Below are 56,433 nucleotides of genomic sequence, written 5' to 3' on the forward strand. Positions count from 1 at the left end.
TGCGTTTCAGCGCGGATCAAAGATTGATCGAGCTGCACGCCGGCGAAATCCTCATCCGCACACAGCGCGACCCGCACACGCCGGCGCGGCCTTTCATGGTGCACACCGAGCATGGCCGCATCCAGGCGTTGGGCACGCAGTTCACTGTGCGCATCGAGGCCGGGCGGACCACGGTCGGCGTGCTGGAGAAGACGGTGGAAGTGCGCCCGCAGCGGCGGCCCGATCTGGTCCAGCGCGTCACAGCGGGAGAGCAGCTGAGTTTCTCGGCCAGCGACAGCGCGCCGCTGCACGCGCTCGAAATCGGCGCCGGCAGCTGGGCCAGCGGCCATCTGGTGGTTGTCGAGCGGCCGCTCGCCGAGGTGCTGGCAGAGCTGTCACGTTATCGCAGCGGCTACCTCGGCTGCGATCCCGCCATCGCCACGCTGAAGATCTCCGGCGCCTTCCCGCTCGACGATAGCGAGCAAACCCTGGCCGCGCTGAGCGAGAGTTTCCCGCTGCGCGTCGAGCGCTTCACGCCGTACTGGATTCGCCTCGTGCCGCGCACGATCTGAGTTCAAAAAATATTTCGGCCCGATTTGCACTTGCGGCCACGCTCGTTCGTCCTCCCGGTGATCCCTCTTCAAACCCATCACTGAGCGAGTTGCAATGACACATCAGCCCCACCACTTTGCCCTGCGTCCCCTGGTCTTGCTGGTTCACGCCGCACTGCTGTGCGCCAGCCTGCCCGCCGCAGCCCAGTCCGCCGCCCCGGCCAGCGCCCACAGCAGCGAACAGCGCTACGAGATTGCCGCCGCGCCGCTGGCCGAAGCGCTGAGCCGCTTTGCCGGCGCGGCCGGCGTCACCCTGGCTTTCGATGCCGCCCAGCTGAGCGGTCTGCGCAGCCAGGGCTTGCAGGGCAGCTATACAGTGGCCGCCGGTTTTGCCCGCTTGCTGGAGGGCTCCGGCTTCGACGCGGTGCCCAATGGCGCGGCTCGATTCAGCTTGAAGAAACGGCCGCCAAGCGCCGCCAGCGACAAGCCAGAGCCCCAGCTGGCGGCGGTGACGGTGCGCGCCGGCACGGAAGCCTCGCCGCAAACAGAGGGTAAGGCCAGCGCTGGTTATCGCAGCAAAACACTCACCTCGCTGGGCGCGCTGGGCAGTCGCTCGCTGCAGGAAACACCGTTCGCGGTCAGCGTGATCCCGCAGGAGCTGATCGAAAACACCCAGGCCCAATCGGCGGATGACATCTACAAGATCAGCCCATCCACCCGCACCATCACCGCCCAGAACACCGGCTGGTCGCCGGCGGTGAGCATTCGCGGCTTCACCAGCTACGACACGGCCGAAGACGGCTTGCGCCGCCCCTACAACCACGCGGCGGTCGTCGAAGACAAGGCGCGGGTCGAGGTGCTCAACGGTCTATCGGGCTTTCTCTACGGCGCGGCGGCGCCGGGCGGCATGGTCAATTACGTCTATAAGCGTCCCACCGCGCAGCGCTATAACAGCGTCACGCTCGGCAATTACGGCGGCAGCCAGAACTACGTGCATGGCGACTTCGGCGGCCCCATCGATGCCGACGGCGATACGCGCTATCGCCTGAATGTGGTCAAACAGGAAGGCAATACCGCCGTCGATGAGCAAAGCATCAGCCGCGAACTGGTCAGCGGCGCGTTCGACTGGGACCTCACGGACAAGCTGCTGCTCGAAGTCAATGCGGTCTACAACCACTACAAGACGCAAAGCCCGTCCGCCTACTGGTTCTACTCGATCCCGCGCGGCGCGGCGCCTGATGTGAGCAAGAACTGGTCGCAAGCCTGGGCGCTGGACGAAGTCACCAGCACCAAATTCTCCAACCGCCTGACTTATCTGCTCAACGAGCACATCACGCTGCGCGGCGCTTACAGCTACAACGTGCTCGAGCGGCCCGAGACCGTGCACACGCTCAACAGCGTGAGCAGCACAGCCGGCTATGAACAGCTGGCCTATCGCGGCGGCCAGAGCAAGTCCAACTATGAAGCCGCCCAGGCGCTGGCCGACATCCAGTTCGACACGGCAGCGATCTCGCACAAGCTGACCCTGGGTCACTTCATGTTCTCGGAGAAAGCCTGGACCTCAAGCTACTTCTCCGGCACCGGCTGGTTGGGGCCGTACAGCTTCGCCACGCCGACCCATATTGCACAGCCAGCATTCCCCAACGATTCCAACGCGCTCTACTATGCGGGCCGCGATTCGAACCGCAATTACGTCATCGGCGACAGCATCAAGCTGAACCAGCAGTGGTCCGCCCTGGTCGGCATCACGCGCAGCACGATCACCTCCAAGACGCTGGCCGAAGACGGCTCGGAGACCCAGGCGCAGTACAAGAAGTCGCGCAACTCGCCCTCACTGTCGCTGGTGTTCACGCCTATTTCCTGGCTGAGCACTTATGCCAGCTACATCGAAGGGCTGGAGATCGGCGGTCGCGCGCCCGACACGGCGAGCAATGCCAAGGAAGTGATGCCCGCCATGGTCAGCAAGCAGAAAGAGCTGGGCATCAAAGCCACGCTGGGCGAGATGCAGCTGACCAGCGCCCTGTTCGAGATCGAAAAAGCCTACGAATACACCGGCAGCGACAATATCTATACGCAAAATGGTCGCCAGAACCACAAGGGGATCGAGCTGACGGCAACAGGCAAGGCCAACCAGAAACTCACCCTGCTCGGTGGCGTGACCCTGCTCGACACCCAACTCAAGGGTGGCGATTACAGCGGCAAGAAGCCGATCAACGTCGCTGACTTCGTCGCCAAGCTGTATGCCGAATACGAATTGCCGGTGACCGGTTTGAGCGTCAGCAGCGGCATCTACTACACCGGCAAGCAGTGGGCCGACGAAGCCAATACCGATCGCCTGCCCGCCTACACCACGCTGGACCTGGGGCTGCGCTACACCCTGAACCTGCAGGGCAAACCGCTGACCCTGCGCGTGAACGTCAATAATGTGGAAGGCAAGAACTACTGGGCCAACAGCTACTACGTTGGCGCGCCACGCAGCATTGCCTTCTCGGCGCAGTACCAGTTCTAACTGGCGTTCATATTCCGCAGGGCTTGTACCCGCCTGCGGAAATACGCCCTCAGGCCCGCCAGCCCATCGCCAGCTAGTCCTGACATACGCCAAGGAATTTGCCGCGCCTCTTCGCTTAAGTTAATATTGAGAACAATTCTCATTAGCAAGCGAAGACCATGTCGGCGATTCAGTCCGCTCTCCAGTCACAAGTGCACACCCTTTACAGCGAGCACCACAGCTGGCTGCAGGGCTGGTTGCGGCGGCGACTGGGAGATGGCTTCGTGGCGGCGGATCTGGCGCAAGATACTTTCCTCAGCTTGCTGCATGGCGGCGTGGAGACCGACATCCGCGAGCCGCGTGCCTTCCTCAGCACGATTGCACGCCGCCTGATGGCGCACCGCCACCGTCGCCAGCTGCTGGAGACTGAATACCTCGATATGCTGGCGCAGCTGCCCGAGCCGCTGGCGCCCTCGCCCGAGGCGCAGATGATGGCGCTCGAAGCGCTGCAGCAGCTCGACCGCGCGCTCGACGGCCTGCCGCCGGCCGTCAAGGAAGCTTTCCTGCTGTGCCAGCTCGAAGAGCTGAGCTATGCCGAGATCGCCGAGCGCCTGCAGGTGTCCACCAGCTCGGTCAAGCAGTACCTCAGCCGCGCCAACCGGCAGTGCCTGTTCGCACTGGCGGTTTGAGATCGCCCAGGATGTCTGCCTCGCTCAGCCAGGACAGCCCGCACAGCATGCCGATGGCGGGCGGCCAGCCGCTGCACCCGGCGATTGCCGATCAGGCAGCCGACTGGCTGACCCTGCTGATGTCGGGCGAAGCCAGCGCGGCCGAGCGTGCGCGCTGGCAGGCCTGGCGGGCCGAACACCCGGATCACGAACGCGCCTGGCAGCACATCGAAGCGGTCGTCGGCCGCCTCAAGGTGCTGCAGCCGCAGGCGGCCTACCAGACCCTGTCGCCCTATGCCAGCGAAGCGCCGCGCCAGCCGGGCCGTCGCCAGGCGCTGCAGCTCTTGCTGTGGGGCGGCTTTGCGGGCCTCACGGCGACCCTGGGCTGCCGCACCCAGACCTGGCAGGCGCTCAGCGCCAGCCATCGCACCGCAACGGGCGAGCAGCGCAGCTGGACGCTCGAAGATGGCACCCTGCTCCAACTCAATACCGCCAGCGCAGTGAGCGTGCAGTTCGATGAGCGGCAGCGCCGGGTACGCCTGCACGCCGGCGAGCTGATGGTCGTCACCGGTCATGCGCGCCGTGGCGGCCAGCGCGAGCAGCGGCCCTTCATTGTCGAGACGGCCGAAGGCGAGATCCTGGCGCTGGGTACGCGCTTTTCGGTGCGCCAGCACGCGGCCCACAGCCGCGTCATGGTCTTTGAGAGCGCGGTGGAGATCCGCCCGCGCAGCGCTGCCGCCGGCGTGCAACGGCTCAATGCCGGCGAGCGCCTGTCGTTCAGCGCCAGCGGCTTCGGCATGACAACAGCGGTCGACGAACAGGATGGCGCCTGGACGCGTGGCCAGATCATCGCCGACAACATGCGCCTGGCCGACTTCGTGGCCGAGCTGGACCGCTACCGGCCGGGGCTGCTGCGCTGCACGGAGGATGTCGCCGAGCTGCGCATCTCGGGCGTGTTCCCGCTGCAGGACACCGACCGCATCCTCGCCAATCTGCCCAATGTGCTGCCGCTGCAGGTGCTGCAGCGCAGCCGCTACTGGGTGACGGTGACGGCGGCAGAAGCGCGCGACTGAAAAAGGCAACTGAAACGGGCAACTGAAAAAAATCTGATTTTTTTGCGTTGCGCACTGCCCGATTCGATTTCCCAAGGCACCTACCCAGTAAGGCTTGCATGTGAGCAGGCCACTTGTCTGGAAGAGCCCTCATGAATACCGCAGCGACAACAGCTTCTCCCTCATTCCCGCAACGCCCTGGCCTGCGCCCCATCGCCCAGGCGGTCTCGGTTGCGCTGTGCAGCCTCGCGCTGTGCAGCATCAGCCCCACCGCGCTGGCGCAGGCCAGCAGCGCAGCCCAGGCCGGCAGTGCGCGCCAGCAATACAATATTCCAGCCGGGCCGCTGGCCGCGGCCTTGCGCAGCCTGGCCAGCAGCGCCAATGTGCTGCTGAGCTTCACCGCTGAACAAACCCAGGCCAAGACCACCGCCGGCATCAAGGGCCAGTACAGCGTGCAGGACGCGCTGGCCGCCTTGCTCACCGATACCGGCTTGCAGGCCGTGCCCATCGAGCAAGGCGGCTTCGTGCTGCGCCCGCTTCCCGCCGGGCTCAGCAGCCAGGCCAAACCGGCCAAGGATCTGGCCTTGCCGGCGGTCACCGTGACGGGCCACGCGCCGCTGGCCAATGACACCCCCGACAGCTATGCCGGCGGACAGGTCGCACGCGGTGCGCGCCTGGGCATCCTGGGCAATGTGGACATCATGGATGCGCCCTTCAATGTCACCGCCTACACCGCACAAACGATTGCCGATCAGCAGAGCACGACGGTCGGCGATGTGCTGCGCAATGACCCTTCGGTGCGCTTTACCACCAGCGATGGCCATAACTCGGAAAACATGACCATCCGCGGCTTTGACATCAATTCCTCGGAACTGGCTTTCAACGGTCTCTATGGTTTGATGCCGGGCACCCATGTGCCGACCGAATTCCTTGAACGCGTCGAGGTGTTCAAGGGTCCGGCGGCGATGCTCTCGGGCATGGCGCCGAGTGGCGCGGTCGGCGGCGTGATCAACCTGGTGCCCAAGCGCGCGACCGATGCGCCGCTGACGCGCCTGACCAGCAGCTATATCTCGTCCTCACGCCTGGGTCTGGCGGCCGATATCAGCCGCCGCTTCGGCGAGGAAAAGCGTCTGGGCGTGCGCTTCAATGGCTCGGCGAACAATGGCAAAACCGAGCTGGAAGGACAGAAAAAGGACGAGAACTTCAGCACGGTGGCGGTCGATTACCGGGGCGATCACTGGAAGCTGGAATTTGACGCCTACGACGTCAAACAGGACCAGTCCAATGGCAGCCCGCTGATGGTCTACTTTGGCACCCTGGGGCACGTTCTCAAGGCACCGGATGCGAGCAAGAATGCGCTGCAGGGCACTTATGCCAAGCAGCGCACCGAAGGCGCCATGCTGCGCGGCGAGATTGATCTGAACCGCCAGCTCAGCGCCTATGCCAGCATCGGCCAGGCGCGCTACAACTACGAGGGCTACATCAACGGCACGCGCACCATCGTGCTTGCCGATGACGGCCGCTCCACCGGCACCACCTACAACCAGGCCGGCTACACGCGCAGCATTTCGGCAGAGACTGGCTTGCGCGGCAATTTCGCCACCGGCAGCGTCGCCCATCGCGTGGTCGCCAGCTACTCCTCGCTGCAAACCACCAGCGGCGCCGCCAGCGTGGCGACCAGCGCCAACTACACGACCAATCTGTACAACCCGAACAGCAATCCGGTCCTGGCCGGTGCGCATGGCGCCGTGGTACGCAGCGCCGACAACGCCTACACCGGCCTGGCCCTGTCCGACACGCTGTCGATGCTCGACGATGAACTGCTGCTCACTCTGGGTGCGCGCAATCAGCATGTGCGGCAAAAAATGGCCAGCCCGCGCGCTTATGACGAAACCGCCATCACGCCGCTGGCCGGCGTGGTGTTCAAGCCCTGGGGCCCGGATGTCTCGCTGTACGCCAATTACATCGAAGGTCTGAGCCCGGGCGTCACCGTCGGCACAACCTATGCCAACTCCGGCGAGACCCTGGCACCGTACAAAACGCGCCAGGCCGAAACCGGTGTGAAATGGGCCGTGGGTGACTTCACCAATACCGTCAGCCTGTTCCGCATCCTCAAACCCTCGACGGTGTCGATCAGCAATGGCAGCGCGCTGCCGACCCTGGCGCTCGACGGTGAGCAGGTCAATCGCGGCGTCGAATGGAACATCTTCGGCAAGCTCAGCACGCAGACCCGCATCCTCGGCGGTGCGGCCTATACCCAAGGCAAACAGGTGCGCGCAGCCACCGCCAGCAACAACGGCAAGAAGGCGCCCGGCGTGCCCGAGTGGACCGCCAACCTGGGCGGCGAATGGGATACGCCTTATCTCAGCGGCCTGACGCTCGACACGCGCCTGATCTACACCGACAGCCAGTATCTGGATGCGGCCAATACCCTGCAGATCCCGTCCTGGACGCGCTGGGACCTGGGTGCGCGCTACAGCACCCGCATCGCCGGCAAGGCCGTGGTGCTGCGCGCCAATATCGAGAACGTGACGGACCGCAACTACTGGTCCGGCCGCTTCAACGAGGGCTACGCCACCCTCGGCGCGCCACGCACCTACAAGCTGTCGGCGACGGTGGACTTCTGATGGCCGCCAGCCTCGCGGCAGGCTTGCTGCTGGCCCTGGCCGGCAGCGTCCTGCTCTATCTGGCCTCGCCGCACCAGCGCTGGTGCCGCACGGCACTGCGCGCCCGACCGGCGCGGCTAGGCGCCGCCCTGCTGCTGGCCGGCGCGCTGTGGCTGCTGGCGCAAAGCCTGTTGCTGCCGACCGCCGTGTTCGTGCTGCTGACCTGGCTGATGCTGCTCTGCGTCGCCCTCACTTACCTCGGCGCACTGCGCGCTGCGCCCAAGGAGCACTGAGATGTCGTCCCCAACCAAGACCGCCGCGCCGGCCATTCGCCGTGACTGGCTGGCCAAGACCAGCGCCGGCGCCCTGCTCGGCTTCACGCTGGCAATGGGTTGCAGCGGCCTGCTGGCCTGGGCCAGCGCCGGCTTACCGGCCAGCACGCGGGCGCAGTTCGCGATGTGGCTGGTGGTGCCGGTGTGGCTGGGCGTGCTCAGCGGCTGCTTCTTCTTTGCCAGCGGCTTGCGCGCCTGGCTGTGGCTGGGCGCCGCCAATCTCCTCGTCTTCGGCGCCCTGCTGCTGACGCGTCTGTCCTGAGAGCCTGCACATCATGCGCACCGATTTCATCAAGATCTACAAAAGCGTCCATACCTGGACCGGCATTCTCAGCGGCATGGCTTTGTTCATCGCCTTTTACGCCGGCGCGCTGACCGTTTTCAAAGAACCACTGGCGCGCTGGGTCGCGCCGCCGAGCATCTCGACGCCGGTGACACTGGCCGAGGCGCCCGCGCTGATCAGCCGCACCCTGGCGGCGCGCCCCGCCGCGGCGCGCGATTTCGCGCTGAACCTGCAACTCGATGAAGCAACCCGGCAGCTGCAATGGCAGGAACGCACACCCGGCCAGGATGATCACGACACGCTGGGCGGACGCCATTTCAGCGCCAGTCTGGACGGCAGCGGCGCAGCGCACATCGAAGAGACCCAGCCCTCGCAGCTGGCGGAGTTCATCGACATCCTGCATCGCGTGGTCGGCCTGCCCTTCGACAACGACCCCAGTCGCTGGCTGATGGGCCTGATCTGCACGCTGTATGCGCTGGCCCTGGTGTCCGGCGTGGTCGTCCTGCTGCCGACCCTGGTCAAGGACCTGTTTGCGCTGCGCGTCGGCAAGAACCTCAAGCGCATGTGGCTGGATGCGCACAATGTGGTGGGCCTGTTCAGCTTGCCGTTTCACATCGTCATGGCCATCACTGCTGTCGTCTTCGCCTATCACGACGACATCTACGCACTGCAAAACAAGTACCTCCATGACGGCCAGCTGGCCAAGGCCTTCAGCCCACGCACGCCGCCCAAACAGGCTGCGCCACGCGATCCGGCCAACATGCTGCCACCGCTGGAGCTGCTCGCCCGCGCCCGCCAGATCGCGCCCGAGTTCAAGCCCAGCGCCCTGCAATATGTGAATGTGAGCGGCCCGCGCGCCATGGTGCGCATCTGGGGGCACGACGCCGGCGCGCCCTCGCCACGCGCGATGGGCGGTTTTGTCGCGCTTGATCCCTACAGCGGCAAAGTCATGAGCCGCGATTTCCTGCCCGGCCAGCAAAGCGTCGCCAATCTCACCCTGGCCAGCTTCTTCGCGCTGCACTTTGCCACCTTTGGCGGCGACAGCGTGCGCTGGATGTACTTCCTGCTCGCCCTCGCCGGCGCCTGGCTGTTCTACAGCGGCAATCTGCTGTGGATCGAATCGCGGCGCAAGAAACAGCGCAGCGGCGAAGCGCTGCCGGCCCAGCGTCGCGACACGGAATGGCTGGCCGCCGGCACGCTTGGCGTCTGCCTGGGCTGCGTGAGCGGCATTTCGCTGAGCATCGTCGCCGGCAAATGGCTCTACGGCCACGTCGCCGATCTCAATGCCTGGCATTGGTATGTCTATTACGCGGTGTTCTTCGCCAGCATCGCCTGGGCCTTTGCGCGCGGCGCGGCGCGGGCGGCGGCGCAGCTGCTGTGGCTGGCAGCGGCCGCCACGCTGTGCATCCCGGCCAGCTCCCTGCTCGGCTGGGCGCTACCGGCGCTGGGCCTGTGGGCCAATACCAGTGCCGCCGCACTGGGCGTGGACGCCACCGCCCTGGTGGGCGCGCTGTGCTTCATGTGGATGGCGCGTGCGACGGCACGGCGCGTGGCGCAGGGAACAAGCGCCAGCGTCTGGTCGGCTACGTCAACAGCTAAAGCGGCACAATCACAAGCAATCGTGTAGGAAAAACACGAACCCAAAAACTCATCTGCGTGCGCAAGGAAAACTCGCGCACGCAACAAAGCTGAGGCGGCTCTTTTTTACTTGCTATGCCGGCTAGCCCTACTCTTGGCCGTCATCCTCGTCGATAGCTCGTAGTTGCACTTCGATGCAATCTCGCTGTTCAGCCGCCTCCTTAACAGCAGCTAAGGCTGCGACTATCGCAGCAGGTCCTTCTCCTGCCGCTTTCAGCAGATTTTCGCCAGCTACCTGCGCCGCGATCACGCTCTCGGTGTACTTGATTTTCAAGGAATCTAATTCGCTTAGCTTGCTCATTTAGCACCTCCAGTTGTGAGCTTACGAGGCTATCGTCACGACCAGCTCAGGAGCAAAAAATTTGCCGTGATTGCTCCCCGTTCGTGCCGAGTGGCGCGCAGCGCCGTATCGAGGCAGGCTCAAGCCTCAACACTTTCAATACAACACTGCCCAAGCGAGCGCTCTCAGCCGTGCTGCAGGCGCGCTTCGATCTCGGCAAACAGCGGGCGCTGCGCGGGCGACTCGCTCAGGCAGTCCGCCGCCAAAGCCTGCAAGGCGGCCAGGCGGGCGGCTTCCTGCGGCGCCACGCGGCTGCGTTCGAGCAGTTCTTCGAGCAGGCAGCCGAAGGCGCGTACTTCCATGCGCTGTAGGGCGCTGGCGACAGGCGCATCAGGCGCGTAGAACGAGGCGGCGCCGAAATCTCCCAGCAGCGCCCGCCCTTGCCCGCAGTGCAGCGTGTTGTGCGCGTAGAGATCGCCATGCATGATGCCGCGCGCATGCAGATGGGCGGCGGCCGAGGCGATGCGCTGCGCCATGGCGAGCGCGGCAGGCAGGTCAAACCGCGTGTCCTCGGCATAGATGTCGCGCGTGCAAGAATCCAGACTGGGCGGCCCGGCGAGGTTGCGGAAGGCGGCATCGATCAGCGGCATCACCAGGGCCTGTGCCTGCTGCGGATGGCCCTGCACCCGGCCGAGCACGCCGATCAAGCCAGGATGCTGGCCGGCACGGATGGCCGCAGCCATCTCGCACTGCGGCAGTCCGTCGCTGGTGACGGCACCCTTGAACAGTTTGAGCGCCACCGCCAGGCGTCCCTCGCCGGGCTGTGCGCAGTGGGCGCGGTAGATCTGTCCTGAAGCGCCCTCGCCCAGCAGCACATCAACATCCAGCTGTGCCCAGTCGATGTCGGGAATGCTGTGCTCGCCCAGCGCGGCAGATTCCAGCGCAGCGCAGAAGGGATTGCCGGCAAAGGCTAGCCAGGACAGGCGCGGCAAGCCGAGCAGGCAGTCGGGCAAGGCGGCAAGCTGGTTGGCGGCAATGCGCAGCAATTCCAGCCGCGTGCATTGCGCCAGCGAAGCGGGCAGGCTGCGCAGACGATTGCCGGCCAGCATCAGCTTCTGCAGTTGCGTACATTGGCCAATCTCTTCCGGCAGTGCTTCGATGGCGTTATCGGTGAGCACCAGCCAGCGCAGCCCGGCCGGCAAGGCGCGTGGTGACACATGGCGGATGCGATTGGCCTTGAAGCCGATCATCGTCAGCGCCGGACAGCGCCCCAGCACTTCGGGCAGCGCGGTGAACTGATTGTCGGAGCAGAACACGATGCGCAGCTTCGGCAGCGTCACGAGCGCGTCTGGCAAGGTGGAGAGCGCGTTGCCGGAGAGATCGAGAATCTCCAGCGAATCGGCCAGCGAGAAAATCTCCGCCGGGAATTCGCGCAGCCCGCAGGAAAGACTCAGCCGCCGCACACCAGCCAGCTCGCCGGCACGCAGTTGTTCAAGTGTGTGCTTCATCAAAGTGCTTCAGACGAATATCCATCGGTGCCAGAGCACGCGGCTCTGCGCATGAAAACAGGGCCAGCATTGCGCCGGCCCTGTTCATTACGATTGCAAGCTCACTGCCTTGCTCATTCCCACTCAATGGTTGCCGGCGGCTTGGAGCTGACATCGTAGGTGACGCGGTTGATGCCGCGCACTTCGTTGATGATGCGCCCCGAGGTGCGCTTGAGCAGGCTATAGGGCAGCTCGGCCCAGTCGGCAGTCATGAAATCGCTGGTCTGCACGGCGCGCAGCGCAACGACGTAGTCGTAGGTACGGCCGTCGCCCATCACGCCCACGCTCTTGACCGGCAGGAAGACGGTGAAAGCCTGGCTGGTGAGCTCGTACCAAGTCTTGCCTGTGGCTTCGTCACGGGTATTGCGCAGTTCCTCGATGAAGATGGCATCAGCACGGCGCAGCAGGTCGGCGAATTCCTTCTTCACTTCGCCGAGGATGCGCACGCCCAGGCCGGGACCGGGGAAGGGATGACGGTAGACCATTTCGGGCGGCAGGCCCAGGGCCACGCCCAGCTCGCGCACCTCGTCCTTGAACAGCTCACGCAGCGGTTCGAGCAACTTGAGACCAAGCTGCTCGGGCAGGCCGCCGACGTTGTGGTGGCTCTTGATCGTCGTGGCCTTCTTGGTCTTGGTGCCACCGCTCTCGACCACGTCGGGGTAGATGGTGCCCTGAGCCAGGAACGTCGCGCCCTTGTGGCCGCCATCGCCCGCCTTGAGCTTGGCCGCCTCGGCCTTGAACACATCGACGAACAGGCCGCCGATGATCTTGCGCTTCTTCTCGGGATCGGTGACGCCGGCCAGCTGGCCGAGGAAGAGTTCGCTGGCATCGACACGAATCACCTTCGCATGCAGCTTGCCGGCGAACATCTCCATCACCATATCGCCTTCGTTCAGGCGCAGCAGGCCGTGGTCGACGAACACGCAGGTCAGCTGATCACCGATGGCGCGGTGAATCAGCGCAGCGGCGACGGAGGAATCGACACCGCCGGACAGGCCGAGGATGACTTCCTCATCGCCGACCTGTTCGCGGATCTTGGCGACGGCTTCGTCGATGTAGTTGCCCATGATCCAGTCGCCCGCGCAGCCGGCGATCTCGCGCACGAAACGCGTCAGCATCGCCGCGCCCTGCAGGGTATGCGTCACTTCGGGGTGGAACTGCACCGCGTAGTAACCCTTCTCCTCATTGGCCATGCCGGCGATGGGACAGCTCGGCGTCGAGGCCATCAGCTTGAAGCCCGGCGGCAGCGCCGTGACCTTGTCACCGTGACTCATCCACACCTTGAGCATGCCGTGGCCTTCAGCGGTGGCGAAGTCCTGCACACCGTCGAGCAGCTTGGTGTGGCCGTGGGCGCGCACTTCGGCGTAACCGAATTCGCGTGTATCGCTCCACTCCACCTTGCCACCGAGCTGCACGGCCATGGTCTGCATGCCATAGCAGATGCCCAGCACCGGCACGCCCAGATCCCACACTGCCTGCGGCGCGCGCAGTTCATGGTCTTCATAGGTCGAGGCGTGGCTGCCGGAGAGGATGATGGCCTTGGGCGCAAAGCTGCGGATGAATTCATCCGACACATCGTTGGGATGAATCTCGCAGAACACATTGGCCTCACGCACGCGACGCGCGATGAGCTGGGTGACCTGGGAGCCGAAATCGAGGATGAGGATTTTGTCGTGCATTTTTGTGAGGGGCTAGGGGCTAGGGGCTAGGGGCTAGGGGCTAGGAAGACGGTTCGCCAGCGTGCTCTGCAGACCACGCAGCATGCGACCCAATTCGTCCATCTGTCCCAGAAACCTCTGCACCTCGTCGCCGTTCAAGTAATTCAGACGGTTGGAAATAATGAGCTGTGTTTCTGCCTCTGCAAGCGAACCCAGCGCGATGGAAATAAAACGCAGAAAGTCACGCGTTGAACCTCTCGCATGACCTTCTGCAATGTTCGAAGGCACCGACACCATCGAGCGACGAAGCTGAGCTATCAAACCAAAGCGCTCAGATTCCGGGAAAGAGGCTGTCAGCAGATAGACCGACTCGACCAGTTCAATCCCGAGCTGCCAGACCTTCAAATCGCGGTAACTGCGCACCTCGGCCATCCTAGCCCCTAGCCCCTAGCCCCTAGCCCCTAGCCCCTAGCCCCTAAAACTACTCCTGATGGTAGTTAGGCGCTTCCTTCGTGATCTGCACGTCATGCACATGCGACTCGCGGATCCCGGCGGAAGTGATCTCGACAAACTCGGCACGACGATGCATCTCGTCGATGCTCGGGCAACCCACATAACCCATGGAAGCACGCAGGCCACCGGTCAGTTGCAGGATCACGGCACCGACCGGCCCCTTGTAGGCGACGCGACCTTCGATGCCTTCCGGCACCAGCTTGTCGGCATTGTTCTCGGCGTCCTGGAAGTAGCGGTCGGCCGAGCCTTGCTGCATTGCGCCCAGCGAACCCATGCCACGATAGGACTTGTAGGAACGGCCCTGGAACAGCACGGTCTCGCCCGGCGCTTCTTCGGTGCCGGCGAACAAGCCGCCAAGCATCACGCAGTTGGCGCCTGCGGCAATCGCCTTGGCGATATCGCCGGAGTAACGGATACCGCCGTCGGCAATCAGCGGCACACCGGTGCCGGCCAGCGCGGTCGCAACATTGTCGATGGCGGTGATCTGCGGCACACCGACACCGGCGACGATGCGCGTGGTACAGATCGAACCGGGACCGATGCCGACCTTGACCGCATCCGCACCGTGATCACGCAGCGCCAGTGCGGCGGCGCCGGTGGCGATGTTGCCGCCGATGACTTCGATGTGCGGAAAATTCTTCTTGACCCAGCTGACGCGGTTGAGCACGCCTTGTGCGTGACCGTGCGCGGTGTCGACGATGATCACGTCAACGCCGGCATCCGAGAGCAGCTCGCAGCGCTCTTCGGTGCCCTCGCCCACGCCCACGGCTGCGCCGACGCGCAGACGACCGTGCTGGTCCTTGGCGGCGAAGGGGTGTTCGGTGGACTTCTGGATGTCCTTGACGGTGATCAGGCCGTAGAGCTCGCCGGAGTCCTTGAGCACCAGCACGCGCTCCAGGCGATGCTTGTGCATCAGCGCCTTGGCTTCTTCGAGCGAAGCGCCTTCCTTGATCGTGACCAGACGCTCATTGGGCGTCATGATCGCCGACACCGGCTGGTCGAGATTGATCTCGAAGCGCAGGTCGCGATTGGTGACGATGCCGACCACGCGCTTGCCGTCCATGACCGGCACGCCGGAAATGCGGTGCTGACGCGTCAGCGCGACGACTTCGCGCACCGACATGTGCGGCGGGATGGTGATCGGATCGCGCAGCACACCGGACTCGAAGCGCTTGACGCGCGCCACTTCCTGCGCCTGCTGACGGGCCGTCAGATTCTTGTGGATGATGCCGATTCCGCCCTCCTGAGCCAGCGCAATAGCCAGACGGGACTCGGTCACCGTGTCCATTGCAGCAGAAACCAGGGGAATATTGAGCCGGATGTTGCGCGTGAGCTGCGTTGCGAGGCTGACATCACGCGGCATGACATCGGAGTGGGCGGGAACCAGCAGGACGTCATCAAACGTCAGCGCCTTCTGGACCAAACGCATGTCTATAATCCTTCCTCAGCAAATGCCTATTATACGTTCGTCAGGCGCTGCTGGCAAAACCCGTGCAAGGCAGCGCAGTATCTGGCCATTCTTGGCAGGAGATTCCCGATGTCGGTTCGTACCCTGATTGCCCTTCTCAGCATGCTGCTGGCCGCTTCGGCGGGCGCCCAGATCTACTCCTGGAAAGACGCCAGTGGTCGCATGCACTTCTCCGACCAGCCGCCACCCGACAACACCACGCCGATCAAGGCGCCGCCCAGCAAAGGCCCCAAATACGCGCCGCTGAGCAGCAGCGCACCGGCCGCCAGCCCCGTCGCCAATGCCACGCAATCGGCGCCCAAGGCGGATGCACAGTCGGCCCCGGCGGCGCAGTCAGGCCCCAAGAGCTGGGCCGACAAGGACCTCGAATACAAGCAACGCAAGGCCGCCGAGCAGGAAGCCGCGGCCAAGAAAAAAGCGGCCGATGCTCAAGCAGAAGAAAAGAAACGCTACTGCGAGAGCCTGCGTAACAACCAGGCCATGCTTGGCAACAACAATCTGCGCGTGGCACGCGCCAATTCCAGCGGCCAGGCCGACGTGATGGATAGCGCACAACGCCAGCAAGAGGCTGAGCGCCTGAGTCAACAACTGGCGCGCGACTGTAAGTAAGCGACAATGTCGCTGCCTCCGAATCGCAAGCCTCCAAAGGATTTTTCAATATGTTGAATCTCGATCGCCCCATCCGCCTGCTCGCCAGCGTGGCGGTGCTGAGCCTGCTCAGCCCGCTCGCCCATGCCGGCAAAACCCTCGACAGCATCCGACAGCGCGGCAGCGTGCAGTGTGGTGTCAGCACCGGCGTCGCCGGTTTCTCCTTGCCCGACAGCCAGGGCAAGTGGTCCGGTCTCGATGCCGATTTCTGCCGCGCCGTCGCCGCCGCCGTGCTCAATGACCCGAACAAGGTCAGCTTCGTGCCGCTCAATTCACAGCAGCGCTTTACCGCCCTGCAGTCCGGCGAAGTCGATGTACTGGCGCGCAACACCACCTGGACGCTGAGCCGCGACGCCTCGCTGGGCTTCAATTTCACCGCCATCACTTATTACGACGGCCAGGGCTTCCTGGTGCCCAAGAAGCTCAAGGTGACGAGCGCCAAGCAGCTCAAGAATGCCGAGATCTGCGTGCAATCGGGGACCACCAACGAGAAGAACCTGGCCGACTACTTCCGCGCCCAGGGCGTGAAGGTCAAGCCGGTGGTGTTCGAGGGCTTCGAAGCCGCATTCAAGGCCTTCTTCTCCGGCCGCTGCCAGGCCTACACCACGGACATCTCGGGTCTGGCCGGTCTGCGCAACAAGGAAGCACAGAACCCGGATGACTACGTCATCCTGCCGGAAGTGATCTCCAAGGAACCGCTGGGCCCGGTGGTCAGGCGCGGCGATGATGACTGGTTCGCCATCGTCAAATGGGTGGCCTTCGCGCTGATCGAGGCGGAAGAGAACGGCATCACCCAGGTCAATATCGACGCCCTGCGCGTGCAGAGCAAAGACCCCGTGCAGCAGCGCCTGATCGGCACCGCTGAAGACACCGGCAAGCTGCTTGGCCTGGACAAGGACTGGTCCTATCGCGCCATCAAGGCGGGCGGCAACTATGGCGAGATCTTCGAGCGCAACCTCGGCCCTAAGTCGGTGGTGAAGCTGCCGCGTGGTCTCAACAATCTGTGGAACAAGGGCGGCATTCTCTACGCGCCGCCGCTGCGCTGAGACACACAAGCGCCGGACGCGGATGAAAAAAGGCCGCTGCGTGATCTCACGCAGCGGCCTTTTCTTTGATGCACAGACGCCGGATTACAGCGCTGCGTCCTTGACCTTCTTGAGTGCGCGCACCTTGATGCGGACGCTTGCCGGCTTCGGATCGAACCAGCGCTCTTCACCCGTGAACGGGTCCTTGCCGAAGCGCTTCTTCTTCGCCGGGATCTGTTGCACGCCAATCTTCAGCAGACCGGGCAGCGTGAATTCACCTGCGCCCTTCTTGTGAAGCGAACCCAGCAGCGTGGTTTCGAGTGCAGCCAGGACAGCCTTGACCGACTTCGTTTCAACGCCAGATTGCTCAGCCAGACGCGTAATGAGTGCTGCCTTGGTGAAAGTGTCTTTCACCGGCTTGATTGCGACTGCGGCCGTTGCCGCCGGCGTCGCAGCCTTCTTCGCTGTTGCCATGAATGTCCATCCTCTCAGAAAAATTTGTTTGCTGATCCGGCGCCGGATCTCGCACCGGCCTGCGTTCAGCAAGCGCCTGATTTTACCCAAGCTGGAGCCCGCGTGCCGTTACCGGCCGTCGCAATCTGAAATTTTCTGTTGCGCTGCCCGTGCATTGGGCCTTCCGCGCCTTTCCTGAACTGCCATAGGACATTTCCTATGGCCAATTTCATCGCCGTCCTACAGCCAGCGCCGAGAGCGGCGCGGATAATCGGTGTCGACAGTCAGGCAGCCTGCCTGTCACCTGCAGCATGTCAGCCAGAGGCGCGAGCGCCCCCAGCACCTTCATCAATGATCACAGATTGCCGCCCATGAACACATCCCTTGCCAAGTTGCTGCGCCTCGCGCTGTATCTGGTGGTGTTATGCGGCCTCGTACCGGCGGCACATGCAGAGGGCGGCATGAGCCCCGCTGCGCTGGAGAAGGCACGCAAGGTCAATGCGCAATGCCTGTCCTGCCACAGCCCTCAAGGACTTGAACACCCGCAGGAAGGTGTCGATGTTGCCAAGCTGCGCAAGGTACTGATCGACCCGCTGGCGCTGCAGAATGCCGACCACGGCAAATTCGCCTGCACCAAGTGCCACACCGAGGGTTACGAAGACTTCCCGCATGCCGAGGATGCCAAGGACAACACATCCAACTGCTCGGACTGCCACCAGAAGAAGACCGACATCATCCAGGCGCAGTTCGACAAGTCGGTGCACGCCAAGCACCTGGCCGACAAATTCAGCTGCACCACCTGCCATGATCTGCATGTCATCCGCGTCGCCAAGAACCAGACCGATGCGGGCAAGATCGTCGCGCAGGACAATCGTATCTGCCTGGGCTGCCACGACTCCGACCAGACCTTCGCGCGCTTTGCGCCGGAAAAGAAAGTGCGCCCGGCCATCGACGAGATCCACGCCTGGCTGCCCAATACGCGCCTGCACTGGAGCTCGGTCCGTTGCGTCGAATGCCACACGCCGCTCAACAAGGACATGCTCTCGCACGAGATCGTCGACAAGAAGAAGGCCGAGCGCAATTGCGTCACCTGCCACAGCGTCAACAGCCAGCTCAATCTGCGCCTGTATCGTTACCTGGCCAAGGACGAGCAGCAGAAATACGGCTTCCTCAACAGCGTGATGCTGGGCAAGTCCTACGTCATCGGCGCCACACGCAATCCCTTGCTCGACACGCTGTTCATCGGTCTGGCCGCGCTGACCCTGCTGGGCGTGCTGGCACATGGCCTGATCCGCATCATCACGACGCGCCTGCGCCGGAGAAAACAGCATGACTGAACGCATCTACCTGCTACCACTGTGGTTGCGCATCTGGCACTGGATCAATGCCCTGCTGATCATCACCCTGGGCATCACCGGTACCAGCATCCATTTCGCCAGCCCGGGCGCGCTGCTGGTCGAATTCTCGCTGGCCGTACGCATCCACAACTTTGCCGGCATTGCACTGGCCATTCTGTATGCGGGCTTTGTCGTCGCCAATGCCATCAGCGGTAACTGGTGGCAGTACGTGCCCAAGCCGCCCGGCATTCTCCAGCGCTGCTGGAAGCAAACGCAGTTCTATTGCTGGGGCGTGTTCAAGGGAGAGCAGGAGCCCTTTCCGGTGACCAAGGAAGTCAATTTCAACGCGCTGCAGGCGATCACCTACTGGTTCATCATGTATGCCGTGCTGCCGGTGACGGTGCTCACCGGGCTGATCTTCCTCTACCCGCAATGGGCGCCGGACAAGCTGTTCGGCGTCGATGGCCTGCTGCCGGTGGCTGTGCTGCATTACCTGTCCGCTGGCGTGATCATCCTGTTCGCCATCGCGCATATCTATCTGGGCACCATGGGCAAGACGGTGACCAGTCTGTTCAAAACCATGATTACCGGCTGGCACGAGCACTGAGTGCCCGCAGACGCCCGCCCCTCACAATCCTGATCGGAGCCACGACATGAAAAGCAAAACCATCGCCACCAGCCTGCTCCTCGCCCTGGGCAGCCTGTTCTATAGCAGCATCGCCAGCAGCGCCGTGGATGCCGACGCAGCACAGGCACTGGCCAAGAAAGAAGGCTGTCTGAAGTGCCACGGTATCGACAAGCCGAAGGAAGCCAAGTCCTTCAAGGAAATCGCCAGCAAGCTCAAGGGCAAGGATGCTGACGCCAAGCTGCTCGAACACCTTACCACCGGCCCCAAGGTCAAGCTGCAAGACGGCTCGGAAGAGGATCACAAGATGCTCAAGACCAAGGACAAGGCCGAGATCGACAACCTCATCGCCTGGCTGCGCGCGCAAGCCAAGTAAGCTGACGCGATTCCCCGGCGGCCCGCCCGGGTGCCGCCGGCCAGCGATTGGCGCATTGCTCATGCAGCACGCATGAGCCCTTTCTGCGAAGGCCGTTCAAGGCATGCAACTGACTCGCTGGAACGCACGCCCCACTCATGCCATCAGCGTCCTGGCGGCGCTGGCGATCCTCGCCATCCTCGTCTCCAGCGCCTTCTCGCTGTGGGATCTGCGCGCCCGCGAACTGGCTCACACGCGGCTGGAGACGGTCAGCGTCACGCGCATGTTCATGGAGGCGAGCGAGCAGAGCTTCGAGAGTACCGACTTGCTGCTGCAAAACCTGCAAGAACGTTTGCAGAACAGCTATGGACGACAGCTCGCACTCGACAGCGCCGCCGTTCACCTGCTGCTCAATACGCGGGCCTCGGGCGTTCGCCATCTCAACTCGCTGTTCGTCGTCGATCACAACGGACGTGTCGTCAATACATCGCGCGAAATACCACACAACGGTTCGGTGGCCGACCGCGAATATTTCAAAGCTTTCCTAAGCGCCAAGGATCCGGGCCTGTTCGTCGATCATCCGGTGCGCGGGCGCATCGACCAGCGCTGGACCCTGCATATGGCGCGCCGCTTCAACGACGCGCAAGGCAACTTCAAGGGCCTCGTCGTCGCTGCCGTCAATACTGCCCACTTCGAAGCGCTGTACTCCCTGCTCAAGCTCGATTACGCACGTCCGGTTGCGCTCTACCTCAACGATGGCACCCTGGTCGCCAGCAATCCGCCACGCGACAACATGATCGGCACACGCGCCAGCGAGATCGCCGAGCACACGCTGGCAGATGCCGTGGACGGCGTCGACTTTGGCTACCGCAAGAAAGCCAATGGCAAGGAAGAGGCCTTCACGATCGGCCGCGTGCGCCAGTTCCCGTTCCTGATCAGCGTCATCAACGAGGAGAGCGAAGCGCTCGAAGCCTGGCGCGGCACAGCCCTGCCGATTGCGCTCGGCGCAACACTGGCCAGCCTGTTCATTGCCGCCGTCGCGAGTTTGCTGATCACCGAGATTGCGCGTGAGGGACGCCTCGCTCGCGAGCTGAGCGAGGCACATGAACGCTACTACCAGACGGTTGACTCGGTGATGGATGCCATCGTCGCGGTGGACGAGAACCAGCTGATCCAGCTCTTCAACCCGGCGGCCGAGCGCATGTTCCAGCTTTACGCCAAGGACATCATCGGCAAGCCACTCTCCTGCCTGATTCCGCAACGCCTGCAGGCGGCGCACCAGCACCATGTCACGCGCTTCACGCATCTGGAGGGTGGCACGCGCAGCATGTCGCCGCAAACCGAGATCATCGGCGTGCGCGCGGATGGCAGCGAGTTCCCGATTGAATCGACCATCTCGCACACCCTGATCGGCGGCAAGAAACAGATGACCTCGGTGCTGCGCGATGTGACCGAACGCCGCCGCAATGAACGCGAGCTGCGCGAGATGAACCAGCAGCTGCGCGGCCTGTCGGCCTCGTTGCAGAACGTGCGCGAACAGGAGCGCTCGCGCATCGCCCATGAATTGCACGACGAATTGGGTCAGCAGCTGACCGGGCTGAAGCTCGAACTCTCCTGGCTCAGCGGTCGCCTCAAGGAAGGCCGTGCAGTCACCCCGGACAAGATCGACGAGATGCGCCAGATGCTCGACGTAGCCATGGGCGCCGTACGCCGCATCGCCACCGAACTGCGCCCGCTGGTGCTCGACGATCTGGGCTTTGGCGCAGCCGTGGCCTGGCAGGCGCGCGAATTCGCCAAGCGCAGCGGCTTGCAGGTGAAACTGCAACTGGACGCGGCCGACGAAGTCAGCGAGCCTGGCTTGGCCACAGCGCTCTATCGCATCGTGCAGGAGTCACTGACCAATGTGGCACGCCACGCCGCCGCCAGCGAGGTGAGCATCCAGCTGCTCAAAGCCGATGACAAGCTGGTGCTGCGCATTGCCGACAATGGCCAGGGCATGCAGCCAGACGCACGCAGCGAGGGCTTCGGTCTGCTGGGCATGCGCGAACGCGCCAGCGCCATGGGCGCAGAGTTCAGTATCCGCAGCGAAGCGCTGTGCGGGACGACGATTGAAGTCACGCTGCCTTGCTGCAGCGCCAGGAGTGAGGAGGAAACGGCATGACAATCGAGGTACTGGTGGCCGATGATCACGCCATCATTCGCGACGGCTTGCGCAAGATTCTCGCCGACACTGAAGACCTGGTCGTTGCCGGCGAGGCCTGCAATGGCAACCAGACGCTCGACAAGGTGCGCGAGCGCGACTGGGGCCTGGTGGTGCTTGATCTGTCGATGCAGGGGCGCAATGGTCTGGAGCTGATCAAGCTGATCAAGGCCGAGCGAGCCAAGCTGCCGATCCTCGTCTTCAGCATGCATCCCGAAGAGCAATATGCCCTGCGCGCACTGCGCGTCGGCGCCGCCGGCTATCTATCGAAAGACGATGATGGCGACCTGTTGTTGCCGGCGATGCGCAAGGTTGCGGCCGGTGGCACTTTTTTCAGTACCCGCGTGGCCGAACTGCTGGTCATGCAGCAGATCACGCGGCATGACGACAATCTGCCACATACCCGCCTGAGTGATCGCGAATACGAGATCTTCACGCGCATCGTGCGCGGCATCAGCCTGACCGAGATCGCCAATGAACTCTCATTGAGCATCAAGACGGTCAGCACCCACAAATCACACATCCTCGCCAAGATGGAAATGAGCAACCAGATCGATCTGGTGCGCTATGCCATCGAGCACCAGCTCCTTGACGTACGGCAAGGCTGATGAGGCTTAGGGGCCACATAGGAGTATTCCTATGCCCATTTTCATCAGCCTCCTACAGCCTTCCCCCGGACAGGCAACGATAATCCAGGTTAAGGAAAGTCAATCGCTGTGTCCTGCGCGGCACGAAAGCGACTGACGCCCCCGAGCAGAGAAAAGCAAACCAGGCGCCCCACGCAGAGGACGCCGGTCTGGCAATGAGATCAGATACACCGCAAACGGCCCATACGCGCCTTTGCAGGTTTGTCAGCACAGCATTGCCACGAAAACCTGTGCCGTCTGAGCGCCGCAGCGGGTTTTCGTACAGCCACTCAAGGTAAGCATGCCGCGGCCATACGGCCGGCATACGCACCGCAGCAGCAGCCCGGGGGAAACATGAGCTTGATCCGAACATATTTGATGGCCGCCATCGTCGCCAGCGGGCTTCTCGCTGCGCCCTTGCTGCAGGCCGCCGACATCGTCCTGCCCGATCTGGGCAGCACGCCGTCCCGTAGCACCGCGGCCAGCAACGCGCTGAAGAAGGACGCCATCTGTACGCGCTGCCACGACGAGAACGAGCCAGCACCCGTGCTCTCTCTCTACCAGACCAAGCATGGAGTACGTGGCGACAGCCGCACGCCAAGCTGTCAGTCCTGCCACGGCGACAGCGACAAGCACGTCAAGGGTGACCCCAAGGTCAAGGGACGTCCCTCGCCGGATGTGGTCTTCAAGAAAGGCGCCTATCCCAGCTCCGAGGACACGGCTCGCAATGCGCAGTGCATGAGCTGCCACAAGAACAGTACCAAGCACAACAACTGGGATGGCAGCCAGCACCAGGTCAATGGCGTGGCCTGCAGTGATTGCCACGTCTCGCACACGCCACACGACAAGGTGCTCAACAAGAAAACGCAAGCCGATGCCTGCTTCGCCTGCCACAAGGAGCAACGCGCCGACAGCCACAAGATCTCGGCGCACCCGGTCAAGGACGGCAAGGTCGCCTGCTCCGACTGCCATAACACGCATGGCGCCATCGGCCCCAAGCTGCTCAAGAAGAACACGCTCAACGAAACCTGCTTCATGTGCCACGCCGACAAGCGCGGTCCGATGCTGTTCGAACACCAGCCGGTGGTTGAAGACTGCGCCAGCTGCCACACCGCGCACGGTTCGAACATCACGCCCTTGCTCAAGTCGCGGGCGCCGGTGCTGTGCAGCGAATGTCATGACGGCACCCACATCAGCCGGAACCCGGCGGCCGCCAACATGGCTGGCAAACAAGGTGGCTTCACCGGCACGCCGAGTGGCAGTGCCACCGGACGTTCCTGCACCAACTGCCACAGCCAGGTCCACGGGTCCAACAGCCCCGCTGGCGGCTACTTGTTGCGCTGATTGCCGGAGACAGCCATGAACTTCCGTAACGATACGATCAAACTGAGCCACGTCTTTCTTGCTGTCAGTGCAGCACTGCTGTCCATGCAGGCACGCGCTGAAGATGACAATGACGAAGTCTTTGCCCTCAAGCACCCGAGCAACTACGTCGAGATCGGCGCCATCAACAGCTCGCGGGGTTCAGCCAAGGCCGGCGAATACAACGGCCTCGACGAGCGCGGCGCGCATCTGAAACTCAATCTCGATGTGCGCGGCGGCGACGCTTACAGCAAAAACGAGGAAGGCGGCATCACCCGCTGGTCACTCAGCGGCACCGACCTGGGCCTGAGCTCACGCGCCATCGCTGCTACGCTGGCGCGCCAGGGCAGCTGGAATCTGGGCTTCGGCTACGACAGCCTGCGCCACAACATCAGCGACAGCTACCAGACGCCGTATCAGGGCAGCATGGGCGGCAGCAGCTTCGTACTGCCGAGCAATTTCGGTCTGGCCAGCAATACCAACGCCCTCAGTGCCACCCAGCTGTCGGCAATGCAGACACAAAAGATCTACAGCACACGCGAGAACACCTCGGTGGCTGGCGGCATCGAACTGAGCCCGCAGCTGAGCTTCAATGCCGATTTCAATCGCCTTGAGCAGAGCGGTGCCAAGCTGATCGCCGTCGGTGCCGCCTCCAAGGCGGGCGGCGCGACTGCGCAGACCATCTCGATCCTGCCGATGCCCACCGACTACCGTACCGACACCACCAATCTGGCCTTGAGCTGGAAGGGTGAAAAAGGCCTGCTCACCAGCTCGTACTACGGTTCGTACTTCCGCAACAACAACGACCGGCTGAGCTTCCAGACCTACGCCGGTGCGACCACCATGCAGAACATGGCGACCGCGCCGAGCAATGATCTGCACCAGCTCAATCTTGACGGACACTACGCCCTGGCCAGCAAGACCAAGCTGACCGGCAGCCTGTCCTACGGTCGCAATACCCAGAACGCATCGTTCTACGCCGACCCCGGCATGCTCAACGCCGCACTGCCGACCAGCTCGCTGGACGGCCGCGTGATCACCAAGAACATGGCACTCAAGCTGAGCAATCAGGACATCAAGAACCTGAATCTCTCCCTCAGCGCCAAGCTCAATGAACGCAACAACCGCACGGCATCGAATATCTATCAGTTCAATGCGATCAATGCCAACGACGTGGCGGCCTATCCGAACACCCCGCTGAGCGTGAAAAAGACCCAGTACGAGCTGGCCGGCGACTACCGTATCAGCCGCGAGCAAAGTGCCCGCCTGGCCTACACGCACGAGGAAACGCATCGCTGGTGCGGCCAGTACGCAGTCAGCGCGACCTATCCGGCCGGCACCAATTGCGTGGTCGCCACCGCCACCTCCGATAGCAAGATCGACGGCGGCTATCGCATCCGCGCCTTCGACAGCCTCGATCTGCGTATCGGCTATAGCTACGACCATCGCCGCACCGACTCTGATCGCTATGCCAAAGCCGCCTTTTCCGGCAACACCAGCACCCTCGGTGCGGGCGTCAATGGCGGCGACTTCTACGGCTTCTACCCCTTCTTCGATGCCTCGCGCACCGAGCAAGTGCTCAAGACCAGCCTCAACTGGCAAGCCAGCGAAGCGCTCTCGCTCGGCCTCTCCGGCCGCTACACGGGCGACCGTTACGACGACTCCACTTACGGCGTGCAAAACGGCGACGGCTGGAGCATCAGCCTCGACTCCAGCTATGCCTACAGCGACAAGGGCACGCTGTCAGTCTACGTCTCGCAGCAATATCGCCGCCGCGACCTCCGTGTTCTCAACGCCCTGCCCGCCAATGCCTGGAGCAATGTGTTGCAGGACAAGGACAACAGCCTCGGTCTGAACCTCACGCAAAAAGGCCTGCTCGGCGGCAAGCTGGAACTTGCCGGTGACCTCAACTACTCGGTCGGCAAAACCTCCTACAGCACCAAGGTACCCTATCTGGCAACCTGCAGTGCCGCCGCAACCCTCACTTGTGGCAGCGCGCCGGATATCTCCAGCCAGACCGTGCAACTCAAATTCAGCGGCCTCTACAAGCTGGACAAAACCTCCAGCCTGCGCGCGCAATACGTACTCTCACGCCTGAGCAGCAATGACTATTACTACAACGCCTACCAATACGGCTACACGCCCAACACCGTGCTGCCGACCAATGAGCAGGCACCCAGCTATACCCAGCGCATCATCGAGCTGAGCTACGTGCATCTGTTCTGATCCATTGCGCGCTTCACGCAAAAAGGCAGGCGAAAGCCGCAATACCGTTCAGTTAGGCTATGCGCATGTTTGATGCGCTGGCTTTGGACGCAAAGGACGCAAAGGAAAAGCAAAGGTCCACAAAGGAAACGATTTTTTGGTTTCCTTTGCGGACCTTCTGTCTTTCTTCGCGACCTTTGCGTTGAAAATCCGTCGCCCAAAGAACTGAATAGGTCTTAACTGAACTGCATTACGGCGAAAGCCGGCCTTTTTCCATGCCGCCTCCCCCTCACGAGTGCGTGTTGACGATGGATCCGCTTGCCGCCGGTGCGCTGGCGGTGGTCTGTGGCGCACGTGGCACGCCTGCGCTTGCCGCGCTGACCAGCTTGTTCAAATCGTTGATCAGATTGGCCAGCGCTGCTGGGCTCATGGTGATGACATTGGCGTCCTGGGTCGCAGACTGGCTGCTGCCCGTTGCCGCGGTGCTTGCGCTGCTGCTGCCATCCGCAATGGTGCTGGCCGCAGTCTGCGTGCCTGTCGCCGCCGAGCCCTGCGACTGCTGCAAAGCGCTGAACAGGTTATGGATCAGCGCATGCAGGGCTTGCTCCGTCGGGTTCTCCTTCTCCGCGACAGGGCCGGCCGTTGTGCCGCTTGCTGCTGTGCTGGTGGCCGTGCTGGTGGCCGCGCTCTTGCCAGCATTGCTCGCCGCCGCAGCCAGGGGCTGCAGCACCTTGCCCGCTGCGGAGTTTGCCGTCGTCGTATTGACCGTGCCGGGCGCAGTAGTACTGGTGCTTTCAGTCGTCGAACTCTTGGAGGGTTTGTTGTTGGCAATCAGGGCGCCAACCGCATCCGATTTGTCCGCTTTCTTCGGCGCCACGCGACTGCTGAGCGCCGGATTATCCCTGTTGCTGAGGCTTGAAACATTCATGATGACTCGCTCCGGAAAAGGATGAATAGAGGGTGACCATCGCGCTCGCCTGCCACGTGATCGCAGATGAAGCCTCTATTGCAAGTCAGCGTCCACTTTCCCGCCTGAAGAGGTAATAAACCGTTAAGACAAACAAGTCATTGATTAACAAAACAAAAACAAGAAACACAGGACTCATTCCATGCCCACCAGGCAGATGAGCCCCGAAAAACGATCTTCTGGGACCTCGTAACAGACCGGGGCAACATCAGCCCGCGCGGCAAAACTTGCCGGCAAACCCTGCGCGTCAACACGCTTTATTGCCGCCCGGTCTATGCTTGCGGCGTTGCGCATGAATCAGCCCGCACACTCAGCGCGTAGTCAACACATCAGGCGCGGCCGCATCGCTTGTCGTGACAACGACACCTCAGATCCATCACCATGCGTCACAGCACATCAATGTGGGGGCGTGACAAATCACTGCCTTGCCGTTGCAGCAAACCCACCGCGAAAAAAGAAGTACAGACTGGGCGCCAGGCACGCAAATAGTTGGGCATCAGGCGATGATTGCCACCGCGAAACATCCGCTGCAATGCGCTTCGCTTATTGCACCCACGGACCTTCGCCAGCAAATGCCTAGCCTGCTGTCGTTCAATCCAGCATTTCATGAACTCCATCCTTCGCCAGAAACTTCCTTTCTATTTTTCACCATTCTCAGCACATCCTCATAACCCGCCAATCCCCGTGCCAAGCTGTAAGCCTGCGCATCAAGCCGCGCCTGCGCGCGTAGCGGCTCACCGGCTTGCGGGTCGGCGAGTGCGTTGAGAATCTGCTTGGCGAGTTGCGCGCTGTCGAAGAAGTCGCAGAGCGTGCCGTTCTCGTTATGCCGTATCACTTCGCGCACCGGCGCGGTGTCGGAGGCGATGATGCGGCAGCCGCTGGCCATGGCTTCGAGCAGGGACCAGGAGAGGACGAAGGGGTAGCTGAGGTAGACGTGGACGGCGGAGACTTGCAGCAGCTTTTTATAGCTGGCGTAGGGAAGCTTGCCGAGGAAGTGGATGCGGTTCAGGTGTTCGGGGGATAGCGTATTTGTATTCTGATCGGCTATTGAATCGGTCGCCCTCTCCCCCTGCCCCTCTCCCGTGACGGGAGAGGGGTGTGTCAGCTCGCGGAGCAGCTTTTCGCGCCAGTTAGCAGCGTCCTTGGGGCGGCTGCCGTAGCTGACTTCGTCACCGCCGAGGATGAGCACTTGCGCGCTGGGATGCTGGCGCAACACGGCTGGCAGCGCGCGCATGAAGCGGTGGAAGCCGCGATAGGGTTCGAGGTTGCGGGAGACGAAGGTGATCAGGGGTTGGCCGGCGTGGAAGCTGAGTTGGTGTTGTGCAGACTCTAGCGCTGGCCCCTCTCCCGGCGCTGACGCGCCACCCTCTACAATTGCCCTCTCCCCTAGCCCCTCTCCCACGAGCGGGAGAGAGGAAGGCAGGCTGCGCGGCGCAATCCTCAGTACCGCCTGCGGATCAGGCGCCAGGCCATCAAGGGCGATGCCTTCGTGCACGACACAAATCTTGTCCTGATACGCCGCCGGGAAGCGGCTTTTCTGCCAGTGCGTGGGGGCGATGGCGGCGTCGCAATTTTCGAGGTTGAGCAGGTGCAGCGCGTTCCAGGTGCGGATGCGCAGGGCGTCGTCGAGCGTGGTCGGGAATTCCGGGTCGAAGCCAAAATCCGCGCCTTCGCTGCTGTAGTACCACTCGCAAAAATGAATCAGGCGCGCGTGTGGAAAAACGTCTTTGGCATACAAAGTCTCGCCCCAGCCCGGATGCGCGAGGATGGTGTCGGGCTCAAAGCCTTTGCGCTTGAGCTCGCCAAAGGCGCGCACCACGGCCTGACCGTGCAGCACGGCCGCATCCATCTGACGCAAGTAGGGATGCGTATCGGCTTTGACCTCGCGGTGCAGCGTGTATCTGAACCAATTGAAATTCGACAAACCCGGCGCGGTTTCGCGGCCCAGGCCGACGACTTCAGCCCCGGACTGCTGCAGATGCAAGGCGATATGGCGGAACTGGCCGGGGAAGTTCTGGTGGATGATGAGGATGCGACGACGCTGGCCAGTCGCCCCAGGCTGTCGAGTGGAATCAGACGCTGCGTCCTGTGCCATACCGCCGCCTCGTTGTTCAAAAAATCATGCCAGCTGGCTGAGTTGTGCTGCCTCGGTCTTCATTCCTCACGCCAGAAGCGGGAAGCGCTTCCGGGCAAGCCACTCAGGCCTCCGGCAAAGCGCCGCCGCCCTTCTTCATGACCTTGCCTTCTTCGGCACGCTTGCGGCGCACCTCCTTGGGGTCAGCAATCAGCGGGCGGTAGATTTCGATGCGGTCGCGGTCGCGCAGCGCGGTGTCGGCCTTGACCAGCTTGGCGTAGATGCCCAGCTTGCACTGCGCCAGATCCAGCTCGGGGTAACGGGCAAGCAGGCCGGAGGCGTCGATGGCCTGCTGCACCGTGCTGCCGGCGGCGAGCTTGAGCGTCAGCAGCTCCTGCTTGTGCGGCAAGGCGTAGCACAGTTGGACGGTGATCGGCTCGGACATGGAGGCTTCCTTTGAAGACAAATCTATACGGAGTCGAGCTGCTCGGCACGCTTGACGAAGGACTCGACGAAGGTGCTGGCGATATGGCTGAACACCGGATTCAGCGCCTTGTCGAGCAGCTTGCTGGCGAACTCGTAGTGCAGGCGGAATTCGATCTTGCAGGCGGTATCGCCCAGCGCCTTGAACAGCCACTCGCCTTCGAGATGGCGGAACGGGCCGTCGCGCAGCTGCAGCTTCATCGACAGCGGCGCCTGCTTTTCATTGGCGGTGGTGAACTGCGTGCGGATGCCGTGATAATTGACCTTGAGCGTGGCCACGGTGAGCGTGTCGCTGCGCTCGACGACCTCGGTGCCGCCACACCAGGGCAGGAAGGCCGGGTAGTGTTCGACATCATCGACAAGGGCGAACATGCGCGCGGGGGTCTGCTCGATCAGGACGACTTTTCGGACTTCCGACATTGAAATGGCTTGACTGCTAAAATCAGCATTCTAACGCAAGCGCCCCTTGCACTCTTCTCCGGCCCACATCCAGCAATGAGCATCATCGACAACCGCAAGGCTTTTCACGACTACTTCATCGAAGAGCGCTACGAGGCAGGCCTCGTGCTCGAAGGCTGGGAGGTCAAAGCCATCCGCGCCAACCGCACGCAGATCAAAGAAGCCTACGTGACCCTGCGCGGCGAAGAGGTGGTCGTCGTCGGCATGCACATCAGCCCGCTGCTGGCCGCCTCCACCCACATCAAGCCGGACCCGGTGCGGCCGCGCAAGCTACTGCTCAAGGCCAACGAGATCGCCGGCCTGATCGGCAAGGTCGAACGCGCCGGCTATACCCTCGTCCCGCTGGATCTGCACTACACACGCGGCCGCGTGAAAATGGAAATCGGCCTTGCCAAGGGCAAGAAGCAATACGACAAGCGCGACAGCGAAAAGCAGCGCGACTGGGAGCGCGAGAAACAACGCCTGGTGCGCGACAAGGCGCGCTGATAAAGGCATCTCAAGGCCTAAGGGCACACCCTTCACCGCAAAGGCGCGAAGGAAACGCGAAGGGCCGCAAAGGAGACGAGGTTGTGCTTTCCTGTTGCTGTGCTGCCGGAGCCTGCAAGCACTCGTTCAAGCCGAGTGACGCGTAGCGTCGTATCGAGGCCGGCCTCCGATCACTCGTCCCTTGATTCGCCGGCCCCTCGATACACGCGCTGCGCGCGCAACGGGGCGAACGGAGTTTGGGTAGCGCGCAGGCTTTCAGCGCAAAGGCACTGGCTTCACCGCAAAGGCGCAAAGGCGCAAAGGGCCGCAATGTGGCTCATGCAGTTCAGTTGAGGCGTATCCGTTTTAAGCGATGAATAGTTCATCGCCCAGGCAGCAGAAAAACATAAGGCAGCTAAGGGCAGCAAGAACCGCCTTTTCTTTGCGAACCTCTGCCTTTCTTCGCGCCCTTCGCGTCTATATATCGGCGAGCAAAAATGTAATGCGCCTCAAAACTGCGCTACCGCAAGGTGGCTAGTTTGTGCTTCTGGCAACGCCAACTCACCACTCCCGCCCCCTCACTCCTCCAGCGCCTCGACCACCGCCGGATACTCCACAAAGCCCTGCTCGCGGCAGAAGCTCAAGAGACGAATCCCTGCGCTCTGCGCGATGCGGATGGCCAGTGCGGTGGGCGCCGAGATGGTGGCCAGCACCGGCACATTGAGGCGCGCGGCCTTGCGCACCAGCTCGTAACTGGCGCGGCTGGTGAGAAAGACCAGGCCACTTTTCGGATCGATGCCGGCCTTGGCCATCCAGCCCAGCAGCTTGTCGAGCGCATTGTGGCGGCCGACATCTTCGAACACACGCAGGATCATGCCCTCGTTGGTGCACCAGGCAGCGGCATGCGCGCATCCGGTGGCTTGGGTGATCGGCTGATGCTTGGGCAGTTCGGCGAGAATGCGTTGCAGAGCGGCGGAACCCACTTGCGCCGCCGAGCTGGCATCGACCGGCTCCGGCCGCAGATCAAGCAGGTTGAGGCTCTCGATGCCGCAGATGCCGCAGCCGGTGCGGCCGGTGAGCGTGCGGCGCTGATGCTTCAAGCGCAGAAAAGCCGGCTCGGCAATGTCGAGCTTCACTTCGATACCGCCGGCGCCGTGCCAGCAGATATCCACATCGTATATCTCGTGCAGACTGCCGACGATGCCTTCGGAGAGCGCGAAGCCCACCGCGAAGGCTTCCAGCTCGGTCGGCGTGACCATCATCACGGCATGCGAGATGCCGTTGAAGACCAGGGCGACCGGGCACTCTTCGGCCACTTCGTCCTGCGCCTGGATGATTTCATCACCACGATGGCGAATGACCGGCAAGCTATACGAGGCGACCGGCAGCGACTCGCCATCGACCACGTTGTCACACGGCATCAATTCGCCACTGGGCACGGCGGGCAATTCAAGGATTTCTGCGGGCACGATGTTCATCCTCCGGTCTGTGACATGAAGCGCGTAATGCGCTGTGGTGCTTCTCTAAAAGTATGGCGATGCGGTTTGCGCTCGATGGCCTCAATGATCGCCTGCGTCAGCGCCGCGTCGTCAGCCCCGCTGCGCAGCAAGGGCCGCAGCGCGACACGCGCCTCCTCGCCGAGGCACAGGTAGAGCGTACCGTCGACACCAAGGCGCACGCGATTGCAACTCGCACAAAAGTGCTGGGTGATCGGCGTGATGAAACCGATCTGGCTGCGCGCATCGCGCGTCTGCCAATAGCGCGCCGGCCCGCCGCCGAGCTCGGCCGAACAGGGCTGCAAGTCAAAAGCTTCGACCAGGCGCGCGCGCACCGGCTCCAGCGGCAGAAAGCTGGCGCTGCGCCCGGCCTCGCCGACCGGCATGGTTTCAATCAGGCGCAGGATGAAACCGTGCTCGATGCAGAACGCCGCCATGTCCTCGATCTCATGCGCATTGACGCCCTGCATGGCGACCATATTGATCTTGATCGGCGCCAGGCCAGCCGCCTTGGCCGCCATGATGCCATCGAGAATCGCTGCCAGGCTATCGCGCCCGCACACCTGGGTGATGCAGGCGCGGTCCAGCGAATCCAGGCTGACATTGATGCGCGCCAGCCCCGCCGCCTTGAGCGCCACCGCGTGCTTGCCCAGCTGCGTGGCATTGGTCGACAGCGAAAGATCGCGCAAGCCGGGCACGCTGGCGAGCTGGCCAACCAGATCGACAATGCCCGCACGCAACAGCGGCTCGCCGCCGGTGAGGCGCACACGCGCCACGCCAAGCCGCGCAAAGGCGGCCACCACGCGGCGAATCTCCGCAAAGCTCAACCAGTCTGCCGGCTCGGCGTAATCGCCCGCGGCCGACTCACGCGGCCGGCAATAGCTGCAGCGCAGATCGCAACGGTCGGTCACCGATACGCGCAGGTAATCGATGCGCCGCCCGTAGCGGTCTTCGAGCCGTGGCGCAGCTATCGATGTCATGTGCATGGCAAGCAAAGTAGTCACTCAAGAATGCGCGATTGATCCGCCGACTCCAATTTAAATACCGTTCGGCCCGAGTGCGCCCGAAGGGTGCGTATCGAGGGCCTGGCCTGCCTCGATACAGCGCTTCGCGCCACTCGGCACGAACGGTTGCCAGGACTCGACCAAACTCCATATGGCCAGAGCGCGGCCTCAGTACACCGCTCAGGCCGGCACGCCCTGTGCTGCGCGCGCCATGTCGGCCTTCATCTTGCCGTAGGTCTGGCGCACATGGTTTTCCGCCCAGTGCTGATCGGCAATCGGCTGAACATTGACCGCGCAGTACTTGTACTCCGGCGTTTTCGAGATCGGATCAAGCTGATCGACCGTGAGCTCGTTGCAGGCGCCGATCCACCATTGGTAGGTCATATAGACCGCCCCCGGATTCACCCGGTCATTGTGGTTCGCCCGCGTGATGACCTTGCCGCGACGCGAGGCCACCCAGACCAGGGACTGATCCTTGATGCCGAATTTCTTTGCGTCATCGGGGTGGATCTGCACGAAGCCGGGTTCATCCGCCAACGTCTGCAGCGCCGTGCAGTTGCCGGTCATCGAACGGCAGGAGTAGTGGCCCACTTCGCGCACGGTGCACAGGCCCAACGGATATTCCGCATCGACCTTCTCCAACGGCGCGCGCCATTCGGCGCCGAAGAGCTGGGCCTTGCCGCTCGGCGTGTCGAACTTGTTGCCCTTGTAGAGCCAGGGCGTGCCGGGCGAATCCTCAGTTTCACAGGGCCATTGCACATAGCCCAGGTCGGCCATCTTCTCGTAAGTGGCGCCGGTGTAGAGGTGGCACAGGCTGCGCAGCTCGTCCCAGATTTCCTGCGCATTGTTGTACTTCATAGGGTAGCCCATGGCGGTCGCCATCAGGCTGTGGATTTCCCAGTCGTCCTTGACATCGCCCTTGGCCTCGACCGCCTTGTAGCAGCGCTGGAAGCCACGGTCGGCGCTGGAGAACACGTTCTCGTGCTCGCCCCAGGAGGTCGCCGGCAGAATCACATCAGCCACCATCGCCGTCTTGGTCATGAAGATGTCCTGCACGATGATCAGCTCAAGCTGCGAGAAAGCCTCGCGCAGCATGCCCAGATCGGGATCGGTCTGCAGCGGGTCTTCGCCAAAGATGTAGTAGGCCTTGAGCTTGCCCTCGTGGATCTTGTGCGGAACTTCGGTGATGCCGATGCCCTTCTCCGCCGGAATGCTCGGCACGCCCCAGGCCTTGGCGAATTTTTCGCGCGCGGCAGCATCCGTGACCGGGTAATAGCCGGGCAGCGTATTGGGCAGCGCGCCCATGTCGCAAGCGCCTTGCACATTGTTCTGACCCCGCACTGGGCCGACGCCGACATTCGGCCGGCCCAGATTGCCGGTAATCGTCGCCAGGCTCGACAAGCCCTTGACCACGTCTACGGCCTGCCCCCACTGCGTCACGCCCATGCCCCACAGGATGGTCGCGGTCTTCGCACCGGCATACATGCGCATCGCCTCGCGCACGAGCTGCGGGTCCAGACCGGTGATCTCGGCGGCATACTCCGGCGTGTACTTGGCGACCATCGCCTTGTACGCCTCGAAGCCTTCGGCGTACTGCGCGACGAAGTCGGCCTTGTAGAGATTCTCGTTGATCAGCACATTGGCAAAGGCATTCACCAGCGCCATGTTGGAGCCGTTCTTGAGCGGCAGGTACAAATCTGCCAGGCGCGCGGTTTCGATATAGCGCGGATCACAGACGATGATCTTGGCGCCCTTTTCCTTGGCCTTGAGGATGCGGCGCGCGACGATGGGATGCGAATCAGCGGCGTTGTAGCCGAACACCAGAATGCAATCGGTATTTTCGATCTCGTTCATCGAGTTGCTCATCGCACCATTGCCCAGCGTCACCTGCAGACCGGCCACCGAAGGGCCGTGGCAGACGCGCGCGCAGCAGTCGATGTTGTTGGTGCCGATCACCGCACGCGCGAACTTCTGTGCGATGTAATTGGACTCATTGCCAGTGCCGCGCGAGGAGCCGGTGACCATGATCGAATCGGGGCCGTGCTGTTCCTTGATCGCTTTGAGGCGCGAGGCGGCGAAATCGATGGCTTCGTCCCAGCTCACCGCTTCGAACTCGGCACCGCGCTGGCGGCGGATCAGCGGCTTGGTCAGGCGCGGCGTAAGCAGCTTGGTGTCGTTGAGGAAGTCCCAGCCGTAATAGCCCTTGAGACAGAGCTCGCCTTCATTGGTGACGCCCTGGGCGCCCTCGGCGCCAACAATCTTGTTGCCCTCGACCAGCAGATTGATCTTGCAGCCCGAACCACAATACGGGCAGACGGTAATGACCTTTTTCATCTCGAAAAACCCTTTCGTGAACGCTTCAGAACTGCACGCCGGCGGGAATATCCAGCGCGGCCTGTTGCTGGCGGCGCAACTGGGTGGCCGCCATTCTGTCCTTGTCGATCATGTGCAGGGCCTTGGTCGGACAGGCCGGAATACAGGCCGGGCCAGTCGGGCGCGTTGCGCACAGATCGCACTTGAGCGCCTGCGACACATGACGCTGCGTGCCATACACCGCACCTGCAGGCGCTTCGGCCGCCACGGTGACGACATTCATCGCACCAAAGGGACAGGCCACCACACAGCTCTTGCAACCGACGCAGCGCGACTGATTGACCAGCACGCTGTCGGCACCATAGGTAATGGCGCCGCTCGGGCAGGCACGCAGACAGGGCGCGTCGTCACACTGGCGGCAGAGCACCGGCGCTGTCACCCGGGCATTGCGCACCACGGTCAGACGCGGGCTGAAAGTTGCGGGCGTCAAAGCCTCATGCGCGGACTCCGTCTGATGCGCCAGGGCGCAGGCAATTTCGCAAGTACGGCAGCCGATACATTTACTCGCTTCGGCGATGACAAACCGGTTCATTCCTGTCTCCTAATATGGGCTCAAGACTGCGACGCAGGTCCTCGAAAGACCATCCTGCGGCAAGCTGCCATCTAACGCGTATATCGCCAGCCGTACCTAGATGCGGATCAAACAAAGCGCAACCATCGTGCGCAAGGGAATGGCCCCTGGAACCTATCGCCCGCGAAGTTGACGATAGTCGTCACCCACGTATTGACTTCGCGCCATGCTGGGGCCATGCACGAGCTCAGCCTGGCCGAACGCGCCCTCCAGATCGTCGACACCGCAGCCCGCCAGGCGCAGGCAAGCCGTGTTACGCGCATCCGTCTGGCCGTCGGCGCGCTGGCGCATGTCGATGCGGAGACCTTGCGCTACTGCTGTGAGCTGGTCAGCCGCGACACCCTCGCCGCCGGTGCGCAGATCGACATCGAGCGCCTGGCTGGCCGCGCCCATTGCCAGCGCTGCGCCGCCGATATCGAACTGACGCAGTTCGGCCAGACCTGCCCGCACTGCGGCAGCTACGCGCTGCAGATCACCGCCGGCGAAGAGCTGCAGGTACTCGATGTCGCCATCGAACAAGGAGTCATGCCATGTGTGTAAGCTGTGGCTGCGCCGCGGGCGACAGCACGATCGATGGCCATCCGGCCGCCTCTCACGGCGTCAGCGCCTACAGCAAGCGCGCGCGCAGCACGCCGCAGTTCCGCCTCGGCACCTCACCGCAGCTAGCGCCGCTGGAACTGAACCACGCGCCCGGCGTGAGCGGCGAACGCCTGCTGCGCATCGAACAGGACATCCTCGCCGGCAACGACAGCCAGGCCGAGCAGAATCGCCAGCGCTTCATCACACGCGGCTTGCTGGCACTCAATTTCGTCTCCAGCCCTGGCTCGGGCAAGACCAGTTTGTTGGTCGACACCATCAAGCGCTGGCAGCAGCGCACACCGCTGGCGGTCATCGAGGGCGACCAGCAAACCGCCAATGATGCCGAACGCATTCGCGCCGCAGGCGCGGCGGCCGTGCAGATCAACACCGGCAAGGGCTGCCACCTCGATGCCCACATGGTTGCGCAGGCGCTGGACCGGCTCGAAGCGAATGCCGCGCTGCCGCAGGACGGCCTCTTGCTGATCGAGAATGTCGGCAACCTGGTCTGCCCCGCCGCCTTCGATCTGGGCGAAGCGCACAAGGTGGTGATCCTCTCGGTGAGCGAAGGCGAGGACAAGCCGCTCAAATACCCGGACATGTTCCGCGCCGCCGAGCTGCTGATCATCAGCAAGATCGATCTGCTGCCCCACCTCGATTTCGATGTAGACCAAGCCATCCGCTACGCCCGCAGCCTGCGCCCCGAGCTGCCGGTGATCTGCCTGTCGGTCAGAAGCGGCGAAGGCTGCGAGGACTGGCTGCGCTGGCTCGAAGACGGCTGCAGCCGGGCGCATGCCGCCATCCCGATTGAGGGCCCGGCGCCGTGATGCGCGAACGCCTCAGCCTGCGTGGTCTCGTGCAAGGCGTGGGTTTCCGCCCGCATGTGCATCGCCTGGCCAGCGAGCTGGGGCTGAGCGGCTGGGTGCGCAATGATGCCAACGGCGTGACACTCGAAGCGCAGGGCAGCGCCAGCGCCCTGCAAGCCCTGCGCACTCGCCTGCTGCGCGAGGCACCCGTGCACGCGCGCATCGAGGCCTGCGAGTCGGAAGCGCTGGCGCCTACGCCTGACAGCAGCGCTTTCGAGATCCGCCAGAGCGAGGCTGCGTCGTCCGGCCAAGCCGCCATCGGCGCCGACACCTGCACTTGCCCAGCCTGCCTCGCCGAGTTGTTCGAGCCCGGCAATCGCCGCTATCGCTACGCCTTCATCAATTGCACCGACTGCGGCCCGCGCTACAGCATCGCCGAGGCCCTGCCCTGGGACCGCGCGCGCACCAGCATGGCGGGCTTCGCGCTGTGCCCTGACTGCGCCGCCGAATATGAAGCGCCCGCCAAGCGCCGCTTCCACGCCGAACCGAATGCCTGCCCAGTCTGCGGCCCGCAGCTGCACTTGCTCGATGCGCAGGGGCAGGCCGTCGCGGGTGACGCCATCGCGGCAAGCCTCGCCCTGATCCAGCGCGGCGGCATTGTCGCCATCAAGAGCCTGGGCGGCTTCCATCTGGCCTGCGATGCGCGCAATGCGGCAGCCGTGGCGCGCCTGCGCGCACGCAAGCAGCGCGAAGAAAAACCCTTCGCGGTGATGCTGGCGAATGTCGCCTCGCTCGCCACGCTCGCTGAAATCAGCCGCGCTGAACAAGCTGATCTGCAGAGTACGGCGCGACCCATCGTGCTGCTGCGCAAACGCGTAGGCGCCGATGCCCAGCTCACTGGCGTGGCGCCGGATCTGGCCTGGCTGGGCGTGATGCTGCCCGGCACGCCCCTGCACTACCTGCTGTTTCACGACGCCGCTGGACGCCCGCCCGGCAGCGCCTGGCTCGATCAGGCCCAGTCACTCGCGCTGGTGATGACCAGCGCCAATGTGCATGGCGAACCGCTGATCAGCGACAACACCGAAGCGCTGGCGCAGCTTGCGGACATCACCGACGCCTTCCTGATCCACGACCGCGACATCGTGATCCGCTGCGATGACAGCGTGCTGCGCCGCCTGCCCGGCAGCGATCACGCACAATTCATCCGTCGTGCGCGTGGTTACACGCCCGCAGCGATTCCCCTCACGGGTGCAGGCGCAGGCACACGCGCGGGCGCAAACGTCCTCGCAGTCGGCGGCTACTACAAGAACACCTTGTGTTTCACGCGCAGCAGCGGCACGCGCAGTGAAGCCTTTCTCTCGCAGCACATCGGCGATCTCGATCGCGTCGCCAACTGCCGCGCACTCGAAGCCGCCGTCAATCATCTGCAACAGCTGCTGCAAGTGAAACCGCAGGCGATTGCGCACGATCTGCATCCGGATTTTTTCAGCACCCAGCTTGCGCTGCGCCTGGCCGCGCAATGGCAAGTGCCGGCCATCGCCGTGCAACATCATCACGCCCACATCGCGGCCGTGCTCGCCGAGCATCAGCTCGACGAGCCTGTGCTCGGGCTCGCACTCGATGGCGTCGGTCTGGGCAGCGATGGCAGCGCCTGGGGTGGCGAACTGTTGCGGGTCGATGGCGCGCATGTCGAACGCCTCGGCCATCTGCAGCCGATTGCCCTGCCCGGCGGTGACCGCGCCGCGCGCGACCCCTGGCGCATGGGTGCGGCAGCGCTGGCCCAACTCGGCCGGCATGCGGAGATCCGCACACGCTTTGCCGACCAAAGCGGCGCAGCACTGCTGGCGCAGATGCTCGAACGCGGCACGCCGATGACAACCAGCATGGGCCGCTACTTCGACGCTGCAGCGGGCTTGCTGGGCATCCAGCCACAAATGAGTTTCGAGGGACAGGCTGCGATGCGCCTGGAAGGACTCGCCGCAAGCTACGGCACGCTCCAGCTACGCAGTCCGCTGCATGAAATTGAAAATGCCGACGGCCTGCTGCAGCTGAATCTGGCAGCGACGCTCAATGCCCTGCTCGATTCCACGCTGCCCGTGGCGCAGCGCGCGGCGCTGTTCCACGCCGCCCTGATCGAAGCGCTCGCCGAGTGGGCACAAGCCGCCGCAGACGCGAGCGGCATCCGCACGCTCGCCTGCGCTGGCGGCTGCTTTCTCAACGCGATACTTGCCAGCGGCCTGCGCGCAGCCCTCGCCCGGCGCGGCCTGCGCATGCTCGAAGCGCGCCTCGCTCCGTCCAATGACGGTGGCCTGGCGCTGGGACAAGCCTGGGTGGCGCAGCGCGCACTCGCCGACAGTGCCCTTGCAGTACGGCGGCCGGCCACTGCGCGTCAAACCCACCCTGGCCATGACAAGAACAACGAGGAACACAGCCCATGTGCCTAGCCATCCCCGCCCGCGTCATCGCGCTCTTCGGTGAAGACCGCGCACGCATCGACCTCGCTGGCGTGCAGAAGGAGATCTCCATCGCGCTTGTTGAAGATGTGGCCATCGGCGATTACCTGATCGTCCATGTCGGCTATGCCATCGGCAAGATCGACCCTGAGGAAGCGGCCGAGACACTGGCGACTTTCGCAGCAATGCGCGCCACGCACGAAGGGGCGTTGCCGCTGACGCCGCCGCTGGCTTGAAGGTCTGCGCCATGAAATACATCGACGAATTCCGTGATGGTGAGACCGCCCGCAGCATTGCCGCGCTGATTGCCGCCGAAGCACAGCCACAGAAAAGCTACCGCCTGATGGAGTTCTGCGGCGGCCACACGCACGCGATCTCGCGCTACGGCCTGCTCGATCTGCTGCCCGCACAGGTACGCATGATTCACGGTCCTGGCTGTCCGGTCTGCGTGCTGCCCATCGGCCGCATCGACAGCGCCATCGCGCTGGCCAGCACGCACAAGCTGATCCTCTGCACCTATGCCGACACCCTGCGCGTGCCGGCCTCCGGCGGCCTCTCGCTGCTCAAGGCCAAAGCCCGTGGCGCCGATGTGCGCATGGTCTATTCGGCCGACGACGCACTGCGCATCGCAGAGGAAAACCCGTCACGCGAAGTGGTGTTCTTCGCCATCGGTTTCGAGACCACCACGCCGATGACGGCGGCCGTCATCCAGCAAGCCGCGCGGCGTTCACTCAGCAACTTCAGCGTGTTCTGCAACCACGTGCTGACGCCCGCCGCGATGCAGCACATCATGGAGTCCGCAGCAGACCCGGACGCCGTCGCACTCGATGGCTTTGTCGGCCCCGCCCATGTCAGCACCATCATTGGCAGCGCGCCTTACGAAGCCTTCACACAACGCTACAAACGCCCGGTGGTGATCGCCGGTTTCGAGCCGCTGGATGTCTTGCAAGCGGTGTTGATGCTGGTGCGCCAGATCAATGCCGGCCGCTCCGCAGTCGAAAACCAGTTCAGCCGCGCCGTCAGCGCTGCCGGCAATATCAAAGCACAAGCCATCGTTAGCGATGTCTTCGAACTGCGCGAAGCATTCGACTGGCGCGGTCTGGGCGAAGTGCCGCTGAGCGCGCTGACAATACGCTCCGCATACAGCGCTTTTGACGCTGAACAGAAATTTTCGATCGCCTATCGTCAGGTCGCTGACCCCAAGGCTTGCGAATGCGCAGCGATCCTGCGCGGCCACAAGCATCCGGCCGACTGCAAGGTGTTCGGCAGCGCCTGCACGCCCGAGCAGCCCATCGGCGCCTGCATGGTCTCCTCTGAAGGCGCCTGCGCCGCGCATTACACCTATGGGCGGCACAAGGTGATGGCGATTCGCGCTACAGGTGTCGCAGCATGAGCACACCCTTTCCCCGCCCCATCAATTTCCGCGACGGCCGCGTGGACATGAGCCACGGCAGTGGCGGCCGCGCAATGGCGCAGCTGATCCACGAACTCTTCGTCACGCACTTCGACAATGACTACCTGCGCGCGCAGAACGATGGCGCCTGCTTCCCGCTGCCCGCTGGCAGCGGCCGCATGGTGATGGCGACCGACAGCCACGTCGTCTCGCCACTGTTCTTTCCGGGCGGCGATATCGGTTGCCTGGCCGTGCACGGCACCGTCAATGATGTCGCCATGGCAGGTGGCAGGCCGCTTTATCTGTCTGCCGGCTTCATCCTTGAAGAAGGTTTTCCGCTCGCTGATCTCAAGCGCATCGTGATCTCGATGGCCCAGGCAGCGAAAGAGGCCGGTGTGCCGATCATCACCGGCGACACCAAGGTCGTCGAAAAGGGCAAGGGCGATGGCGTGTTCATCAACACGACGGGCATCGGCATCGTGCCGCCAGGCATCGATCTGGCGCCGAGCAAGATCCGCGCGGGCGATGCCATTCTCGTCTCCGGCATGCTCGGTGATCACGGCGTGGCGATCATGTCGCTGCGCGAGAACCTGTCCTTCGACACCGCCATCCAGTCCGACACCGCCGCGCTGCACGACCTGGTCGCCACGATGCTCGCTGCGGTGCCCGAGATCCGGACTTTGCGTGACCCCACGCGCGGCGGCCTCGCCACCGTGCTCAATGAATTCGCGCTCGCTGCGCGCTGCGGCATGCTGATCCGCGAGCCTGTGATCCCGATCCGCCCGGCCGTCAATGCCGCCTGCGAACTATTAGGGCTTGACCCGCTTTACGTCGCCAATGAAGGCAAGCTCGTTGCGATTTGCCCGGCCGAGCGCGCCACCGAACTGCTCGCACTGATGCGCGCTCACCCGCTGGGCGCGGATGCCGCCATCATCGGTGAGGTGATTGAAGACGCCAACCATTTCGTGCAGATGGAAACCGCCTTCGGCGGGCGGCGCATGGTGGACTGGCTCAGCGGCGAGCAGCTGCCACGCATCTGCTGAAGCCCTGATTACTTCGCACCGCCCGCCACCGCGCGGTCGATGATCTGCTCGCCCAGCTGGGTGTTCTTGTCCAGCTCCAGCGCCTGATGCAAGGGCGTTGCCGCACTCGATTGCGCTGCGGCGGGCGGAATCTCGGCCGCCGGCACCACGCTCACGCGATCTCCCGCCACGGCTTGCCGTGTAGCGCCCGCCGGGCAGGCTGCATCGGTATAAGTCACCTCGCTAGCGTGCACGCACTTGTGCAAAACAGTCTTCGCCTCTGCCTGCGCCGCAGACGGTAACGCCAGTTCGCGTTGCAGGCTATTGAACGCCGGCAAGCTCTGCTGCTTGACCGTCGCCAGCAGACGATGACGATGCGGCCAGGCTGCGAGCAGCAGACAAACCAGGACCACCAACAGAATCAGTTTTCGCACAGGGAACTCCGAGAGGCTTCAAGCCGCATGCGGCGTACAAATGCGCTGCCCTCAGAGCTCGGGGCCTTCAATGCGCTTGAACGGTCCGATGCAGGCGTCCAGGGATTCGTTCCTGCACATGATCATCTGATCGCCCGCCGGACTGAAGCGCAGGTAATTGACGGCCGTGTCACCAATTGGCGTGTTGGCGCCCGAACAGTCTGGCTTGCCGTTGTTTTTGACGATGGTGTCAGTGAACGTGTAAAAGCCTTTAGCCGACGGAACGCTCGCTATTTCGTAGCGGCTCTCCGAGCGCTCTTCGCCACTGCTGACCTCACTGGTGCCGTCTGCTTTGAAGAGATAAATCTCGCTGCATTGCAGACTCGGCACCTTAAGCTTCCAGTAGCCGATGATCGGCGGAGCTTTTCGCAACGGGAAGGTGGTGGCACTGGCCGGCATCATGCACAGGGCGATGGCGGTCACAAGACTGATGAACACTGCGGCTGTGCGCTTCACATATGTCTCCTGCTGAAAAGTCCGGCCAATAGCTCTTGGCCAAACCGCAAAGCATACTGCTGGATGCCGTCGGGGTCATCTGCCTGGCGAGCGGACACAAAAAAACCGGGATCAGCCCGGTTTTTTTTGCGGCCTTGCCAGAACTGGCGCTCAGCGCGAGATGCCTTCGGAACCATCACTCTTCATCAGCGCCTTCACTTCGTCGGCGGTGACGAGGTTGAAGTCGCCGTAGATGGTGTTCTTCAGCGTCGCGGCGGCAACCGAGTACTCCAGCGCCGTGGCATCGTCACCCGGGTAGTTGATCAGGCCGTAGATGATGCCGGCGGCGAACGCGTCGCCCACGCCGACGCAGTCCACCACGTGCTCGATGGCATAGGTGCGCGCTGCAGTGAGCTTGCCATCGGCGTAGAGCAAACCGGTGAGGATGTGGTGATTGGCGTCCAGGGTATTGCGCAAGGCCATGAAGGCCTTCTTGCAGTGAGGGGCAGCGGCCTGCACGCCCTCGAAGAAGCGCTGGTGCGCAGCCAGGTCGATGGCCTCATGTGCGCTCTTGACCTTGTAGGGCACGGGCTCGACGCCGAACACCACCTTGTATTCGCTGCCGGTGCCAAACAGCACGTCGCACTTGTCAAGCAGCGGGCGCATCACGTCCTGGGCGCACTTGCCGTATTGCCAGAGGTTCTTGCGGTAGTTCAGATCGCAGGAGACGGTCAGCCCCATTTCCTTGGCGATCTCCACCGCCTGCAAGGTGGTATCAGCAATGCCTTGCGAGAGGCCGGGGCCGATGCCGGACCAGTGGAACCAGGTCGCGCCAGCGAAGATCTTGCGCCAGTCGATCATCTCCGGCGTGAGTGTGGCAAACGAGGAATTGGCGCGGTCATAGACCACCTTGGAGACGCGCTGCGCCGCCGGATTCTCGTAGTAGTAGAGGCCCAGACGCTCGCCGCCATAAACGATGTTGTCGGTCTTGATGCCGTGCGAGCGCAGCTCCATGAGGCAGGCTTCGGCGATATCGTTCTTCGGGAAGCGGGTGACGAATTCGCTGTTCAGCCCCATGTGCGCGAGCGACACCGCACAGTTGGTTTCGCTGCCGCCAAAAGTCGCAGAAAAGGAATTGGTCTGCGACAGCTTGAGGTAGCCGGGCGGCGTGAGCCGCAGGAGAACTTCGCCGAAATTTACGATTCTGTGTGCCATGTGTTTACCTGCCTGAGGGCATGTTGATGTGGCGGACCAGAGCTGGCCCGCCGCGGGTCCTGCGCCAGCACCTGTGCTGCCTAACGGCGCGGCAGATGCTCGCTGGGATTGATATAGGCAAAGGGCAGGCCGACGAACACCACGCCGCCGACGATATTGCCCAGGGTGGAATAGATCAGGTTGTGGATCGCATCTGCCACGCTGATGCTGCCGTGCCCCAGGATCGACATCGAGAAAGTGCCCATGTTCGCAATCGAGTGCTCGAAGCCCAGGTAGAGGAAGATGAAGACGATCAGCACCAACACGGCGATCTTGGCGATGTCTTCCTTGCAGCGCAGGGCCACGCGCACGGCGAGACAGACGATCCAGTTGGCAAGAATGCCCTTGAAGAAGATCACCGAGCCCGCTTGGTGCACCTTGTGTTCCGCACCGGTGTAGAGCGCATGGTCGGCCGGCAAGGCATCGAGCACGCCAGCGCCGTAGAGCAGGCCGGCGACGACCAGGGCGCCAGCAAAATTCCCCAAGTAACAGGCCACCCACAGCAGCACCGACTGGCTCCAGCTGGTGCGCCCCTCGGCAGAGGAGACGGCCAAGTACATATTGTTGCTGGTGAACAGCTCGGCATTGGTGAACACGATGATGGTCAGACCGACGCCGAAGAAAGCGGAGGCGATGACCTTGCCGACGCTCACATCGTGAAGGTTGTAGCTCAGCGACCAGAACACGAAGAGCACGATGGATAGCTGCATGCCCGCGAGCACCGAGCGCGTGAGGTAACGGCCGGGATCATGGTGCAGCAGAGACAACTTGCGAACGCCGCTCTCTGCAGCTTTTTCGACGTAATCACGATCAATCATCCCAGGAACTCCTTATTGTTGTTATGCATTCAAGCACGAAAGCACTTGCAAAGGCCGCCCCCGCCGCCTGGAGCGGACAGGAAACGATCAAGCGCCCCGCCATATTGCAGAAAGCCCCTGCCCTGCAGACTTAAGGCGAGTCAACACGGCGCGCCTCGGCGATTCAGTTGTTTTTATCGATCCATAAAAAAATGCATAAAAGTGCGCCTGGCGTGACTCAGGGTTGACCCCGGCCAACTGCGCGCGCGCAAGCTGGGGGTGTAATGCCTGCCGAAAGTCTGCAGTTTGCCTGTCGGGCTGCAGCGAAAGGGAGGATGCCCGGGTGATGAACCGTTTCGTGATTGCAGAACCTGCTCAATGCATAGGCTGCAATACCTGCATGGCGGCCTGTTCGGTGGTGCACCGGCAAGCAGGCCTGCAGAGTCTGCCCCGCTTGACCGTCATGCGCGACGCGGGCCGCACGGCACCGATGCTCTGCCGCCAATGCGACGACGCACCCTGTGCGCGTGTCTGTCCGGTCGCCGCCATCAAGCAAGGCAAAGATGCCATCGAGCTCAACGAGACCCTGTGCATCGGCTGCAAGCTCTGTGCAATCGCCTGCCCCTTCGGCGCCATCACCATGGGCGGCACGCCCTGCAGTGGAGTGTTGCCCGTCTCCAACCAGTACATCTCGCCGGCCATGCTCCACACGGGTGCGCCGGGCGAAGCCAGCAGTGACAGCCAGACCACCCTCGACTCGATTCTCGCCAGCAGCCCCGGCGTGAAAAGCGTGGCCGTGAAATGCGATCTCTGCGCCAGCCGCCCGAGCGGGCCGGAATGTCTGCGCGTCTGCCCGACCCACGCGCTCTACCTGGTCGACCACAAAACACTCGATACGCATAGCGAGGCCAAGCGCGAACTGGCCGCCGCAGCGCTGGCCGCACCGATGGGCTTCATGGACACACAGGAGCCCGGCGCATGAGCGGCACACCCTTGTTCTTCCTGCTGCTCTCGGTGCTGCTCTATCTGGGCGGCGCGGTAGCATCCCTGCTGCTTGCCCGCCACGAGAGTCTGGCGATCCGCTGCTCGGGCCTCGCCGGCATGCTCGGCGCGCTGGCCGGGCTGGCGGCTGCGATCCCGGTCCTGCATGGCGCCGGCACCCAGCTCTACGCGGTGGCGGGGCCGTTCAGCTTCGCGCATTTCGTGGTGCGGCTGGACCCGCTGGCGGCGCTGATGCTGCTGGCCATCTCGCTGCTGATGTTCGCCAGCGCGCTCTACTCGCTGGCCTATGTGCGCGAATACGCCGGGCGCGGCGCCTGGGCGATGGGCTTCTTCCTCAACAGCTTCGTGGCGGCAATGGTGGCCCTGGTGGTGGCCGACAATGCCTTCTACTTCCTGATCTTCTTCGAGCTGATGTCGCTCGCTTCGTATTTCCTCGTCATTTCTGACCAGGACCCGGAAGCGGTGAGCGCCGGCTTCCTCTACTTCCTGATTGCGCACGCCGGCTCGGTGCTGATCATGGTGGCCTTCTTCATCCTCTACAGCCATAGCGGCAGCCTGGATTTCGACAGCTTCCGCAGCGCCCATCTGAGCGCACCACTCGCCTCTCTGGTATTCCTGCTGGCCTTCTTCGGCTTCGGCGCCAAGGCCGGCATGGTGCCACTGCACAGCTGGCTGCCGCGCGCCCACCCGGCCGCGCCCTCGCACGCCTCGGCGCTGATGTCGGGGGTGATGGTGAAGATCGGCGTATTCGGCATCATCAAGGTCGGCGTCGACCTGCTCGGCGCGCACCTCGCCTGGTGGGGGCTGATCGTGCTGGGCTTCGGCGCCGTCTCTGCCGTGCTCGGCGTGCTCTACGCGCTGGCCGAGCACGACATCAAACGTCTGCTCGCCTACCACACGGTGGAGAATGTCGGCATCATCCTGATGGGCGTCGGCACCGGCATGATCGCCCTGGCCGGCGGGCACACCGAACTGGCGGGCCTGGCCTTGCTGGCGGCGCTCTACCACACGCTCAATCATGCGGTGTTCAAGGGGCTGCTGTTCCTCGGCGCAGGCGCCATCATCTTCCGCACCCACAGCCGTGACATGGAGCAGATGGGAGGGCTGGCGCGCCGCATGCCGCTCACCGCGACCTGCTTCCTGATCGGCGCGATGGCCATCTCGGCGCTACCGCCGCTCAATGGCTTCGTCAGCGAATGGTTCACCTACCAGGCGCTGTTCTCGCTGAGTCAAGGCGCAGATCTGGCCAGCCGCATCGCCGGGCCGATTGCCATCGTCATGCTGGCGCTGACCGGTGCGCTGGCCGCCATGTGCTTCGTCAAGGCGTACGGCATCAGCTTCTCTGGCGAAGCGCGCAGCAGCGGCGCCGAACACGCACAGGAAGTGCCGCTGAGCATGCGTGCCGGCATGCTCTTGCTGGCCCTCGCCAGCATCCTGCTCGGGCTCGGCGCGCCGCTGCTGGCGCCGCAACTGGCTGCCGTAGCCACCTCGCTGAGCGGAGGAGCGGCGATCAGTGTCGCGCAGGGCAGCCTGGTCTTCCCCAGTCAGGCACAGACCACCACGCTGTCCACGCCCTTGCTGGCGATCCTGCTGATCGCCATTCCGCTGCTGCCGCTGCTGATTCTCGGTGCGCTCAAGGGCGGCCGCCTGCCGCGTCGCCAGCGTGGCGAATCCTGGGCCTGCGGTTATGGTCAGGAAGCCATCATGAGTGTCTCGGCACACAATTTCGTCGGTCCCTTGCACGAGATGTTCGCCCCGCTCTACCACCTGCGCGAACACCTCGATCCCTCAGCGCGCCTGCGCCGCAGCCTGGACTGGCTGATTGCCGCCAGCACACGCCTCGAACCGCTGTGGGACATCCATGTCGTCAGCCGTGTGGCCAGCCTGGTGACGCGTAGCGGCCAGTTGCTGCAAGGCCTGCAGGGCGGCGATTTCCGCATCTATTGCCTCTACGTGCTCGTCACCCTGGTGATCTTGCTGGTACTGGTGGTTTAGGAGCCAAGGATGCCAAGCATTGCCATGATTTTCCTCGCCTTCCTGCAAGCCCTGCTGCTGCTCGCGCTGGCGCCGCTGATGACCGGTCTGTCGCGCATGATCCGCGCCCGCATGCATTCGCGACGCGGCCCCGGCGTGCTGCAGGACTATCGCGACATCGCCAAGCTGCTCAAGCGCCAGGACGTGGCGCCCGCCGCATCCGGCCCGGTGTTCCGCTTCACGCCCTACATCGTGCTCAGCGCCATGCTGCTGCTGGCGATGGCCCTGCCGGTGCTGAGCCCGCATTCCCTGCTCGGCCCGGTGGCGGACCTGATCACCTTTGTCTACGTCTTCGCCCTGGCGCGTTTCTTCTTCGCCCTCTCCGGCATCGACAGCGGCAGCGCTTTCGCCGGCATCGGCGCCAGCCGCGAGCTGATGATGGGCGTACTGGTCGAACCGACGATGATTCTGTCATTGCTGGTCGTCGCACTGATCGAGGGCACGACCAATCTGGGCAGCATCAGCACGGCCATGGCCGGCGGCCAGCTGCAATCGCCGGTCGCCCTCAGCCTGGCGATGCTGGCCTTCGCCTTCACGGTGTTCATCGAGATGGGCAAGCTGCCCTTCGACATGGCCGAAGCCGAACAAGAACTGCAGGAAGGCCCGCTGACCGAGTATTCCGGTTCGGCGCTGGCCGTGCTCAAGCTGGGGCTGGCGCTGAAAAAAATGGTGCTGGTGCTGTTCCTGCTCGGCGTCTTCCTGCCCTTCGGCAATGCCGGCAGCGACAGCCTGGCGAGCCTGCTCGGCTCGACGCTGGCGGTCGCACTCAAGGTGCTGCTGATCTTCCTGCTGTTCGGCCTGATCGAGAACAGCATGGCGCGCGGCCGCTACATGCTCAGCTCGCGCGTGACCTGGATCGGCTTCGGCGTCGCCGTGCTCGCCTTCGTCTTTTATCTGACTGGTCTCTGACACCATGCAGAACATTGCACTCTGGACCATCCTTCTGCCCCTGGCGGGCGCCGCGCTGAGCCTGCTGGTCGCGCAGCGTCATGCCAAGTGGGTCGCCCTGCTGTTTTCTGCGCTGGCCACCGTCAGCGTAATCGGTCTGGCTTGCGACTTCAATGCCGCCGGCCGCGTGGCGATAAATTACAGCCTGCTGAGCGTCGGCAGCACCCAGCTGATCGGCCTGACGATAGACCGCCTCAGCGTGCTGGTGGCGCTCGCCGTGGTCTCGCTGGGCCTGCTGGTGGTGCTCTATTCGACGGCCTATCTGAGCCTGGGCAACAAGGAGCATCCGCACGAGGGCCGGCCGCGCTACTACGCCTTCCTCTCGCTGTTCATCGCCGCCATGGCGGGCCTCGTGCTCTCGTCAACCATGCTCGGCCAGTTGGTCTTCTTCGAGATCACCGGCGCCTGTTCCTGGGGCCTGATCGGCTATTACGAAAAACCCAAGGCGCAGTACGGCGCGATCAAGGCCTTGCTGATCACGCATCTGGCGTCGATCGGTCTCTACATCGCCGCCGCGCTTCTGTTCAGCCACACCGGCAGCTTCGCGCTGAGCGGACTGGCCAGTCTTGGCGAAGGCGCCAAGCTGGCGATCTTCCTCGGCATCCTGGTTGCCGCCTGGGGCAAGTCGGCCCAGCTGCCGCTGCACGCCTGGCTGCCCGATGCGATGGAAGCGCCAACACCGGTGAGTGCCTATCTGCACGCGGCCTCGATGGTCAAGGTCGGCGTCTACATCTATGCCCGCGCCATCTACTCGGCTGGCCAGGTGCCGCAGCTGATCGGCTGGATCGGCGTGATCATGGCGGTGATCACCATGATCTACAGCTTCCTGCTCTACCTGCCACAGCGCGACATGAAGCGCCTGCTCGCCTACTCGACGATCTCGCAGCTGTCCTTGATCTTCATGGCGCTGTCGCTGTCGATCTTCGGCTCGCAACTGGCCTTCAACGGTGGCATCGCACACATCTTCAACCACGCGTATGCCAAGAGCCTGTTCTTCCTGGTTGCCGGCGCACTCTCCTACACCTGCGGCACGCGCCAGCTGCCGGCGCTGCGCGGTCTGCTGCGTCACCTGCCACTGCTCGGCGTGAGCTTCTGTGTGGCGGCACTGGCGATTACCGGTGTGCCGCCCTTCAACGGCTTCTTCAGCAAATTCCCGATCTTCACGGCAGGCTTCCAGCTCGGCCGCGAACACCTCCTGCTACTGCCCTGTGTGGTGCTGGCGCTGATCGAATCGGTGGCGAGCTTCGCCTGGTTCCTCAAGTGGTTCGGCGCGACCACGCCGGGTGAATCCTCGGAGGCCGTCGTCAACGCTTCGCCGATTCCGCTGGCGATCAAGATCAGCCTGGTCGTGCTGATCATCATGTGCGTGGCATCGAGCTTCATCGCCGCCAGCTGGCTCAACTGAGGACGATAGCCATGAACGGAACCACCATCGTCAATAATCTCGCCGGCCTGCTGATCATCACCTCGCTGCTGCTCATCGCGGCGCGCAGCATCGCCCGCTCGGCCAAACTGTATGCCCTGCAATCGCTGGTGCTGGTCGCCCTGTTCGTCGCCCTGGCGGCGCACTTCGAGGCGCAGGAACTCTACCTGTGGGCGGCCTCGGCCTTCATCACCAAGGTGGTGCTGGTACCGGTGATCCTGCTCAAACTGCTCGGCGCCGTGCATAACGATGAGGACTTGCCCGGCTTGCTCTCGCCGGCCTGGCTGGTGCTGCTGGCGGCGGCCATCGTCGGCCTCTCCTGCTACGCCGTATCCGCCGTGAAGATTGCCGTACTGGCCGATCTCAAGCCGGCGCTGGGCGTCTCGCTCGGCCACTTCCTGCTCGGTCTGCTGTGCATTCTCAGCCAGCGCAACATCATCAAGCAGATCTTCGGCTACTGCCTGATGGAGAACGGCGCCCACCTGACGCTCGCCCTGCTGGCCTGGCGCGCGCCCGAGCTGGTCGAGATCGGCATCGCCACCGACGCCATCTTCGCCGTGCTGATCATGGCCCTGCTGGTCCGCAAGATCCACCGCACGCTGCACACGCTTGACGTGCGGCAACTCACGGCCTTGAAGGGCTGACACCATGCAGTCAATGAATCTTCTCGATACCCTGCTGTGTCTGCCGCTGATCACTGCGCTGCTGGCGTTTGCCACTGGCGCTGCGGGCAAGGCCGCACGCCCGCTGGCAACTCTGGTGCACAGCCTGGGCATCAGCTTGCTGCTGGTGCTCAGTTTCAGCGCGGCCGCTCTGGTACTCAAGGGTGAGGTGCTGAGCAGCCTGCATGACTGGTGCCGGGTCGACTCGCTCGGCGCCATCTTTCTCGCCTTGATCGGTCTGCTCGGCTTCATCACCGGGCTGTACTCGATTGGCTACATGGGCCGCGAGCAGCGCGAGGGGCACATCAGCCTGGCTCAGCTGTGCCGCTATTACGGCATCTTCAATCTCTTCGTGTTCACCATGTTGCTGGCGGTCACCGCCAACAACATCATCATGATGTGGGTAGCCATCGAGGCGACCACGCTGGGCTCGGTCTTCCTGGTCGGCTTTTATGGCAAGCCCGGTTCGCTGGAGGCGGCCTGGAAGTACATCATCATCTGCACCGTCGGTGTCGCCTTCGGCCTCTACGGCGTGGTGCTGGTCTATGCCAACGCCGCCAATGCACTGCCGCAAGCGGGTGATGCGATCTACTGGACGGTGCTGCTGCAGCATGCCGAGCTGCTCGACCCGACGCTCAGCAAGCTGGCCTTCGTCTTCGTGCTGATCGGCTTCGGCACCAAGGCTGGCTTGTTCCCGATGCACGCCTGGCTGCCGGATGCGCACAGCGAAGCACCAAGCCCGATCAGCGCCCTGCTCTCGGCGGTCTTGCTCAATTGCGCGATGCTCGTAGTGCTGCGCTTTGCGATGCTGCTCAGCAAGAGCGTCGGCCCGGCCTTTCCGCAAACCCTGCTGATCGTCTTCGGTCTGCTCTCGGTGGCGGTTGCCGCGTTCTTCATCGTCGTCCAGCGCGACATCAAGCGCCTGCTGGCCTACTCCAGCGTCGAGAACATGGGCTTGATCGCGCTTGCCTTCGGCATTGGCGGACCGCTTGGCGTGCTCGCCGGCCTGCTGCACACCATCAATCACAGTCTCGCCAAGGCGCTGCTGTTCTGCTGCTCGGGCAATGTGCTGCTCAAATACGGCTCGCCACACATGGACAAGGTGCGCGGGCTGCTCAAGGCGGCTCCGCTGACCGGCACCCTGCTGGCCGCCGGCGCGCTGGCCATCGGCGGCGTGCCGCCATTCAACCTGTTCGTCAGCGAGTTCATGATCGTCAGCGCTGGCCTGAGCCTCGGTCACGGCGTGCTGATCGTGGTGCTGCTGTTACTGCTGACCATCGTCCTCGCCGGCCTCGTGCGCATGATCTCGGGCACCGTCTTCGGCGCCGCACCGGCCGAGATTGCCAAAGGCGAAGCGGGCGCACTCACCGTATTGCCCATCGTGCTGCTGATGGCGCTGATGCTGATGATGGGCATCCGCACGCCAGATCCGGTCATGCGGCTGCTGCAAAGCGCCAGCATGGTGGTGCTCGACACCAAGCCATCGCCCACTCAGGCTGCACAGCTTGAACCGGCTGTCGCCACCAGCGCCGTCACGGACGCCGCCTCCATACGTGCAGACGCTGCAGGAAAGCCATGAACATGTCCGCCACACGCGAAGCCAAGACCGGCCAGAATTACCTGCTCGCGCTGCGCGAGCAATTCCCGCACGCGGTGCTCGACGAAGCCTGGCAGACGGCAGACCAGGTCACCATCACGGTCAAGCCGGACAGCTTGCCGGACGTCGTCGCCTGGCTCTACTACGAGCAAGGCGGCTGGTTGTCGGTGCTGTTCGGCAATGACGAGCGCAGCCTCAACGGCAACTTCGCGGTGTATTACGTGCTGTCGATGGAAGGCGTGATCAAGAGCTGGATCGTGGTCAAGGTACTGGTCGATCCGCTGCGCCAGGAATATCCATCCGTCACACCCAAGGTGCCCGCTGCAGTCTGGGGCGAACGTGAAGTCCGCGACATGTACGGTCTGCGTGCGGTCGGCCTGCCGGACGAGCGCCGCCTGGTGCTGCCCGATGACTGGCCCGAGGATCTGCATCCGCTGCGCAAGGACACCATGGGCTACAACCAGCGCCCGGCACCAACGGCGGACACCGAGACGTACCAGTTCGTGAATGAAGGCGGCGAGAGCCGCGTAGTACCGCTGGGCCCCTTGCACATCACCTCGGACGAGCCGGGGCATTTCCGCCTCTTCGTCGACGGCGAGGACATCGTCGATGCCGATTACCGCATGTTCTACGTGCATCGCGGCATGGAAAAGCTCGCCGAGACGCGCATGGACTACGACCAGGTCGCCTTCCTCGCCGACCGCGTCTGCGGCATCTGCGGCTTCACCCATAGCGTGGCCTACGCGACCTCGGTCGAGAATGCACTCGGCATCGTCGTACCGCCGCGCGCGCAGGCGATCCGCACCATCTTCCTCGAAGTCGAGCGCCTGCACAGCCACCTGCTCAACCTCGGTCTGGCCAGTCACTTCGTCGGCTTCGACACCGGCTTCATGCAGTTCTTCCGCGTCCGCGAAAAAGCCATGACCATGGCCGAGCTGCTGACCGGCGCGCGCAAAACCTATGGCATGAACCTGATCGGTGGCGTACGTCGCGACATCCTCAAAGATGAACGCCGCAAGACCCTCAAGCTGATCGCCGAGCTGCGCGCCGAAATCACGCCGCTGGTCGACATGCTGCTGGCCACGCCGAACTTCAAGCAGCGCACGCAGGGCATCGGCCGCCTCGATCCCAAGGTCGCCCGCGACTTCAGCCCGGCCGGTCCGCTGGTGCGCGCCAGCGGCTTCGCCCGCGACATTCGCCACGACCATCCCTACGTCGGCTATGCCGAACCGGCACTCAGCAACCTGCCCTTCAGCCTGCACAGCGAAGAGAGCTGCGATGTGCTGGCGCGCGTGCTGATCCGGGTGCGAGAGTTCTACGACTCGCTGGCGATGATCGAATACAGCCTTGATAACCTGCCTGAAGGGCCGATCCTCATCGAGGGCTTCAGCTACACCCCGCACGCCTTTGCGCTGGGCTTTGCCGAAGCGCCGCGCGGCGAAGACATCCACTGGAGCATGCTCGGCGACAACCAGAAGCTCTACCGCTGGCGCTGCCGCGCCCCCACCTATGCCAACTGGCCGCCCCTGCGTTACATGCTGCGCGGCAATACGGTGTCTGACGCGCCGCTGATCGTCGCCAGCATCGACCCCTGTTACTCCTGCACTGACCGCGTGACCCTGGTCGATGTGAACAAGGGCAAATCCACCACCGTCCCGTACAAGGAAATTGAACGGTACGGCCGCGAACGCACTGATTCACCCCTGCGTCGCCGCTGAAGCAAGGGAGCGCGCATGTTCAAACTACTGAAGATCATTTCCAAAGCAGGCGAGGCGACGGAGAAATATCCCTTCGCGCCCTACCCTGTCAGCCCGGGTTTCCGTGGCAAGCCCGAACTCATCGCCGAGCAGTGCATTGCCTGCGCCGCATGCGTCGTCGCCTGCCCGCCGAATGCATTGAGCATGCACACCGACACTGCAGCCGGCACGCGCACCTGGGCGCTGAATTTGGGACGCTGCATTTTTTGCGCACGCTGTGAGGAAGTCTGCCCGACGCAGGCGATCAGTCTGTCGCCCGATTTCGAGCTGGCCGTCGGCAGCAAGGCGGATCTGCTGCAGCAAGCGAGCTTCAGCCTCAGCCACTGTGTGCGTTGCGATACTGCATTCGCGCCAAGCAAGGAAATCGACTACGCCCTGGCTCTGCTGCAACAAGGCGGCCTGCCGGAGAGCCAGCTGGCTGCCGCGCGTGCCGAGCTGAGCACCTGCCCGGAATGCAAGCGCAAGCTGGCGCTGGCCGCCCTCGAACCCGCGCAGCACCTGCGCGCACAGACAGGAGCACGCGCATGAACGGCCCCTTGCCCTCGACCATGAACTTCGCACCACGCGATGCGGACGGCATGCCGGTGCCAATCACTGAAAGCGAACACAGCGCACAGCTCAAACGCAGCCTGCTCAAGGACATCCAGCGCTCGGCCTATGTCTATCGCGTCGACTGCGGCGGCTGCAATGGCTGCGAGATCGAAATCTTCGCTGCCATCACACCGATCTTCGATGCCGAGCGCTTCGGCATCAAGGTCGTCGCCTCGCCACGCCACGCCGACATCCTGCTGTTTACCGGTGCAGTCACGCGCGCGATGCGCATGCCGGCGATCCGCGCCTATCACGCCGCGCCGGACCCGAAGATCGTCGTCTCCTACGGCGCCTGTGGTTGCAGCGGCGGCATCTTCCACGACCTCTATTGCGTATGGGGCGGCACCGACAAGATCGTACCGGTCGATGTCTATATTCCAGGCTGCCCGCCGACGCCGGCGGCGACCATCCATGGTTTTGCCGTTGCGCTGGGTCTGCTGGATCAGAAGCTCAAGGCCTCGCATCACCAGCAGGCCGAGAACGAGCAGGCCACGCTGCCGCACAAAGCCGTCGCCCTGGACATCCGCGTGCTCATCGAGAGCGAGGCGCGGCGCATGGCGGGCTATCGCCACGGCACACTGATCGCCGACAGCTTCATGGCGCTGATGGCAGAAAGCAGTGATGTGCGCGACTTTGACGCGCGCGTCGTACAACATCTGCGGCAAGAGGAAGACCCGCGCCTCGCCGAGATCTTCAAACGCCTGCAAAGCGTCTGCGAGACGCCCGGAGTACGCACATGAGCACCGCGCTTGCTGCGGGAACAGGGGCACCGCGCGTCATCTTCTACCAGCTCGGACAGAAGTTCCTCGACCGTCAGGAAGACATGCCGGGTGAGGCCAAACAGGTCGTCTACTATTCACTGGCCATCGGCCATCACATTGGTGTGATTGACTGCCTGCAGCCAATCATCCGCTGCACGCTCGCCGAATACGAGGCCTGGATCAGCTTGCTCGATGCAGGTGCTGCACGCAGCAAGCTCGAAGGCCTGAGCAAGTGGGGCGAAATCAACATCGACATCAGCCACACCCAGCTGCTGGCCAAAGCCATCGATGCCGCCAGGCCCGCCTTCGACGCACAGCAGGCGCAATGGGCCGGCACCCTGATGAATGCGCTGCAAGCCATCGAACAAGAGCCGGCGATCTATCTCATCGCGCGACGCCGGGACTGAAGCCATGCCGAATGTCATCCTCACCGTCGGCAACAGCATGATGGGCGACGATGGTGCCGGCCCACTGCTGGCCGAGTTGCTGAATCAGCAAGCACTACCGGGATGGGTGGTCATCGACGGTGGCTCGACGCCCGAAAACGTCGCGCATGAAGTCGAGGCACTCAAGCCGCCGCGTGTGTTGATCGTCGACGCGGCCGAGATCGGCCTGACTGCGGGCGAAATACGCCTCATCGACGATCAGCAGATCGCCG

At 63.4% G+C, this 56,433-nt stretch carries 53 protein-coding genes (2 of these 53 running past the window's edge); 35 read left to right on the forward strand and 18 right to left on the reverse strand.

The features are described 5' to 3' along the window. The 8 genes from ABDB84_RS04585 to ABDB84_RS04620 all read left to right on the forward strand — a co-directional run. On the forward strand, positions 1-551 hold the 3' portion of the coding sequence (locus tag ABDB84_RS04585) for a FecR domain-containing protein (protein WP_345918511.1). It extends 412 nt beyond the left edge of the window; only the last 551 of its 963 coding nucleotides appear in the window; its start codon lies beyond the left edge, outside the window; the stop codon is at positions 549-551. A gap of 94 nt (positions 552-645) precedes the next feature. Next, positions 646-3,039 carry a TonB-dependent siderophore receptor gene (locus tag ABDB84_RS04590; protein ID WP_345918512.1) on the forward strand — a complete coding sequence of 798 codons (2,394 nt, stop codon included), beginning with the start codon at positions 646-648 and terminating at the stop codon, positions 3,037-3,039. 191 nt (positions 3,040-3,230) lie between these two features. Further along, positions 3,231-3,707, forward strand: a complete 477-nt coding sequence (locus ABDB84_RS04595) for a sigma-70 family RNA polymerase sigma factor (RefSeq protein WP_345918513.1) — start codon at positions 3,231-3,233, stop codon at positions 3,705-3,707. Between the two features lie 11 nt (positions 3,708-3,718). Then, positions 3,719-4,759, forward strand: coding sequence for a FecR domain-containing protein (locus ABDB84_RS04600; RefSeq protein ID WP_345918514.1), 1,041 nt, complete (start codon positions 3,719-3,721; stop codon positions 4,757-4,759). A gap of 131 nt (positions 4,760-4,890) precedes the next feature. Then, positions 4,891-7,365, forward strand: coding sequence for a TonB-dependent siderophore receptor (locus tag ABDB84_RS04605; protein ID WP_345918515.1), 2,475 nt, complete (start codon positions 4,891-4,893; stop codon positions 7,363-7,365). Beyond that, positions 7,365-7,637, forward strand: coding sequence for a hypothetical protein (locus tag ABDB84_RS04610; protein WP_345918516.1), 273 nt, complete (start codon positions 7,365-7,367; stop codon positions 7,635-7,637). Before ABDB84_RS04605 ends, ABDB84_RS04610 begins: the two co-directional genes overlap by 1 nt. A gap of 1 nt (position 7,638) precedes the next feature. Further along, positions 7,639-7,938, forward strand: coding sequence for a hypothetical protein (locus ABDB84_RS04615; protein WP_345918517.1), 300 nt, complete (start codon positions 7,639-7,641; stop codon positions 7,936-7,938). A gap of 13 nt (positions 7,939-7,951) precedes the next feature. Beyond that, on the forward strand, positions 7,952-9,586 hold the full coding sequence (locus ABDB84_RS04620; protein WP_345918518.1) for a PepSY-associated TM helix domain-containing protein: 1,635 nt from the start codon (positions 7,952-7,954) through the stop codon (positions 9,584-9,586). Positions 9,587-9,685: 99 nt separating this feature from the next. Here ABDB84_RS04620 and ABDB84_RS04625 read toward each other — a convergent pair whose 3' ends face one another. The 5 genes from ABDB84_RS04625 to guaB all read right to left on the reverse strand — a co-directional run bounded on the left by ABDB84_RS04625 (position 9,686) and on the right by guaB (position 15,024). After that, positions 9,686-9,898, reverse strand: coding sequence for a hypothetical protein (locus tag ABDB84_RS04625; protein WP_345918519.1), 213 nt, complete (start codon positions 9,896-9,898; stop codon positions 9,686-9,688). A gap of 164 nt (positions 9,899-10,062) precedes the next feature. Beyond that, positions 10,063-11,385, reverse strand: a complete 1,323-nt coding sequence (locus ABDB84_RS04630) for a leucine-rich repeat-containing protein kinase family protein (protein ID WP_345918520.1) — start codon at positions 11,383-11,385, stop codon at positions 10,063-10,065. 113 nt (positions 11,386-11,498) lie between these two features. Next, the gene (gene guaA, locus ABDB84_RS04635; protein WP_345918521.1) at positions 11,499-13,103 is read right to left on the reverse strand and encodes a glutamine-hydrolyzing GMP synthase; all 1,605 of its coding nucleotides are present in this window, start codon (positions 13,101-13,103) and stop codon (positions 11,499-11,501) included. Positions 13,104-13,136: 33 nt separating this feature from the next. Further along, the gene (locus tag ABDB84_RS04640) at positions 13,137-13,514 is read right to left on the reverse strand and encodes a four helix bundle protein (RefSeq protein ID WP_345918522.1); all 378 of its coding nucleotides are present in this window, start codon (positions 13,512-13,514) and stop codon (positions 13,137-13,139) included. 49 nt (positions 13,515-13,563) lie between these two features. Further along, complete coding sequence (gene guaB / locus ABDB84_RS04645) at positions 13,564-15,024, reverse strand: IMP dehydrogenase (protein WP_345918523.1); 1,461 nt, start codon at positions 15,022-15,024, stop codon at positions 13,564-13,566. Positions 15,025-15,132: 108 nt separating this feature from the next. On the opposite strand from guaB, the gene ABDB84_RS04650 reads away from it, so the two are divergent. Next, positions 15,133-15,672: a DUF4124 domain-containing protein gene (locus ABDB84_RS04650; RefSeq protein ID WP_345918524.1), complete on the forward strand. Its 540-nt coding sequence runs from the start codon at positions 15,133-15,135 to the stop codon at positions 15,670-15,672. Between the two features lie 50 nt (positions 15,673-15,722). Next, positions 15,723-16,757 carry an amino acid ABC transporter substrate-binding protein gene (locus ABDB84_RS04655; RefSeq protein ID WP_345918525.1) on the forward strand — a complete coding sequence of 345 codons (1,035 nt, stop codon included), beginning with the start codon at positions 15,723-15,725 and terminating at the stop codon, positions 16,755-16,757. An 84-nt stretch (positions 16,758-16,841) separates the two neighbouring features. Here ABDB84_RS04655 and ABDB84_RS04660 read toward each other — a convergent pair whose 3' ends face one another. Continuing rightward, positions 16,842-17,210 (reverse strand): HU family DNA-binding protein, encoded by a 369-nt coding sequence (locus ABDB84_RS04660; RefSeq protein WP_345918526.1) that lies wholly within the window; start codon positions 17,208-17,210, stop codon positions 16,842-16,844. A gap of 350 nt (positions 17,211-17,560) precedes the next feature. On the opposite strand from ABDB84_RS04660, the gene ABDB84_RS04665 reads away from it, so the two are divergent. The 7 genes from ABDB84_RS04665 (at position 17,561) to ABDB84_RS04695 (ending at position 25,920) form a co-directional block, all read left to right on the forward strand. After that, entirely contained in the window at positions 17,561-18,526 is a 966-nt protein-coding gene (locus ABDB84_RS04665) for a cytochrome c3 family protein (protein WP_345918527.1), read from the forward strand. Beyond that, on the forward strand, positions 18,519-19,133 hold the full coding sequence (locus ABDB84_RS04670; RefSeq protein WP_345918528.1) for a cytochrome b/b6 domain-containing protein: 615 nt from the start codon (positions 18,519-18,521) through the stop codon (positions 19,131-19,133). Before ABDB84_RS04665 ends, ABDB84_RS04670 begins: the two co-directional genes overlap by 8 nt. Before the next feature lie 46 nt (positions 19,134-19,179). Further along, on the forward strand, positions 19,180-19,527 hold the full coding sequence (locus ABDB84_RS04675) for a c-type cytochrome (RefSeq protein ID WP_345918529.1): 348 nt from the start codon (positions 19,180-19,182) through the stop codon (positions 19,525-19,527). Positions 19,528-19,630: 103 nt separating this feature from the next. Beyond that, complete coding sequence (locus ABDB84_RS04680) at positions 19,631-21,667, forward strand: PAS domain S-box protein (protein ID WP_345918530.1); 2,037 nt, start codon at positions 19,631-19,633, stop codon at positions 21,665-21,667. Next, positions 21,664-22,314, forward strand: coding sequence for a response regulator (locus ABDB84_RS04685; protein WP_345918531.1), 651 nt, complete (start codon positions 21,664-21,666; stop codon positions 22,312-22,314). The genes ABDB84_RS04680 and ABDB84_RS04685 overlap by 4 nt, the downstream gene beginning before the upstream one ends. A 372-nt stretch (positions 22,315-22,686) precedes the next feature. Further along, entirely contained in the window at positions 22,687-23,676 is a 990-nt protein-coding gene (locus tag ABDB84_RS04690) for a DmsE family decaheme c-type cytochrome (RefSeq protein WP_345918532.1), read from the forward strand. Positions 23,677-23,691: 15 nt separating this feature from the next. After that, positions 23,692-25,920: an MtrB/PioB family decaheme-associated outer membrane protein gene (locus tag ABDB84_RS04695; protein WP_345918533.1), complete on the forward strand. Its 2,229-nt coding sequence runs from the start codon at positions 23,692-23,694 to the stop codon at positions 25,918-25,920. A gap of 268 nt (positions 25,921-26,188) precedes the next feature. On the opposite strand, the gene ABDB84_RS04700 is transcribed toward ABDB84_RS04695, so the two are convergent. From ABDB84_RS04700 to ABDB84_RS04715, 4 genes are all read right to left on the reverse strand, one after another. Then, on the reverse strand, positions 26,189-26,827 hold the full coding sequence (locus ABDB84_RS04700) for a hypothetical protein (RefSeq protein ID WP_345918534.1): 639 nt from the start codon (positions 26,825-26,827) through the stop codon (positions 26,189-26,191). Between the two features lie 643 nt (positions 26,828-27,470). Further along, positions 27,471-28,961, reverse strand: coding sequence for a glycosyltransferase family 4 protein (locus tag ABDB84_RS04705; RefSeq protein WP_345918535.1), 1,491 nt, complete (start codon positions 28,959-28,961; stop codon positions 27,471-27,473). A gap of 103 nt (positions 28,962-29,064) precedes the next feature. Next, positions 29,065-29,385 (reverse strand): RnfH family protein, encoded by a 321-nt coding sequence (locus ABDB84_RS04710; RefSeq protein ID WP_345918536.1) that lies wholly within the window; start codon positions 29,383-29,385, stop codon positions 29,065-29,067. 23 nt (positions 29,386-29,408) lie between these two features. Then, entirely contained in the window at positions 29,409-29,843 is a 435-nt protein-coding gene (locus ABDB84_RS04715) for a type II toxin-antitoxin system RatA family toxin (protein WP_345918537.1), read from the reverse strand. Positions 29,844-29,918: 75 nt separating this feature from the next. On the opposite strand from ABDB84_RS04715, the gene smpB reads away from it, so the two are divergent. Further along, entirely contained in the window at positions 29,919-30,368 is a 450-nt protein-coding gene (smpB, locus tag ABDB84_RS04720; protein WP_345918538.1) for an SsrA-binding protein SmpB, read from the forward strand. Positions 30,369-30,925: 557 nt separating this feature from the next. On the opposite strand, the gene fdhD is transcribed toward smpB, so the two are convergent. The 4 genes from fdhD to ABDB84_RS04740 form a co-directional block, all read right to left on the reverse strand. Then, complete coding sequence (fdhD, locus tag ABDB84_RS04725; RefSeq protein ID WP_345918539.1) at positions 30,926-31,825, reverse strand: formate dehydrogenase accessory sulfurtransferase FdhD; 900 nt, start codon at positions 31,823-31,825, stop codon at positions 30,926-30,928. Beyond that, the gene (gene moaA, locus ABDB84_RS04730) at positions 31,822-32,823 is read right to left on the reverse strand and encodes a GTP 3',8-cyclase MoaA (RefSeq protein WP_345918540.1); all 1,002 of its coding nucleotides are present in this window, start codon (positions 32,821-32,823) and stop codon (positions 31,822-31,824) included. Before moaA ends, fdhD begins: the two co-directional genes overlap by 4 nt. A gap of 204 nt (positions 32,824-33,027) precedes the next feature. Further along, on the reverse strand, positions 33,028-35,181 hold the full coding sequence (gene fdhF, locus ABDB84_RS04735) for a formate dehydrogenase subunit alpha (RefSeq protein WP_345918541.1): 2,154 nt from the start codon (positions 35,179-35,181) through the stop codon (positions 33,028-33,030). A 25-nt stretch (positions 35,182-35,206) separates the two neighbouring features. Beyond that, positions 35,207-35,752 (reverse strand): 4Fe-4S dicluster domain-containing protein, encoded by a 546-nt coding sequence (locus ABDB84_RS04740; RefSeq protein ID WP_345918542.1) that lies wholly within the window; start codon positions 35,750-35,752, stop codon positions 35,207-35,209. A gap of 216 nt (positions 35,753-35,968) precedes the next feature. Here ABDB84_RS04740 and hypA point away from each other — a divergent pair, with 216 nt between their 5' ends. The 6 genes from hypA to hypE are packed head-to-tail and all read left to right on the forward strand — an operon-like array spanning position 35,969 to position 42,062. Beyond that, positions 35,969-36,331, forward strand: a complete 363-nt coding sequence (hypA, locus tag ABDB84_RS04745; RefSeq protein WP_345918543.1) for a hydrogenase maturation nickel metallochaperone HypA — start codon at positions 35,969-35,971, stop codon at positions 36,329-36,331. Beyond that, the gene (gene hypB, locus ABDB84_RS04750; protein ID WP_345918544.1) at positions 36,322-37,194 is read left to right on the forward strand and encodes a hydrogenase nickel incorporation protein HypB; all 873 of its coding nucleotides are present in this window, start codon (positions 36,322-36,324) and stop codon (positions 37,192-37,194) included. The genes hypA and hypB overlap by 10 nt, the downstream gene beginning before the upstream one ends. Next, on the forward strand, positions 37,194-39,617 hold the full coding sequence (hypF, locus tag ABDB84_RS04755) for a carbamoyltransferase HypF (RefSeq protein WP_345918545.1): 2,424 nt from the start codon (positions 37,194-37,196) through the stop codon (positions 39,615-39,617). The genes hypB and hypF overlap by 1 nt, the downstream gene beginning before the upstream one ends. Next, positions 39,608-39,862 (forward strand): HypC/HybG/HupF family hydrogenase formation chaperone, encoded by a 255-nt coding sequence (locus ABDB84_RS04760; protein ID WP_345918546.1) that lies wholly within the window; start codon positions 39,608-39,610, stop codon positions 39,860-39,862. Before hypF ends, ABDB84_RS04760 begins: the two co-directional genes overlap by 10 nt. Positions 39,863-39,873: 11 nt before the next feature. Then, positions 39,874-41,019, forward strand: a complete 1,146-nt coding sequence (gene hypD / locus ABDB84_RS04765) for a hydrogenase formation protein HypD (protein ID WP_345918547.1) — start codon at positions 39,874-39,876, stop codon at positions 41,017-41,019. Next, positions 41,016-42,062 (forward strand): hydrogenase expression/formation protein HypE, encoded by a 1,047-nt coding sequence (gene hypE / locus ABDB84_RS04770; RefSeq protein ID WP_345918548.1) that lies wholly within the window; start codon positions 41,016-41,018, stop codon positions 42,060-42,062. Before hypD ends, hypE begins: the two co-directional genes overlap by 4 nt. A gap of 8 nt (positions 42,063-42,070) precedes the next feature. Here hypE and ABDB84_RS04775 read toward each other — a convergent pair whose 3' ends face one another. The 4 genes from ABDB84_RS04775 to ABDB84_RS04790 form a co-directional block, all read right to left on the reverse strand. After that, positions 42,071-42,475 (reverse strand): hypothetical protein, encoded by a 405-nt coding sequence (locus ABDB84_RS04775; protein WP_345918549.1) that lies wholly within the window; start codon positions 42,473-42,475, stop codon positions 42,071-42,073. A 51-nt stretch (positions 42,476-42,526) separates the two neighbouring features. Next, on the reverse strand, positions 42,527-42,970 hold the full coding sequence (locus tag ABDB84_RS04780) for a hypothetical protein (RefSeq protein WP_345918550.1): 444 nt from the start codon (positions 42,968-42,970) through the stop codon (positions 42,527-42,529). Positions 42,971-43,120: 150 nt separating this feature from the next. After that, on the reverse strand, positions 43,121-44,164 hold the full coding sequence (locus ABDB84_RS04785) for a PfkB family carbohydrate kinase (protein ID WP_345918551.1): 1,044 nt from the start codon (positions 44,162-44,164) through the stop codon (positions 43,121-43,123). A gap of 80 nt (positions 44,165-44,244) precedes the next feature. Further along, complete coding sequence (locus tag ABDB84_RS04790; protein WP_345918552.1) at positions 44,245-45,021, reverse strand: formate/nitrite transporter family protein; 777 nt, start codon at positions 45,019-45,021, stop codon at positions 44,245-44,247. A 325-nt stretch (positions 45,022-45,346) separates the two neighbouring features. On the opposite strand from ABDB84_RS04790, the gene ABDB84_RS04795 reads away from it, so the two are divergent. The 11 genes in view from ABDB84_RS04795 to hycI are tightly spaced (at most 50 nt apart) and all read left to right on the forward strand, a layout consistent with a single transcriptional unit that may run on beyond the window. Next, a complete protein-coding gene (locus ABDB84_RS04795) occupies positions 45,347-45,982 on the forward strand; it encodes a 4Fe-4S dicluster domain-containing protein (protein ID WP_345918553.1) in 636 nt (211 codons plus the stop codon). Then, positions 45,979-47,997 (forward strand): hydrogenase 4 subunit B, encoded by a 2,019-nt coding sequence (gene hyfB / locus ABDB84_RS04800; protein ID WP_345918554.1) that lies wholly within the window; start codon positions 45,979-45,981, stop codon positions 47,995-47,997. Before ABDB84_RS04795 ends, hyfB begins: the two co-directional genes overlap by 4 nt. Positions 47,998-48,006: 9 nt before the next feature. Then, positions 48,007-48,945 carry a respiratory chain complex I subunit 1 family protein gene (locus ABDB84_RS04805; protein ID WP_345918555.1) on the forward strand — a complete coding sequence of 313 codons (939 nt, stop codon included), beginning with the start codon at positions 48,007-48,009 and terminating at the stop codon, positions 48,943-48,945. A 4-nt stretch (positions 48,946-48,949) separates the two neighbouring features. Then, a complete protein-coding gene (locus ABDB84_RS04810; protein WP_345918556.1) occupies positions 48,950-50,389 on the forward strand; it encodes a hydrogenase 4 subunit D in 1,440 nt (479 codons plus the stop codon). A gap of 11 nt (positions 50,390-50,400) precedes the next feature. After that, a complete protein-coding gene (gene hyfE, locus ABDB84_RS04815; RefSeq protein ID WP_345918557.1) occupies positions 50,401-51,051 on the forward strand; it encodes a hydrogenase 4 membrane subunit in 651 nt (216 codons plus the stop codon). Between the two features lie 13 nt (positions 51,052-51,064). After that, positions 51,065-52,648, forward strand: coding sequence for a hydrogenase 4 subunit F (locus ABDB84_RS04820; protein WP_345918558.1), 1,584 nt, complete (start codon positions 51,065-51,067; stop codon positions 52,646-52,648). A 2-nt stretch (positions 52,649-52,650) separates the two neighbouring features. Further along, positions 52,651-54,384, forward strand: coding sequence for a hydrogenase large subunit (locus ABDB84_RS04825; RefSeq protein ID WP_345918559.1), 1,734 nt, complete (start codon positions 52,651-52,653; stop codon positions 54,382-54,384). Positions 54,385-54,399: 15 nt separating this feature from the next. Further along, on the forward strand, positions 54,400-54,951 hold the full coding sequence (locus ABDB84_RS04830) for a formate hydrogenlyase complex iron-sulfur subunit (RefSeq protein WP_345918560.1): 552 nt from the start codon (positions 54,400-54,402) through the stop codon (positions 54,949-54,951). A 50-nt stretch (positions 54,952-55,001) separates the two neighbouring features. Next, entirely contained in the window at positions 55,002-55,754 is a 753-nt protein-coding gene (locus ABDB84_RS04835) for an NADH-quinone oxidoreductase subunit B family protein (protein ID WP_345918988.1), read from the forward strand. Continuing rightward, positions 55,751-56,182, forward strand: coding sequence for a formate hydrogenlyase maturation HycH family protein (locus ABDB84_RS04840; RefSeq protein ID WP_345918561.1), 432 nt, complete (start codon positions 55,751-55,753; stop codon positions 56,180-56,182). Before ABDB84_RS04835 ends, ABDB84_RS04840 begins: the two co-directional genes overlap by 4 nt. Positions 56,183-56,186: 4 nt before the next feature. Beyond that, on the forward strand, positions 56,187-56,433 hold the 5' portion of the coding sequence (gene hycI / locus ABDB84_RS04845) for a hydrogenase maturation peptidase HycI (protein ID WP_345918562.1). It continues 224 nt past the right edge of the window; the window shows 247 of its 471 coding nt (coding positions 1-247); its start codon is at positions 56,187-56,189; its stop codon lies off the right edge, out of view.

It is taken from the genome of Uliginosibacterium sediminicola (assembly GCF_039631295.1).
Taxonomy (GTDB): Bacteria; Pseudomonadota; Gammaproteobacteria; order Burkholderiales; family Rhodocyclaceae; genus Viridibacterium; species Viridibacterium sediminicola.

What these genes read in the sequence shown, in the direction of transcription:
- hypB (WP_345918544.1), top strand. Translation starts at nt 36,322, where the DNA reads ATGTGTGTAAGCTGTGGCTGCGCCGCGGGCGACAGCACGATCGATGGC.
- ABDB84_RS04685 (WP_345918531.1), top strand. Translation starts at nt 21,664, where the DNA reads ATGACAATCGAGGTACTGGTGGCCGATGATCACGCCATCATTCGCGAC.
- ABDB84_RS04805 (WP_345918555.1), top strand. Translation starts at nt 48,007, where the DNA reads ATGCCAAGCATTGCCATGATTTTCCTCGCCTTCCTGCAAGCCCTGCTG.
- ABDB84_RS04700 (WP_345918534.1), bottom strand. Translation starts at nt 26,827, where the DNA reads ATGAATGTTTCAAGCCTCAGCAACAGGGATAATCCGGCGCTCAGCAGT.
- ABDB84_RS04820 (WP_345918558.1), top strand. Translation starts at nt 51,065, where the DNA reads ATGAATCTTCTCGATACCCTGCTGTGTCTGCCGCTGATCACTGCGCTG.
- moaA (WP_345918540.1), bottom strand. Translation starts at nt 32,823, where the DNA reads ATGACATCGATAGCTGCGCCACGGCTCGAAGACCGCTACGGGCGGCGC.
- ABDB84_RS04840 (WP_345918561.1), top strand. Translation starts at nt 55,751, where the DNA reads ATGAGCACCGCGCTTGCTGCGGGAACAGGGGCACCGCGCGTCATCTTC.
- ABDB84_RS04655 (WP_345918525.1), top strand. Translation starts at nt 15,723, where the DNA reads ATGTTGAATCTCGATCGCCCCATCCGCCTGCTCGCCAGCGTGGCGGTG.
- ABDB84_RS04615 (WP_345918517.1), top strand. Translation starts at nt 7,639, where the DNA reads ATGTCGTCCCCAACCAAGACCGCCGCGCCGGCCATTCGCCGTGACTGG.
- ABDB84_RS04715 (WP_345918537.1), bottom strand. Translation starts at nt 29,843, where the DNA reads ATGTCGGAAGTCCGAAAAGTCGTCCTGATCGAGCAGACCCCCGCGCGC.
- ABDB84_RS04785 (WP_345918551.1), bottom strand. Translation starts at nt 44,164, where the DNA reads ATGGCACACAGAATCGTAAATTTCGGCGAAGTTCTCCTGCGGCTCACG.
- ABDB84_RS04665 (WP_345918527.1), top strand. Translation starts at nt 17,561, where the DNA reads ATGAACACATCCCTTGCCAAGTTGCTGCGCCTCGCGCTGTATCTGGTG.
- ABDB84_RS04690 (WP_345918532.1), top strand. Translation starts at nt 22,687, where the DNA reads ATGAGCTTGATCCGAACATATTTGATGGCCGCCATCGTCGCCAGCGGG.
- ABDB84_RS04610 (WP_345918516.1), top strand. Translation starts at nt 7,365, where the DNA reads ATGGCCGCCAGCCTCGCGGCAGGCTTGCTGCTGGCCCTGGCCGGCAGC.
- ABDB84_RS04695 (WP_345918533.1), top strand. Translation starts at nt 23,692, where the DNA reads ATGAACTTCCGTAACGATACGATCAAACTGAGCCACGTCTTTCTTGCT.
- ABDB84_RS04590 (WP_345918512.1), top strand. Translation starts at nt 646, where the DNA reads ATGACACATCAGCCCCACCACTTTGCCCTGCGTCCCCTGGTCTTGCTG.
- ABDB84_RS04835 (WP_345918988.1), top strand. Translation starts at nt 55,002, where the DNA reads ATGCCGGTGCCAATCACTGAAAGCGAACACAGCGCACAGCTCAAACGC.
- hyfE (WP_345918557.1), top strand. Translation starts at nt 50,401, where the DNA reads ATGAACGGAACCACCATCGTCAATAATCTCGCCGGCCTGCTGATCATC.
- fdhD (WP_345918539.1), bottom strand. Translation starts at nt 31,825, where the DNA reads ATGAACATCGTGCCCGCAGAAATCCTTGAATTGCCCGCCGTGCCCAGT.
- ABDB84_RS04630 (WP_345918520.1), bottom strand. Translation starts at nt 11,385, where the DNA reads ATGAAGCACACACTTGAACAACTGCGTGCCGGCGAGCTGGCTGGTGTG.
- guaB (WP_345918523.1), bottom strand. Translation starts at nt 15,024, where the DNA reads ATGCGTTTGGTCCAGAAGGCGCTGACGTTTGATGACGTCCTGCTGGTT.
- guaA (WP_345918521.1), bottom strand. Translation starts at nt 13,103, where the DNA reads ATGCACGACAAAATCCTCATCCTCGATTTCGGCTCCCAGGTCACCCAG.
- ABDB84_RS04680 (WP_345918530.1), top strand. Translation starts at nt 19,631, where the DNA reads ATGCAACTGACTCGCTGGAACGCACGCCCCACTCATGCCATCAGCGTC.
- hypE (WP_345918548.1), top strand. Translation starts at nt 41,016, where the DNA reads ATGAGCACACCCTTTCCCCGCCCCATCAATTTCCGCGACGGCCGCGTG.
- ABDB84_RS04605 (WP_345918515.1), top strand. Translation starts at nt 4,891, where the DNA reads ATGAATACCGCAGCGACAACAGCTTCTCCCTCATTCCCGCAACGCCCT.
- ABDB84_RS04625 (WP_345918519.1), bottom strand. Translation starts at nt 9,898, where the DNA reads ATGAGCAAGCTAAGCGAATTAGATTCCTTGAAAATCAAGTACACCGAG.
- ABDB84_RS04600 (WP_345918514.1), top strand. Translation starts at nt 3,719, where the DNA reads ATGTCTGCCTCGCTCAGCCAGGACAGCCCGCACAGCATGCCGATGGCG.
- ABDB84_RS04640 (WP_345918522.1), bottom strand. Translation starts at nt 13,514, where the DNA reads ATGGCCGAGGTGCGCAGTTACCGCGATTTGAAGGTCTGGCAGCTCGGG.
- ABDB84_RS04760 (WP_345918546.1), top strand. Translation starts at nt 39,608, where the DNA reads ATGTGCCTAGCCATCCCCGCCCGCGTCATCGCGCTCTTCGGTGAAGAC.
- ABDB84_RS04795 (WP_345918553.1), top strand. Translation starts at nt 45,347, where the DNA reads ATGAACCGTTTCGTGATTGCAGAACCTGCTCAATGCATAGGCTGCAAT.
- ABDB84_RS04790 (WP_345918552.1), bottom strand. Translation starts at nt 45,021, where the DNA reads ATGATTGATCGTGATTACGTCGAAAAAGCTGCAGAGAGCGGCGTTCGC.
- ABDB84_RS04670 (WP_345918528.1), top strand. Translation starts at nt 18,519, where the DNA reads ATGACTGAACGCATCTACCTGCTACCACTGTGGTTGCGCATCTGGCAC.
- smpB (WP_345918538.1), top strand. Translation starts at nt 29,919, where the DNA reads ATGAGCATCATCGACAACCGCAAGGCTTTTCACGACTACTTCATCGAA.
- ABDB84_RS04825 (WP_345918559.1), top strand. Translation starts at nt 52,651, where the DNA reads ATGTCCGCCACACGCGAAGCCAAGACCGGCCAGAATTACCTGCTCGCG.
- ABDB84_RS04620 (WP_345918518.1), top strand. Translation starts at nt 7,952, where the DNA reads ATGCGCACCGATTTCATCAAGATCTACAAAAGCGTCCATACCTGGACC.
- hyfB (WP_345918554.1), top strand. Translation starts at nt 45,979, where the DNA reads ATGAGCGGCACACCCTTGTTCTTCCTGCTGCTCTCGGTGCTGCTCTAT.
- ABDB84_RS04740 (WP_345918542.1), bottom strand. Translation starts at nt 35,752, where the DNA reads ATGAACCGGTTTGTCATCGCCGAAGCGAGTAAATGTATCGGCTGCCGT.
- hypA (WP_345918543.1), top strand. Translation starts at nt 35,969, where the DNA reads ATGCACGAGCTCAGCCTGGCCGAACGCGCCCTCCAGATCGTCGACACC.
- hypF (WP_345918545.1), top strand. Translation starts at nt 37,194, where the DNA reads ATGCGCGAACGCCTCAGCCTGCGTGGTCTCGTGCAAGGCGTGGGTTTC.
- ABDB84_RS04650 (WP_345918524.1), top strand. Translation starts at nt 15,133, where the DNA reads ATGTCGGTTCGTACCCTGATTGCCCTTCTCAGCATGCTGCTGGCCGCT.
- hypD (WP_345918547.1), top strand. Translation starts at nt 39,874, where the DNA reads ATGAAATACATCGACGAATTCCGTGATGGTGAGACCGCCCGCAGCATT.
- ABDB84_RS04675 (WP_345918529.1), top strand. Translation starts at nt 19,180, where the DNA reads ATGAAAAGCAAAACCATCGCCACCAGCCTGCTCCTCGCCCTGGGCAGC.
- ABDB84_RS04830 (WP_345918560.1), top strand. Translation starts at nt 54,400, where the DNA reads ATGTTCAAACTACTGAAGATCATTTCCAAAGCAGGCGAGGCGACGGAG.
- fdhF (WP_345918541.1), bottom strand. Translation starts at nt 35,181, where the DNA reads ATGAAAAAGGTCATTACCGTCTGCCCGTATTGTGGTTCGGGCTGCAAG.
- ABDB84_RS04810 (WP_345918556.1), top strand. Translation starts at nt 48,950, where the DNA reads ATGCAGAACATTGCACTCTGGACCATCCTTCTGCCCCTGGCGGGCGCC.
- ABDB84_RS04705 (WP_345918535.1), bottom strand. Translation starts at nt 28,961, where the DNA reads ATGGCACAGGACGCAGCGTCTGATTCCACTCGACAGCCTGGGGCGACT.
- ABDB84_RS04660 (WP_345918526.1), bottom strand. Translation starts at nt 17,210, where the DNA reads ATGGCAACAGCGAAGAAGGCTGCGACGCCGGCGGCAACGGCCGCAGTC.
- ABDB84_RS04710 (WP_345918536.1), bottom strand. Translation starts at nt 29,385, where the DNA reads ATGTCCGAGCCGATCACCGTCCAACTGTGCTACGCCTTGCCGCACAAG.